The following is a 56054-nucleotide window of genomic DNA, read 5'->3' as shown; positions in this document are numbered from 1 at the left end:
TGGCGCGGATGATGGCGGCGGAGTCACTGGCGGTGACGGCGCGGGCTTCGATGGCTGCGGCAGCGCCGGCGCCGTCGAGGCGGTCCATGGTGACTTCAGCGGCGGTAGCGCCAGGGGTGCCTTTGGTGGCTACTTCGCCTTCATCTTCTTTGTCGAATTCGTCCCAGCTCAGCATGACGTGTCGTCTCCTGCGTGAGGGCTCAAAGGTGCCCGTGTGAAACCGGATGGTTGGGTGTTCACACGGCCCAGAGGCCGCGGTGGATCTTAAGGAATCGTTTGTTGCAACAGCTGACGCAGGCATTAAACGGAATGTGGTTTCGGGGCGCTGCGTGAGGCTTGAAGGGCGGAGCGGTGGTGGCTTGCTCCTGCGGGGCCTCAGGTCTGGCGCTCAGTCTCTGTAAAGAGATATTGCAGGCCCGATTTGCCCGCGCATTATAGGCAAAAAAACGGGTGTGTGTGGGCGAGGATGATGGGAAGGCGCGGCCAAAAGGGCGGCATTTACAGCCAGAGTGCGGGTTTATAAGGCTTTGCTGCATCAGGATTTTTTGACGGCCCAGCGATATTTCCGCCCGTCGGTAACCCGGCATGTGCGGGTGTGCGCTGCGCCATGCCCATGTCCGGCATCGACAAGCGTCAAAAACGTGCGCACCGTCTCGATTTTCAGGAGCGGTAAACATCAGGTTATAGAGGGGGGGTCTTACGCAGACTGGGGGCATTGAACAGGCTGTGGATTAGCCCGAGCCGCCATCGCACAAAAGCCCACCGGGCCCCGCCGCAAGAACGAGGGCTTGCGGCAAATAACATCCGTGTCAGTGCTCGTTCAATACTTTTATTACCCGTTAGAGCAACCATTGCCCATTACTTGATACTTGAGAATATGCCGCTGGCCTTGTGAGTCTTCATATTCCATTTGTACCGGCACCACTTCGCACACGTCAGGAACATTGCTCATGGACAGCACTTTGGCCACGTCCAGCGTGGCGCCGTAAGTGTATTCCTCTGCCACGACAGGCTTGCTGTTGGCTACCTCGGTGCTGGCCTCATCGGCCATGGCGGCGGTCGCAAACACACTACTCAGGGCAATAACGGCTAACGCTTTCATTTGACGATTTACCTTTTGGCAGTCGAAAGGGGTCACGGGGCCCTTGTGAGGCCGCGTGTGTAACTTCGGTTGGGAAAGTTCGGAGTAACGTTGCCTTTGTGGGGGCGGTTGCGTTGTTAATCTCAGTGCCTTGCTGGCGGTGTTGATTTTAGGCGTGGGCGATATATTCATATACCCGTGCTTTTGATAAACACTATTGGCCGTTTTCGTAACAATCCTTGGGTAACGTTTTTTTCAGAAAAGTCAGCGCCCACCGCAAGCCGCGGGCCAGGGCCCTGAACCGCTGTGCGGCGGCATTGTGCGGGGGCTTGTTACTACCATCGTCGAATGGTTCTATGGAACCGCCCCGGCTACAACGGGGCCATACAAAAACAACTATGTCACCGAGGTAAGAAAGATGAGTGCGGCTTCCCTGTACCCCGTTCGCCCCGAAGTAGCAGCCAACACGCTGACCGACGAGGCAACCTACAAGGCCATGTACCAGCAGTCGGTGGTCAACCCCGATGGTTTCTGGCGCGAGCAAGCCAAGCGCCTCGACTGGATCAAGCCTTTCACCACGGTGAAGCAGACCTCTTTCGACGATCACCACGTGGACATCAAGTGGTTCGCAGACGGCACCCTCAACGTTTCCTACAACTGTCTGGACCGTCATCTGGCTGAGCGTGGCGACCAGGCCGCGATTATCTGGGAAGGCGACGACCCGTCCGAAAGCCGCACCATCACCTACCGCGAGCTGCATGAAGAAGTCTGCAAGTTCGCCAATGCCCTGCGCGGCCAGGACGTGCATCGCGGCGACGTGGTGACGATCTATATGCCGATGATCCCCGAAGCGGTGGTGGCCATGCTGGCCTGTACCCGCATTGGTGCGATTCACTCGGTGGTGTTCGGCGGTTTTTCGCCGGAGGCCCTGGCTGGTCGGATCATCGACTGTAAGTCAAAGGTGGTGATTACCGCCGACGAAGGCATTCGTGCCGGTAAGAAGATTCCGCTCAAGGCCAACGTCGACGACGCGCTGACCAACCCGGAAACCAGCAGCATCCAAAAAGTCATCGTGTGCAAGCGCACCCATGGCGCGATCAAGTGGAACCAGCATCGCGACATCTGGTACGAAGACCTGATGAAAGTGGCCGGCACCGTGTGTGCCCCCAAAGAGATGGGCGCCGAAGAAGCGCTGTTCATCCTTTATACCTCCGGCTCCACCGGCAAGCCAAAGGGCGTGCAACACACCACCGGCGGCTACTTGCTGTACGCAGGCCTCACCCACGAGCGCGTGTTCGACTACCGCCCGGGCGAAATCTACTGGTGCACCGCCGACGTCGGCTGGGTGACCGGCCACACCTACATCGTGTACGGCCCGCTGGCCAATGGCGCGACCACGCTGTTGTTCGAAGGCGTGCCCAACTACCCGGACATCACCCGGGTAGCCAAGATCGTCGACAAGCACAAGGTCAACATCCTCTACACCGCCCCGACCGCGATCCGCGCAATGATGGCGTCCGGTACGGCGGCGAGCGAAGGCGCCGACGGCAGCAGCCTGCGCTTGCTCGGTTCGGTGGGTGAGCCGATTAACCCTGAAGCGTGGGACTGGTACTACAAGAACGTCGGCCAATCCCGCTGCCCGATCGTGGACACCTGGTGGCAGACCGAAACCGGCGGCGCCATGATGACCCCACTGCCCGGCGCCCACGGGCTCAAGCCAGGCTCGGCTGCCCGGCCGTTCTTTGGCGTGGTGCCAGCGCTGGTGGACAACCTGGGCAACCTGGTCGAAGGCGTGGCCGAGGGCAATCTGGTGATTCTTGATTCATGGCCGGGCCAGGCCCGCACCCTGTTTGGCGACCATGACCGGTTTGTCGACACCTACTTCAAGACCTTTCGTGGCATGTACTTCACCGGCGACGGTGCGCGTCGCGACGAGGACGGTTACTACTGGATCACCGGCCGCGTGGACGACGTGCTCAACGTGTCTGGCCACCGCATGGGCACGGCCGAGATCGAAAGCGCGATGGTTGCGCACCCTAAAGTCGCAGAAGCGGCGGTGGTGGGCGTGCCGCACGACATCAAGGGCCAGGGCATCTATGTGTACGTGACCCTGAAAAATGGCGAAGTGGCCGACGAAGCGCTGCGCCTGGAGCTGAAAAACTGGGTGCGTAAAGAGATTGGCCCGATCGCTTCGCCAGACGTGATCCAGTGGGCGCCGGGCCTGCCCAAGACCCGCTCGGGGAAAATCATGCGGCGGATCTTGCGCAAGATTGCCACCGCCGAGTACGACGGGCTGGGGGACATCTCCACCCTGGCCGACCCGGGCGTCGTGCAACATTTGATTGATACCCACAAGACCATGAACGTCGCGTAAAGCGGCTTGATGGCAACAAGCCCCGCCCGACGCAAGTTGTGCGGGGCTTTTTTGTACCGGAGCAGGGAGGGCGCGCTGTTGCGGTGTTCGTTCTGACAGACCGCCTTACTCACACCCAAATAAATATCGGTTTCTCTTGTAGGGTATTTCTGAATGTTACCCTTAGCTCAAATGTGTAACCCTGTGCCCTGACATGAGGCAAAGTGCTACGTCTTGCCCCGGAAACCCCCGCATCAGACACCTTTAGAAATAAGATCCTACGCCACACTTGCCGTGTCATAAGGGTTTGCGAATAATAGGCCCGCTATTTGCAATATCTACAGGTTTAATGTCTTTTTCCTCTGCATAAATTTCAGAGGCTGTCAATGTGCTAGAACCGCTTTCTCGGTGCTTCTGTAAATTGTTGTCGCATTGAGGAAATATCGGCTTCCAGCCTGTCGTTAGAATGCCGATCACTCGCTCGTTGCTGCTGCCGATGTTTAACCGGTGTAGGACGCAGCACCCCTATTGGTTTTACTCAATCGCATGTTGGGCCTCGGCTCATACTGCTGTTTTTGCCCCATACCGATGGAGTCCCAAGATGAAGAAACTCGTACTGTTGGGCGCCCTGGCGCTGTCCGTGCTGTCCATGCAGGCTTTCGCTGACGAGAAGCCGCTCAAAATTGGTATCGAAGCAGCCTACCCTCCGTTTGCCTCCAAGGCGCCGGATGGCAGCATCGTGGGTTTTGACTACGACATCGGCAACGCCCTGTGCGCAGAGATGAAGGTCAAGTGCGTGTGGGTCGAGCAAGAGTTCGACGGCCTGATCCCGGCCCTCAAAGTGCGCAAGATCGACGCGATCCTGTCGTCCATGTCCATCACCGACGATCGCAAGAAGTCCGTGGACTTCACCAACCGCTACTACCTCACCCCAGCGCGCCTGGTGATGAAGGAAGGCACCGCCCTGAGCGACAGCCTGGACGAACTCAAGGGCAAGAAAATCGGTGTGCAGCGCGGCTCGATCCACGACCGTTTCGCCAAGGAAGTCCTGGCCCCCAAAGGCGCGACCATCGTGCCTTACAGCACCCAGAACGAGATCTACCTGGACGTGGAAGCCGGTCGCCTCGACGGCACCGTGGCAGACGCCACCTTGCTGCAGGACGGTTTCCTGAACACCGATTCGGGTAAAGGCTACGCGTTCGTCGGCCCGGCCTTCACCGACGCCAAATACTTTGGCGACGGCATCGGCATTGCCGTGCGCAAAGGCGACAAGGCTGAACTGGACAAGATCAACGCCGCAATCGCCGCGATCCGTGCCAACGGCAAATACAAAGAAATCGAGAAAAAGTACTTCGACTTCGACATCTACGGCCCAGAAGCCAAGTAAACCGTCGCAGTTGTCTGTCAAGAATGGCGCAAGCACCAGAGAGCTCTGAAGTTTGCGCCATTTTTTCATCCCCTTTGCGAGGACCTGAATCATGTTGAAAGGCTATGGGGCCGTCATCCTCGATGGCGCTTGGTTGACGCTTCAGCTCGCCTTGTCGTCCATGGCCCTGGCCATTGTTCTGGGTCTGATCGGGGTGGCGTTACGCCTGTCGCCGGTGCGCTGGCTGGCCTGGCTGGGCGACTTGTACTCCACGGTGATCCGCGGGATCCCCGACCTGGTGCTGATCCTTCTGATCTTCTACGGCGGCCAGGACCTGCTCAACCGCGTCGCGCCGCTTGTGGGCTACGACGACTATATCGACCTGAACCCCCTGGCCGCCGGTATCGGCACCCTGGGTTTCATCTTTGGCGCCTACCTCTCGGAAACATTCCGGGGCGCCTTCATGGCCATCCCCAAAGGGCAGGCCGAAGCGGGCATGGCCTATGGCATGAGCCCGTTCCAGGTGTTTTTCCGCGTGATGGTGCCGCAGATGATCCGCCTGGCCATCCCCGGCTTCACTAACAACTGGCTGGTGCTCACCAAGGCCACCGCGCTGATCTCGGTGGTGGGCCTGCAAGACATGATGTTCAAGGCCAAGCAGGCGGCAGACGCCACCCGCGAGCCTTTTACCTTCTTCCTCGCAGTGGCGGCGATGTACCTGGTGATCACCAGCGTGTCGTTGCTGGCCTTGCGTTACCTCGAGAAGCGCTACTCGGTAGGCGTAAGGGCGGCTGACCTATGATCTTCGACTACACCGTCGTTTGGGGGGCGATGCCGCTGTACCTTGGCGGCTTGCTCACCACCCTCAAGTTGCTGCTGATCTCGCTGTTCTTCGGCCTGCTCGCCGCCTTGCCCCTGGGCTTGATGCGCGTGTCCAAGCAGCCGCTGGTCAACGGCGTCGCCTGGCTCTACACCTACGTGATCCGCGGCACGCCGATGCTGGTGCAGCTGTTTTTGATCTACTACGGCCTGGCCCAGTTTGAAGCGGTGCGCGAGAGTTTCCTGTGGCCGTTGCTGTCCAGCGCCACGTTCTGTGCGTGCCTGGCCTTTGCCGTCAACACCAGCGCCTACACCGCTGAAATCATCGCGGGCAGCCTCAAGGCCACGCCCAACGGCGAGATCGAAGCCGCCAAGTCGATGGGCATGTCGCGCGCCAAACTGTACCGCCGCATCCTGCTGCCGTCGGCCCTGCGCCGGGCGCTGCCGCAGTACAGCAACGAAGTGATCATGATGTTGCAGACCACGAGCCTGGCGTCCATCGTCACCCTGATCGACATCACCGGCGCCGCGCGTACCGTAAATGCCCAGTATTACCTGCCGTTCGAGGCCTACATCACCGCCGGCGTGTTCTACCTGTGCCTCACCTTTATCCTGGTGCGCCTGTTCAAGTTGGCCGAGCGCCGCTGGCTGAGCTACCTGGCACCCCGGAAGCACTGATATGGAACGTATCGATCATTCATTGCCCTGGGGCCACCTGGGGTGCGAGCGCCAGTTGAGCGTGTTCCGTTTCGGCAGCGGCGAGCGCAAGGCGTATATCCAGGCCAGCCTGCACGCCGACGAATTGCCGGGCATGCGCGCGGCGTGGGAGCTGAAAAAACGCCTCACCGAACTTGAACGCCAAGGCGCCCTCAACGGGGTGATCGAACTGGTGCCGGTGGCCAACCCGATGGGCCTTGGCCAATTGCTGCAAGGTGCGCACCAGGGCCGTTTCGAGGTGGGCAGCGGCAAGAATTTCAACCGTGATTTCGTCGAGTTGAGCGCGCCGGTTACCGCGTTGCTCAACGGCAAACTGGGGGATGACCCCCACGCCAATGTGCGCCTGATCCGCCAGGCCATGCGCCAGGTGCTGGACGCGCTGCCGCCCGCCGCCAGTCAGTTGCAAGGCATGCAGCGCTTGCTGCTGAGCCACGCCTGCGACGCCGACGTGGTGCTCGACCTGCATTGCGACGCCGACGCCGCGCTGCACATGTACGCGCTGCCCCAGCACTGGCCGCAGTGGCGCTCGCTGTCGGCGCACTTGAACGTGAAAGTCGGGCTGCTGGCCGAAGACTCCGGCGGCAGTTCGTTCGATGAGGCCTGCTCGTTGCCGTGGCTGCGCCTGTCCCGGGCGTTTCCCGAGGCGCAGGTCCCGCTGGCCTGCCTGGCCACTACCCTTGAGTTGGGCGGCCAGGCCGATACGGGCCGCGACCAGGCGATCTTCCACGCCGAAGGCATCCTGGCGTTTCTCGCCGAACAAGGCCTGATCCGTGGCGAATGGCCCGCACCGGCCTTCGAGCCTTGCGAAGGGCTGCCGTTTGAAGGCACCGAATTGCTCTTTGCGCCCCACGCCGGGGTCATCAGTTACCTGCGTAAAGCCGGTGACGTGGTAGTGGCGGGGGAGCCGCTGTTTGAAGTGATTGACCCTCTGACCGACCGTGTGAGCATCGTGAGCGCGGGCACGTCCGGGGTGCTGTTTGCCGTTGAACGGCTGCGTTATGCCCAAGCGGGTTTCTGGCTGGCCAAGGTGGCGGGGCGCGACGCGCTGCGACACGGGCGCTTGCTCAACGACTGACCACCTGTTTTTGTGAGAACCGACCGCATGTACAAACTTGAAGTCCAAGACCTGCATAAACGCTATGGCAGTCATGAAGTGCTCAAAGGGGTTTCCCTGGCCGCCGCCGCCGGTGATGTGATCAGCATCATCGGCTCCAGCGGTTCGGGCAAAAGTACCTTTTTGCGCTGCATCAACCTGCTGGAGCAACCGCACGCGGGCAAGATCCTGCTCAACAACGAAGAGCTGAAACTGGTGGCCACCAAGGACGGCGCCATGAAGGCCGCCGACCCTAAACAGCTGCAGCGCATGCGTTCGCGCCTGTCGATGGTGTTCCAGCATTTCAACCTGTGGTCCCACATGACCGCGCTGGAAAACGTGATGGAAGCGCCGGTGCACGTGCTGGGTGTGTCCAAGGCCGAGGCCCGTGACAAGGCCGAGCATTACCTGGCCAAGGTGGGCGTGGCCCATCGCAAGGACGCGTTCCCCGGCCACATGTCCGGCGGCGAGCAGCAGCGGGTGGCCATTGCCCGGGCCCTGGCGATGGAACCTGAGGTGATGCTGTTCGACGAGCCCACCTCTGCCCTGGACCCGGAGCTGGTGGGCGAAGTGCTTAAAGTGATGCAGGACCTGGCCCAGGAAGGCCGCACCATGGTGGTGGTGACCCACGAAATGGGCTTTGCCCGCGAAGTGTCCAACCAGTTGGTGTTCCTGCACAAAGGCCTCGTCGAAGAGCGCGGCAACCCGCGTGACGTGCTGGTGAACCCGCAGTCCGAGCGTTTGCAGCAGTTCCTGTCGGGCAGCCTGAAATAACCCGTTTTACGTTAAGGGCTGGCAGGTGGGGGGGGAGGGGTTTCGTCGCCCCGCGCGGGCAAGCCCGTTCACCCCGCAAGCGGGTGTGTCGCGGTCGGGTTTCATCGTTTCAAGCGCTGTGTTTATTTACGGGCTAGCATTGGCCCACGTCTTTACCACCGTTTTTCGCTTTGGATAGCACTCCATGACCGCCCATCGAATAGGTTTCCTGATCTGGCCCAGCACCAAAGCACTGACGCTTGCGCTGGCTGAGGAGGCCTTGCGCGTTGCCCAGCGGGTGCATCCGGAAGTGGCGTACGAATTGTCGTTTCTGCTGGCAGAACCTTCCACCGAAGGCGCCTGGCAATTGCCGGGTGAGCCGTGGGCCGGCAAGCTCGAGGGCTTCCAGAAACTGTTCCTGCTGGCTGACGAACCGCCAACCGTGGTGGCGGCGCAGCTGGGCACTGCGCTCAAGCAACTGGTGCGCGCCGGGTGCGTCATTGGTGGGTTGTCGGCCGGGGTCTACCCGCTGGCGCAACTGGGGTTGCTCGACGGCTACCGCGCCGCCGTGCACTGGCGCTGGCAGGACGATTTTGCCGAGCGCTTCCCCAAGGTCATCGCCACCAGCCACCTGTTCGACTGGGACCGCGACCGCCTCACCGCCTGCGGCGGCATGTCGGTGCTCGACCTGCTGCTGGCGGTGCTGGCCCGTGACCACGGCGCGGAGTTGGCCGGGGCGGTGTCCGAAGAACTGGTGGTGGAGCGCATCCGCGAAGGCGGCGAGCGCCAGCGTATTCCGTTGCAGAACCGCCTGGGTTCCAGCCATCCCAAGCTGACCCAGGCGGTGTTGCTGATGGAGGCCAACATCGAAGAGCCGTTGACCACCGACGAAATCGCCCAGCACGTGTGCGTGTCCCGGCGCCAACTGGAACGCATCTTCAAGCAATACCTCAACCGCGTTCCCAGCCAGTACTACCTGGAGCTGCGCCTGAACAAGGCCCGGCAGATGCTCATGCAAACCAGCAAGTCGATCATCCAGATCGGCCTGTCGTGCGGCTTCTCTTCGGGGCCGCATTTCTCCAGCGCCTACCGCAACTTCTTTGGCGCCACCCCGCGTGAAGACCGCAACCAGCGCCGCAGCAGCAGCCCGTTCGAGCTGTCCTCGGTGCCCGCCGAGCGCGGTTGAGCCGCGTCATTCTTCCTGGGGTCTTTGCAGCGGCGTTTCCAGCGGGTGGCCATGCTCGTCCCAAATCGCCTCGGGCACCTGAAAGTCAGTGCCCGTGCGTTGGTAGTACGTGCGCAGGTAACCCAGGCTTTGCGCCGACAGCGGGTTGTCGCTCAAGTCCGAGTCATCGTGAAAGGTCGGGATCATTTCGAGGATGTCGGCCGGGATCTCGCGGATCTGGTTGTCGCTCAGGTCCAGGGTCTGCATTTCGCCGAGCCGAAACACCCCCGTCGGCACTTCGCTGAGCTGGGCGCTGCGCAGGTGCAGCGCCACCAGTTGGTTCAAGGGGCGTACATCCGGGGCATGGGTCAGCGGGTTGTTGCTCAGGTCCAGAAACTCAAGGCTTTGCAGGTCGGCCACGGCCAGTGCCGACTCGCTGCTCAACCGCAGGGCGCAGTGGGACAATTCCAGGCTGACCAACTTCGGCATGTTGAACAAAGACCCGGGCAGGCTCTGCAACGAGCAACGGGTAACGCTCAGGCTTTGCAGGTTGGGAAACCCGCGCAGCGTGCCGTCGAGCCCGGTGGTGGTGCCGTTGCCGGTCAGTTCCAGCCGCGAGACATGCGCAAAGTGCACGCTCAGTGCTGGCAGGTCACCCATCACCGGGGTATCCAGGTGCACGCTGTGGGTCAGTTCGTCCTCCAGGTTTTCCTCGTCCTCCGGGCTTTCGCGGCGCCAGGCCTGCTCCAGCAGGGTCCTGACGTTGCGCCGCTGCAATTGCTCCTCGGCGCGGGTGGAGTCGTCCAGCGGGATATCCAGCACCGGATGGCGCTCGGGCACGTCCAGCACCCACTGCTCCAGGTCGGTGCCGAGCTGTTCGTATTCGGCCTCCAGGCGGGTGAGGTGCGGATCGATGTCGGCCATGGTGCCGGGCAGCTTGAAGATAAACTGGTCGGCTTCCACCTCCAGCAGGCTGGGGTACAGGTGCTGAGCGCGCTCACGCAGGCCCGCGGGCGGGTCGGCGTTGAAGAACTCGCCGGTGAGCTGGCAGTAGGTTTTGATCTGCTCCAGGGTGGCCATCGACAGCGGGTTGTGCGAGACAAAAAAGTCATGGGTCACGCGTGCCGGCAGGGTAAAGCTGGCCTCGGGCAAGGTCTGGATCGCGTTGTAGGCAAGGTTCACGGTCATCGACCGCTGTTGCGTCAGCAACCCTTCGGGCACTTGGCGCAGGCCGGTGTCTTGCAGGGACACGTAGCTCATCGCGGGCATCTGCCGAAAATCCGGCGCGCGTTCGAGGGGGGAATGGTCCAGGTTCAGGTATTGCAGGCGGTGCATGCCGGACAGGGCCGCCTGGCTGCGTGCGCTCAGGGTGATGCTGCAGCGCGACAGGCTCAAGTGTGTCAGCGCAGGCAGCTCGAGGATCGAGGTGGGAATGTCGCCCAATTGAACGTTCTGCATGTTGAGGATGGTCAGTGCCGGGAAGCTTTCGATGAAGGGGCCGGGCTGCAAGGGCCCGCCATGACCTTCCAGTACCAGGTAGCCGATGTGGTTGAAGCGTGCACTGAGTGTGGGGAGCTCACCCATCAGCGGGCGGGCAATGTTCAACACATGAACGAACGGCGTGGTCTGCTGGGTTTCGCGGCGCCAGCTTCGCTCCAATAACTGGTGCAGGGCTTTGCGTCGCGCGCTTTCCAGCGGCTCGATCGAGGCGTCCTGGCTCCATTGAGTCAGTTCCTGGCGCAGGGTCTGCAATTCACCGGCCAGGCGCGCCAGCTCTATCTTTCCGCTTTCGATGTCTCCCGGGAGGCTGAAGATAAAGGTGTTGATGTCGTTGTTGTTCATCAAGGGGAACAACCGGCGCGTGTCCTGCTGGTCGATAGGCAGGGCGTCCACTTCCCAGTGCACGCCGTGGCGCTGGAAGTAGGCCTTGACCTGTTCAAGGGTGGCCCGCGAGAGCGGGTTGCCCGACAGGTCGAAGCGCTGGCTGGCGACTGGCGATAACTGGAACATCGCAGCGGGCAGCTCGCGGATGCGGTTGTCGCCCAGGAACGCGGTTTCCAGCTCGGGGCGGTTGAGCAAGCCGGGCGGCAGGCGTTCGATGCCGGTTTCGGACAGGTCCAGGTCGGTCAAATCGTGCATCGCTTCAACGCTGGGGGTGACCCCCAGCGGGTTCTGGTGCAGGTTCAAGGTGCGCAGCCCCTGCATCGAGGCCAGGCGGGCGTGACTCTCGGGCGTGAGGGTGATGCTGCAGTTGTCCAGGCTCAGGTGGTTCAGGTTGGCCAGCGTTTGAATGCCGGTGGGCAAATCGCCGATCGGCGCATCACGCACTTCCAGGTGCCGCACGTTGGGAAAGCGCTGCACAAAGGCGGTAACGCCGCGGGTGCCGTCGTTGCCCAACAGGCTGAGCAAGGTCACGTGACTGAAATCGCAGCTCAAGGCCGGCAGCTCACCAACGATGGGATATTGCAGGCGCAGCATCAGGCCATCGCGCGCCGGGTCTTCGTAGTAGTCATCGACGCTGCTTTCGCGTTGCCAACATTCGCGGATTTGCTGGGCCAGGTGGCGACGGTTCTGTAGCTCGTACAGGCGCTGGCGCGGCGTCAGCTCCAGGCCGGTCGTGGGGTGGGTGGCGGGCACCGCCCCTCGCCAGGCGTGCAGGTCGATTTGCAGCTGGGCAAATTCCTGTTCCAGGTGGGTAATGCGTTGCTCGGCACCGCCCGGTTGGCTTTGCAGGTAAGTGACGAGGGTGTTGATTTCGCCATCGTCGAACTGCGGGAACAGCGCCCGCGCCCGTTCCGGCAAGGACGCCACCTGCGCGGCGGCCGGCGGGTAGCCGCCGTTGTTGCCCAGCATGCGCAGTGCTTCGACGGTGTGGGGCGTGGGCGGATCGCCCCCGAGCAGGGCGCGCAGTGGCTCGCGTTCCATCGGCCGCTGGGCCACGCGCTTGCGCAACTGCGGGCCCTGGTGGATGTCGATGTGCAGGGCCTCACGCTCGGCGTCCGGCAATGCCTGCACAATGGCGCTGTACAGGTCGGTTTCGCCGGACAGCGCACGGCTGCCGTCATAGGCGACATAGCGGCCGTTTTGCGTACGCACCAGGCTGCGCTGCACCTTGGCGTCATCCGCACCGACGCGGCACCACACCTGGCCGTCGGGGCTCAGGTGCCGGGCATCGAGGCGTATCTGCGCTGACCAGCCCGGTTGGCGCGGCAATGACTTGAGCACGAGTCGGTCGGTATCCAGGGACTGGATCGCACTCAGGTGCTGGCCTTCGTAGGCACGGTTGACGCGCAGCTCATCTAGCACGGTTTGCGCCAGCGTGCTCAAGCGTGCGGGGGTGCGCCGTTGGTCCAGCTCGGCCAGCTCTGCGCCGCTGGCGTGGTCCACCAGGTGCCCGGCGATGCTGGCGGGCAGGCCCGGGGTGGTTTTCATCACTTGATGGGTGCGGGGCTGGCCGCTGAATTGCAACGGGCCGTAGCGCGAGTCGAACAGCGCGGCGCGGTTTTTTTCGGCGATGTCCGCCAGCGCTTTGCGCAGGTTGCGCGCGCGGGCCTCCAGGCTCAGTTGCGGGTCGCTGGCGCGCTCGCCGAACTGGCGGGTGATCTCTTCGGGGCTCAGGGTGCGCAGCACCGTCTTGAGAAAGTCGCCGTTGTCCAACTGGTTTTCGTGGATGCGCACGGTGGGTTGGTTCGGGTCGCCAAAGGTCCAGCTCACATGACCCTGTTCATCGAGCAATTGCAGGGTCTTGGTGGCAGGCCAGTAGCCGTAGGCGGTCAGCAATTGCAGTTGGTCCTGGGGATCGATGGCGTGGTACACCGCCGGGTCGTCGCTGCGCAGGTGCTCGATCAGCTGTTGCAGTTCGCGGTCGATGCCCAGGCGTGCCAGGACGTCGCTGAGCAACGGCGGCACGGCTTCGCCGTTGACGTGCATTTTGCGCAGGGTGTTTTCGTGCACACCGCTGATGTGCAGTGCCAGTTCGCGGTCGGCGGCGCTGAGGCTGTGCACCTTGTACCCCAGGCGTTGCAGCAGCGTGGCGCGGTCCCATTGCAGCGGGCGCTCCAGCTCGGTGTGCCAGGCGCCCGTGCCGTTGTGGCGCACCAGCGGTTGGTAGGCGTGCGGGCGGGTGGGGTGTTTGATCCGGTAGTGATCGCTGCCCGTATCTTTTTCCACGGCGTAGAGCGTGTCGCCCAGGGGCAGGATCGACTCGCCGCGAATCGGGTGCAGGCCCTGCTCGTTGGGGCGCAGGCCGGGCGGCAAGGTGAAGGTTTTCTGGTACGGCTTGAGGTCGGGTTTCCAGTAGCGGGTGGTGCCGTTGGCCAGTTTTACCGGCTTGAACCGGTCGATAAAGGCGATGACCTCGGTGGGCAACGCCTTGCGCAGCTCCGTCACGCCAATGCTGCCCGCGGCGGCAAACGCGCCCAGCTGCACCAGCGACTGCGTCACGCCCAAAAGATGGCCCAGGGCTTCGCGGCCTTCGCCTTCGGCCCAGTCGACGATGCCCTCGAACACCTCGTCGAGCAGTTGGTAGGCCATGTACCCCATCATCAGTTCGCCCAACCCCGGTATGAAGGGCGCGGCCACTTGCAGCACAACGTTGAGGATCGAGGACGCCACATCGACGAACGAATCCCACAGTGCCCAGCGCGCTTTGCTGTCCGCGTCGGCGGTGGGGACGGCGAGGGTGCGGGCGTCGTTGAGCAGCTTGTCGAGCGTGCGTTGGTAGAGGTGCTGCCACGGGTTGCCGGTGATCGGCGTGAAGGCCAGTTGCAGTTGCGGGTCTTCGACCGGCTCGTCGCGCCAGGGCGCCAGGCCGCTGCCCGGTTGTGGGGTGTGCCAGGTCAGTGTGGCCAGGCGGTCGCTCAGGCGCGAAAAGAACAGCCCGCGTTGCGCATGGTCGACAAAGCGGCTGAAAAACTGCTGGTAGTCGTCGTTGCGCAACTGGCGCACCAGCTCTTGTTTAAAGGCCAGTGTCGAGGCGTATTGCTTGACCGGGTGCTGGGGGTCGTCGGGCAGGTACACCACCACCGGCTGTACGGTGCGGGCGGCATACAGGTCGGGGGCGAATAGCAGCGGGCCGGTGAGGGGCGCCTCCAGCATGCTCAGGTCGTGGCAGCGCAAGGGCGACGGGTCAAGCGTGACGGGTGGGGCGTCGTCGAGCAGCGCTTCGATTTGTTCGCGCCAATCGTCCTGGATATCACCTTGCAGGCTGGCCAGTTGCAGCGCCGCGCGCAGTGCGGCTTTTTGACTGAGGTTGACCTTGTGCTGCAGCACGGCGCTGGCCACCGGCTCGTGCATACCCAGCGCTTCGTTCAGGTAGCGGGCGTAGCGGGCGCCGATGTCCAGTTCACGGCACAGGCGGATAAACGCGGTGATGGACAGCACCTGGCGAATGGCGGGCAGGGTGTCGAACTGGCCGGTGTCGGAGGGGCGGCTGATAAACGTGGAGTCGGGCTCGTGGGCGTCGTCCTGGGCTTCGTGGTAGTCGAAGTTGTGCAGCGCCGCGTCCAGCAGCGAGACGGTCCAGGTGCGCGCCGCACCGCTGGGCAGCGCGAACCACGGCACGGTTTGCGCAAGGTACAGGCGGATGTGCACGGCGTCGCTGTCCAGGTCCAGGCTGAAGCGGCGCAGCAGCGCGTCCTCCAGGATGGGTTTGGCGAAGGCCTTGGCGTCTTGCAGGTCTTTCAGCGCGTCGTCCACCTGGTTCTGCGCCTGCCAGTGAGCGCCGTTGAGCTGATGCAACTGCGCACGTTGCTCCGCGGGGGCCTGGGTTTGCACGGGGGTGGCCTGTTTCAGGGCGGCGTGTTTGCTGGCGCTGGCCAGGCCCAGCCACGGGGGAATCGCGTCTTTTAGCAGGCGCAAAGGGTGATGGTCGTCGGCGACCAAAGGCGGGGCAGGGGGGCGATGCATGGGGCGGCTCTCTGAGTGCGGGGAAAGAGCTTCAGTAAATCAACCGTCCGGGCGCCCTTGAGGCTAGATAGTTAGCACGTTGCGCAGGCGTGAATCTGCCGCGTTTGGACCTGCCGCAAAAAACGCGGGCAGTTTAAACTGCGCCATTGCGATGTTATTTGTCGCATTGGCGTAAACCCCGGAAAATCGCGGGTTCGCGCTATAAGAAGTTGTCGCTTGGCGGCAAGGCCGCACTGAAAACTGTCCTTACAATCCCTGCATCGCCCGCCAGTTCCAGGCAGGCGTTCCTCTTCAGGAGACTCCGATGTCCGTTGAGCAAGCCCCGGTGCAACGTGCCGATTTCGACCAGGTCATGGTTCCCAACTACGCACCTGCGGCGTTCATTCCCGTGCGCGGTGAAGGCTCCCGCGTCTGGGACCAGGCAGGCCGGGAACTGATCGACTTTGCCGGCGGCATCGCGGTCAACGTATTGGGCCACGCCCACCCGGCGCTGGTCGGTGCACTGACCGAACAGGCTAACAAGCTGTGGCATGTGTCCAACGTGTTCACCAACGAGCCGGCCCTGCGCCTGGCGCACAAGCTGATCGACGCCACCTTTGCCGAGCGTGTGTTCTTCTGCAACTCGGGCGCCGAAGCCAACGAGGCCGCCTTCAAGCTGGCCCGTCGCGTCGCGTTCGACCGGTTCGGCAGCGAGAAATACGAGATCATCGCCGCGCTGAACAGCTTCCACGGGCGCACCCTGTTCACGGTGAACGTGGGCGGCCAGTCCAAGTACTCCGACGGCTTCGGGCCTAAAATCACCGGCATCACGCATGTGCCTTACAACGACCTGGCCGCGCTCAAGGCTGCCGTGTCGGACAAGACCTGCGCCGTGGTGCTGGAGCCAATCCAGGGCGAAGGCGGCGTATTGCCGGCCGAACTCGCTTACCTGCAAGGCGCCCGCGAGCTGTGCGACGCCCACGACGCGCTGCTGGTATTCGACGAAGTGCAGACCGGCATGGGCCGCAGCGGCCACCTGTTTGCCTACCAGCATTACGGCGTGACCCCGGACATCCTCACCAGCGCCAAGAGCCTGGGCGGCGGTTTCCCGATTGCCGCGATGCTCACCACCGATGCGTTGGCCAAGCACCTGGTGGTCGGCACCCACGGCACCACCTACGGCGGCAACCCGCTGGCGTGCGCGGTGGCCGAGGCGGTGATCGACGTGATCAACACCCCGCAGGTGCTGGCTGGCGTCAACGCCAAACACGACCTGTTCAAGGCCCGCCTGACCCAGATCGGCGAGCAGTACGGCATTTTCACCCAGGTGCGCGGCATGGGCCTGCTGCTGGGCTGCGTGCTGAGCGATGCCTGGAAAGGCAAGGCCAAGGACGTGTTCAACGCCGCTGAAAAAGAAAACCTGATGATCCTGCAGGCCGGCCCCGACGTGGTGCGTTTCGCCCCGAGCCTGGTGGTGGACGACGCAGACATCCAGGAAGGCCTGGACCGTTTCGAGCGCGCCGTGAAAGCGCTGACCCAGGCTTGATGCACCGGTCGCCGCGCGGTTGATCGCGCGGCCCCCCTCTTGTTGACGTGCCGGGCCCGCCCGGCATTTTTTTCCTTGTGCGGGCGCAGGCCCGCCGGTTTTTCGAGTAAGGAGTGACACCATGCTGGTGATGCGCCCCGCGCAAATGGCTGATCTGGGCGAGGTACAGCGTCTGGCTGCGGACAGCCCGATTGGTGTCACCTCCTTGCCGGACGATGTGGAACGCCTGAGCGACAAGATCGCCGCGAGCGAAGCGTCCTTCGCCGCCGAGGTGAGTTTCAACGGTGAAGAAAGCTATTTCTTCGTGCTCGAAGACACGTCCACCGGCACGCTCGCCGGTTGTTCGGCCATCGTCGCCTCGGCCGGTTATTCCGAGCCGTTCTACAGTTTTCGCAATGAAACCTTCGTGCACGCCTCCCGCGAGCTGAAGATTCACAACAAGATCCACGTGCTTTCCCAGTGCCACGACCTTACCGGCAACAGCCTGCTCACCAGCTTTTACGTGGTGCCGGAGCTGGTCGGTTCGCCCTGGTCGGAGCTCAATTCCCGTGGCCGCCTGCTGTTTGTCGCCAGCCACCCCGAGCGCTTTGCCGACTCGGTGGTGACCGAGATCGTCGGCTACAGCGACGAGCACGGTGACTCGCCGTTCTGGGACGCCATCGGCCGCAACTTCTTCGACCTCAACTACGCCGAGGCCGAGCGCCTGTGCGGGCTGAAAAGCCGCACCTTCCTCGCCGAGCTGATGCCGCACTACCCGATCTACGTGCCCCTGCTGCCGGACGCCGCGCAAGAAGCCATGGGCCAGGTGCACCCGCGTGCGCAGATCACCTTTGACATCCTGATGCGCGAAGGTTTTGAAACCGACCATTACATCGACATCTTCGACGGCGGCCCCACCTTGCATGCCCGGGTGTCGGGCATTCGCTCGATTGCCCAGAGCCGCGTGGTGCCGGTCAAGATCGGCGAGATGATCAAGGGCGCGGCCCGCCAGTACCTGGTCAGCAATGGCCAGTTGCAGGATTACCGTGCGGTGATGCTGGAACTGGACTACGCACCGGGCAAACCGGTGACCCTGGACCTGGCCACCGCCGAAGCCCTGGGCGTTGGCGAAGGCGCCAGCGTGCGCCTGGTAGCGGTTTAACGAGCAGAGTTTTGCGGGCCGCTGACAACAGGGGCCCGTTCGAGGAGATAGCATGATCGTTCGTCCCGTACGCAGCAGCGATTTACCGGCCCTGATTGACCTGGCACGCAGCACCGGCACCGGCCTCACCACCTTGCCGGCCAACGAGGCGCGCCTGACCCACCGCGTGGGCTGGGCCGAAAAAACCTTTCGCGGCGAAGCCGGGCGCGGTGATGCGGACTACCTGTTTGTGCTCGAAGACGACGACGCCCGCGTGGTGGGCATTTCTGCCATCGCCGGCGCCGTGGGCTTGCGCGAGCCCTGGTACAACTTTCGCGTGGGGCTCACCGTCAGCGCCTCGCAAGAGCTGAACATCTACCGCGAGATCCCGACGCTGTTTCTGGCCAACGACCTCACCGGCAACTCCGAGCTGTGCTCGTTGTTCCTGCACGCCGATTACCGCAACGGCCTCAACGGCCGCATGCTGGCCAAGGCGCGCATGCTGTTTATCGCAGAATTCCCGCAGTTGTTCGGCAACAAGATCATTGCCGAGATGCGCGGCATGTCCGATGACGCCGGGCGCTCGCCGTTCTGGGAAAGCCTGGGGCGGCACTTCTTCAAGATGGAATTCAGCCAGGCCGACTACCTGACCGGCGTGGGCAACAAAGCCTTTATCGCCGAGCTGATGCCGAAATTTCCGTTGTACACCTGCTTTCTGTCCGAAGACGCGCGCAATGTGATCGGCAAGGTGCACACCGACACCGAGCCTGCCCTGAGCATGCTCAAGAGTGAAGGGTTCAGCTACCAGGGCTACGTCGACATCTTTGACGCAGGCCCGGCGGTGGAGTGTGAAACCAGCAAGATCCGTGCGGTGCGCGACAGTGAATCGCTGGTGCTGGCCATTGGCACGCCGGGCGACGACGCCACCCCGTTCCTGATCCACAACCGCAAGCGCGAAGACTGCCGCATCACCGCCGCACCGGCGCGGCAGGCGGCGGGCACCCTGGTGGTGGACCCGCTGACCGCCAAGCGCTTGCAGTTGATCGCCGGAGATTCCGTGCGTGCCGTACCGTTGTCCGCTGCCCGGGAGGCCAAATAATGAATTCGCTGTATATCGCAGGTAGCTGGCTGGCTGGCCAGGGTGAGCTGTTCGAGTCGCACAACCCGGTGACCCAGCAAGTGCTGTGGGCGGGCAATGCTGCGAGCGCCGAACAGGTGGAGTCGGCGGTGCAGGCTGCGCGCCAGGCTTTTCCGGCCTGGGCCAAGCGCCCGCTGGAAGAGCGGCTGGGCCTGCTGGAAACCTTCGCCGCCACCCTGAAACGCCGGGCCGACGAACTGGCCCGCTGCATCGGTGAGGAAACCGGTAAGCCGCTGTGGGAATCGGCCACCGAAGTCACCAGCATGGTCAACAAAATCGCGATTTCGGTGCAGAGCTACCGTGAACGCACCGGCGAAAAAAGCGGCCCGCTGGGTGACGCCACCGCCGTGTTGCGCCACAAACCTCACGGCGTGGTGGCGGTGTTCGGCCCGTACAACTTCCCCGGCCACCTGCCCAACGGGCACATTGTGCCAGCGCTGCTGGCGGGCAATACCGTGTTGTTCAAGCCCAGCGAGCTCACGCCCAAGGTGGCCGAGTTGACCGTGCAGTGCTGGGTCGAAGCCGGTTTGCCGGCGGGCGTGTTGAACCTGTTGCAAGGCGCGCGGGAAACCGGCATCGCGCTGGCGGCCAACCCGGGCATCGACGGGCTGTTTTTCACTGGCTCCAGCCGCACCGGCAACCACCTGCACCAGCAGTTCGCCGGGCGCCCCGACAAGATCCTCGCGCTGGAAATGGGCGGCAACAACCCGCTGGTGGTGGACGAAGTGGCCGACGTGGACGCCGCGGTGTACACCATCATCCAGTCGGCGTTTATCTCGGCCGGCCAGCGCTGCACCTGCGCCCGTCGCTTGCTGGTGCCGCAAGGCGCGTGGGGCGATGCGTTGCTGGCGCGCCTGGTGGCGGTCAGTTCGACGATCGCGGTGGGCGCATTCGACCAACAGCCCGCGCCGTTCATGGGGTCGGTGATTTCCCTCGGCGCGGCCAAGGCCTTGATGGACGCCCAGCACCACTTGCTCGCCAACGGCGCAGTGGCGTTGCTGGCGATGACCCAGCCGCAGGAGCAGGCCGCGTTGCTGACGCCTGGCATCCTGGACGTGACGGCGGTGGCAGAGCGCATCGATGAAGAGTTCTTCGGCCCGCTGTTGCAGGTGATTCGCTACACCGACTTTGCCGCGGCGATTGCCGAGGCCAACAACACTCAATACGGCCTGGCGGCCGGGTTGTTGTCGGACTCCGAGGCGCGCTACCAGCAGTTCTGGCTAGAAAGCCGTGCCGGGATCGTCAACTGGAACAAACAGCTGACGGGCGCTGCCAGCAGCGCGCCGTTCGGCGGGGTCGGGGCGTCGGGCAACCACCGCGCCAGTGCGTATTACGCGGCAGACTACTGCGCCTACCCAGTGGCCTCGCTGGAAACCCCAAGCCTGACGCTGCCCGCTGCGCTGACCCCGGGTGTGACGCTGTCGTAATCGCCCTTGATGCCTATAAAAACAGAGTGTTCGTGGAGCCTCGCCGATGAAATCCTGTGAAGTCAATTTTGACGGCCTAGTGGGGCCGACCCACAACTACGGCGGTTTGTCCTACGGCAACGTCGCGTCCCAGAGCAACAGCCAGCAGTCCTCCAACCCCAAGGAAGCGGCGCTGCAAGGCCTGGCGAAAATGAAAGCGCTGATGGACATGGGCTTTGTGCAAGGGGTGCTCGCGCCCCAGGAACGCCCTGACGTGGCCGCCTTGCGCAGCCTCGGTTTTGGCGGCACCGACGCGCAGGTCATCCAGCAAGCGGCCAAGCAGGCCATGCCGTTGCTCGTGGCCAGTTGCTCGGCGTCCAGCATGTGGGTGGCCAACGCCGCCACGGTGAGCCCCAGCGCCGACACGGCCGACGGGCGCGTGCATTTCACCGCCGCCAACCTCAACTGCAAATACCACCGCAGCATCGAGCACCCCACCACCAGCCGGGTGCTCGGTGCGATGTTTGCCGACCCACAACACTTTGCCCATCACGCCGCCCTGCCCGCAGTGGCGCAGTTTGGCGACGAAGGCGCGGCCAACCACACACGCTTCTGCCGCGAATACGGCGAGGCCGGTGTGGAGTTTTTCGTGTTTGGCCGCAGCGCGTTCGACACCCGCTACCCGGCGCCGCACAAGTACCCGGCTCGCCAAACCCTGGAAGCGTCCCAGGCCGTGGCCCGCTTGCACGGCCTGCGTGATGACGGCGTGGTCTACGCTCAGCAGAACCCGGCGGTGATCGACGCGGGCGTGTTCCATAACGATGTGATCGCGGTGGGCAACGGCGAGGTGCTGTTCTATCACGAAGACGCGTTCCTCCAGACCGACCAGATGCTGGAGCAATTGCAGGCCAAGCTGGGCAAGGTCGGCGGGCAGTTCCAGTCGATCTGTGTGCCGCGTGCCCAGGTCAGCGTCGAAGACGCGGTGCGTTCCTACCTGTTCAACAGCCAGTTGCTGACCCGCCCTGATGGCGCCATGTTGCTGATCGTGCCGGAAGAGTGCCGCAACAACGAGCGCGTCTGGCAGTACCTGCAAGGCCTGACCAGCGGCGGTGGGCTGATCCGCGAAGTGAAGGTGTTCGACCTCAAGCAAAGCATGCAGAACGGTGGCGGCCCGGCGTGCCTGCGCTTGCGCGTGGCGTTGAAGGACACCGAGCTGGCGGCGGTCAACCCGGGCGTCATCATGACCGCACCGCTGTACGAAACGTTGACCCAGTGGGTGGGCAAGCATTACCGCGACAGCCTGCGCGAATCCGACCTGGCCGACCCGCAGTTGCTGCTCGAGTGCCGGACGGCATTGGATGAACTGACGCAAATCCTTAAACTGGGCTCGGTTTATCCTTTCCAGATCCATTAACGCCTTACGGCTGAGAGCATTTTATGACCACCGATACCCTGAAACTGATTCTTGAAGACACCGACGGCACTCAGCTGGAAACCTCCTGCACCCGCGTTGCCGTGGTGTGGCAGGGCAAGGAAATCTGGATCCAGCACGATGGCCGTGGCCAGCTGCTGATCGGTGTGGACGTGGAAGAAGGTGACGCCGAATACGCCAACCTGCTGATGCGCCCACTGGCCACCAACCTGATGAGCCTGCAACTGGAAATGGAACCTGCGGACCTTGGCGAAGACGACGACCACGTCCACGGCCCAGGCTGCAACCACTAAGGAAGCCTGTTTATGCTCGCCCTCGGCAAACTGCTTGAACTGACCCTCGCCGGTCGTGAACCGGCGCAAAAAATTCAACTGACCGTCGACGGCGTGCAACTGCGCTGGCTCAGCGAGGGCGCACTGGAAGTGCGCCCACCGCAGGCGCAGGACAACGGCGGCGATGTGCTGCTGTCGTCCGGCATTCATGGCAACGAGACGGCGCCCATCGAGCTGGCTGACCGCCTGTTGCAAGGCATCGCCCGTGGGGCCATCAAGCCCAGCACCCGTATTTTGTTCCTGTTCGGCAACCCCGAGGCCATGCGCCGTGGAGAGCGGTTTATCGAGCAGGACATCAACCGGCTGTTCAACGGCCGACACGAGTCCACCACCGGCGCCGAAGCGATTCGCGCCGCCGACCTGGAACAACTGGCGCGCAATTTCTTCAGCGTGCCAGGCCGCACCCGCCTGCATTACGACCTGCACACCGCCATTCGCGGCTCGGCCATCGAGCAGTTTGCGCTGTACCCGTGGAAAGACGGGCGCCAGCACTCGCGCCACGAGCTGGCGCGTTTACGGGCGGCGGGGATGGAAGCGGTGCTGTTGCAGAACAAAGGCTCCATCACCTATTCGTCGTTTACCTACGAGCAACTGGGCGCCGAGGCCTTCACCCTGGAACTGGGCAAGGCCCGGCCGTTCGGCCAGAACCAGGGCGTGGATGTGTCTCGCCTGGAGGCGCGCCTTGTGCACATCATCGAAGGCACCGAGCCTGCCACCCAAAGCCTGGACGGCCTGAAACTGTTCAGCGTAGCCCGCGAAGTGATCAAGCACAGTGACGCGTTCATCCTGCACCTGCCGGCGGATGTGCAGAATTTTTCGGCGTTGCCCAAGGGTTATCTGCTGGCCGAAGACATTGCCAACACCCGCTGGGTGATCGAGGAGGAGGGCGCGCGCATCATTTTCCCCAACCCGAAGGTGAAGAACGGCTTGCGGGCAGGGATTCTGATCGTGCCGACTACGGACGCCGGCCTGGCGTGAGGGTCGGCACACCCCGGTGGCCCGGGGTGTGCGGGCGGTTTAAACCGCTACCGCCCGGGGTTCAGCGCGGCGCAGGGCGCGGACCTTGTGCAGGGTGTCTGCGCAGGTTTTCGCGGCTTCCTGGCCTTTGTGCTCGAAGTGATCAAAGAAGAACGTGTGGTGCTCGCTGCCCGCGTGGAAATGGTGCGGGGTCAACGACACCGAGAACACTGGCACTTCGGTTTCCAATTGCACCTGCATCAGGCCGCTGACCACCGACTGGGCCACGAACTCGTGACGGTAGATGCCGCCGTCCACCACCAGGGCCGCGGCGACGATCCCGGCGTAACGGCCGGTCTTGGCCAGAAGCTTGGCGTGCAGAGGCAGTTCAAAGGCGCCGCCGACTTCAAAGAAGTCGATGTCCGACTCTTGATAGCCCTGGGCGATCATTTCGGCGAGGAAGCCTTTACGGCTCTGATCAACAATATCTTTGTGCCAGCAGGCCTGGATAAACGCGACACGCTCGCCGTGATGGTGCTTGGCTTTGCTGTCAATTGCGGTAGGTTGCATGTTCTGACTCCTGTTTATGAAAAAAACAGGGCGATATGAATCGAATGGGATTTAAGGGTACGGACAGCGTCGTCATGCAGGCATGAGTTCGGCTTAGGGCCCTTTGGTGCCAATCCCGTTCTCTCTTCATCCGGACTATGACCGTCGGCCCCGGGATCACACCGGGTCTGCTGACCTTGTCGCCAAAAGGCGCCAAGCGCTCGCGGGCTATGCACCTTGCGTGCAATTACCGCCGGTGGGGAATTACACCCCGCCCTGAGAACGTTGCCGCCAGAACCCTGGCGGCGCAGAGTTTTTACCATATATTTCTCAAAGGTGCATGGCCGGTGTCTTGATAATCACTATCTGTTTTTTTGTTTGGTATTGAGGGCACTGCTTGATATCAGGCGGCCTTGCCCGCAGTAATCGTTGCAGAACGACCCTTCCCCCACTTAGCCAGAGGTTAGCTCCATGACCGTGATTGACCTGCGTAGCGACACCGTGACCCAACCCACCCCCGGCATGCTCGCCGCCATGGCGAGCGCCGCCACCGGGGATGACGTCTACGGCGAAGACCCCAGCGTCAACCGCCTGGAAGCCGAGTTGGCCAAGCGCCTGGGGTTTGCCCAGGCCCTGTTTGTGCCCACCGGCACCATGAGCAACCTGCTGGCCTTGATGGCGCACTGCGAGCGGGGCGAGGAATACATCGTCGGCCAGCAGGCCCACACCTATAAGTTCGAGGGCGGCGGCGCGGCGGTGCTGGGTTCGATCCAGCCGCAACCCCTGGAGCTGCAGGCCGACGGTTCGCTGGACCTCGCCCAGGTGCGGGCGGCGATCAAGCCGGATGACTTCCACTTCGCCCGCACCCGCCTGCTGGCGCTGGAAAACACGATGCAAGGCAAGGTGCTGCCGCTGGAATACCTGGCGGCGGCGCGGGCGTTTACCACGGAGCACGGGCTGGCCCTGCACCTGGACGGCGCGCGTATCTACAACGCGGCGGTCAAGCTGGGGGTGGATGTGCGCGAGATCGCCCGGCACTTCGATTCGGTGTCGGTGTGCTTATCCAAAGGCCTGGGGGCGCCGATCGGCTCGGTGTTGTGCGGCACGAATGAACTGATCGCCAAGGCGCGCCGCTTGCGCAAAATGGTGGGTGGCGGCATGCGCCAGGCCGGTTCGCTGGCGGCGGCGGGGCTGTATGCGCTGGACCATCAGGTGCAGCGCCTGGCCGAGGACCACGCCAATGCGCAGTTTTTGGGCGATGAACTGCGCAAGGCGGGCTACACGGTAGAGCCCACGCAGACCAACATGGTGTACGTGCAGATGGGCGAGCGGGCTCAGGCGCTGAAGGCGTTTGCCGCCGAGCGCGGGATCAAGTTGAGCGCCGCGCCGCGCTTGCGCATGGTCACGCACATGGACGTCAGCCGGGAGCAATTGGCCAAAGTGGTCGAGACATTCCTCGATTTTTCACGCAAATGAGCGTGCAGACCGTCCAATTGAGCGTTTCTATCCGATAAACACGCTGTACCACCGGCAAAGGGCCGATATAATGCGGCCCTTTGCCGTCGCTCCGTCCCGTGATGTGAGCACAGGCCTTTGGCCGCAGCCTCCGTGGAAGAACCTAATGAAAAGCGCAGAAATCCGTGAAGCCTTCCTTCGCTTCTTCGACGAGCAAGGCCACACCCGTGTCGCCTCCAGCTCCTTGATCCCAGGCAATGACCCTACCCTGCTGTTCACTAACGCGGGGATGAACCAGTTCAAGGACTGCTTCCTGGGCCAGGAAAAGCGCGCCTACACCCGCGCCGTCAGCAGCCAGAAGTGCGTACGTGCGGGCGGCAAGCACAACGACTTGGAAAACGTCGGTTACACCGCGCGTCACCACACTTTTTTCGAAATGCTCGGCAACTTCAGCTTTGGCGACTATTTCAAGCAAGACGCGATCAACTTCGCCTGGACCTTCCTGACCGGCGTGCTCAAGCTGCCGAAGGAAAAACTGTGGGTCACCGTGTACGCCAGCGATGACGAGGCCTACGACATCTGGACCAAACAGGTGGGCGTTCCGGCCGAGCGCATGGTGCGCATCGGCGACAACAAGGGCGCGCCTTACGCCTCCGACAACTTCTGGACCATGGGCGACACCGGCCCGTGCGGCCCGTGCACCGAGATTTTCTACGACCACGGCGCCGACATCTGGGGCGGCCCGCCCGGCTCGCCAGAAGAAGACGGCGACCGTTACATCGAAATCTGGAACAACGTGTTCATGCAGTTCAACCGCACCGCCGACGGCGTGTTGCACCCGCTGCCAGCGCCTTCGGTCGACACCGGCATGGGCCTTGAGCGGATCAGTGCGGTGATGCAGCACGTTCACTCCAACTACGAAATCGACCTGTTCCAGAGCCTTCTGGCCGCTGCGGCCAAGGCCATCGGCTGCGCCAATGAAGAACAGGCGTCGCTCAAAGTGGTGGCCGACCACATCCGTTCCTGCGGTTTCCTGATCGCCGACGGCGTGCTGCCTTCCAATGAAGGCCGTGGCTACGTGCTGCGCCGCATCATTCGCCGCGCATGCCGTCACGGCAACAAGCTGGGCGCCACCGGCAGCTTCTTCTACCAGATCGTCGCGGCCCTGGTGGCCGAGATGGGCGACGCGTTCCCTGAGCTCAAGCAGAACCAGGCGCACATCGAGCGCGTGCTGAAGGCTGAAGAAGAGCAGTTCGCCAAGACCCTGGAGCAGGGCCTGAAGATCCTCGAGCAGGACTTGGCCAACCTCAAGGGCGACGTGGTGCCGGGCGACGTGGTGTTCAAGCTGTATGACACCTACGGTTTTCCGATGGACCTGACCGGCGACATCGCCCGTGAGCGCAGCCTGACCCTGGACGAAGAAGGGTTTGAGCGTGAAATGGAAGCCCAGCGTGTGCGTGCGCGTTCTGCCAGCTCGTTCGGCATGGACTACAACAGCCTGGTCAAGGTTGACGTGGCCACCGAGTTCACCGGCTACACGGCCACCAGCGGTTCCGCCAAAGTGGTTGCCCTGTATAAAGATGGCCAGTCGGTTGACGTGCTGAGCGAAGGCAACGAAGGCGTGGTGGTCCTGGACCAGACGCCATTCTACGCCGAGTCCGGCGGCCAGATCGGTGACAGCGGGTTTCTGACCTCCACGTCCGGCCGTTTTGAGGTGCGCGACACCACCAAGACCGGCGGCGCGTTCCTGCACCACGGCGTGCTGGCGTCCGGCAACCTGACCGTGGGCGCGCCGGTAGACGCGCAAGTGGATGCCGAGGTGCGTCACGCCACGTCCCTGAACCACTCGGCCACGCACTTGCTGCATGCCGCGCTGCGCCAGGTACTGGGCGAGCACGTCCAGCAAAAAGGCTCGTTGGTGGACAGCCAGCGCCTGCGTTTCGACTTCAGCCACTTTGAAGCGATCAAGCCTGAGCAGATCAAGGCGCTGGAAGACCTCGTCAACGCCGAAGTGCGCAAGAACACCGCGGTGGAAACCGAAGAAACCGACATCGACACCGCCAAGGCCAAGGGCGCCATGGCGCTGTTCGGCGAGAAGTACGGTGACAGCGTGCGCGTGCTGAGCATGGGCGGCAGCTTCTCGGTGGAGCTGTGTGGCGGTATCCACGCCAACCGCACCGGCGACATCGGCCTGCTGAAAATCACCAGCGAAGGCGGTGTGGCGTCCGGCGTACGCCGCATCGAGGCTGTCACTGGCGCTGCGGCGCTGGCCTACCTCAACGCAGCAGAAGAACAACTCAAGGAAGCGGCCACCCTGGTCAAGGGCAGCCGCGACAACCTGATCGACAAGCTGTCGGCGGTGCTTGAACGCAACCGTCAGCTGGAAAAACAGCTGGAGCAATTGAAGGCCAAGGCCGCCAGCGCAGCCGGTGATGACCTGTCGGCGTCCGCCCAGGATGTCAAAGGCGTGAGTGTATTGGCTGCTCGCCTGGATGGTCAGGATGGCAAGGCGCTGTTGGCGCTGGTCGATCAGTTGAAGAACAAGCTCGGCCGCGCAGTGATCCTGCTCGGCAGTGTCCATGAGGAGAAGGTCGTGCTGGTTGCCGGTGTAACCAAAGACCTGACTGGCCAACTCAAGGCCGGTGATTTGATGAAGCAAGCCGCTGCGGCAGTGGGCGGGAAGGGCGGTGGTCGTCCGGACATGGCGCAAGGCGGTGGTGTAGACGCCGGTGCCCTGGACGCGGCGCTGGCCCTGACGGTGCCGTTTGTCGAAGCAGGTATTTAAGGCGCTGTGAACCGGCCCGTGATCCCGTCATGGGCCGCTCAGTTGCTGGAAGATTGGTTTATTAGGCGCCCCTTTACGGGCTGAGGCGGCTTAGAAATGGCATTGATCGTACAGAAATTTGGAGGCACCTCGGTCGGTTCCGTCGAAAGAATCGAGCAGGTCGCCGACAAAGTTAAGAAATTCCGTGATGCCGGTGACGACCTGGTGGTTGTGCTGTCGGCCATGAGCGGTGAAACCAATCGTTTGATCGAATTGGCCAAGGCGGTGAGTGGCGATCAACAACCGGTTCCCCGTGAGCTGGATGTGATCGTGTCCACCGGCGAGCAGGTGACGATTGCCCTGTTGGCCATGGCGCTGATCAAGCGCGGCGTGCCAGCGGTGTCCTACACGGGCGCCCAGGTGCGCATTCTGACGGACAGCGCGCACACCAAGGCGCGCATCCTGCAGATCGATGATCAGAAAATTCGCGGTGACTTGAAGGCTGGTCGTGTCGTGGTCGTTGCCGGTTTCCAGGGCATCGACGAAAGCGGCAACATCACCACCCTTGGCCGTGGCGGTTCCGACACCACCGGCGTAGCACTGGCCGCTGCCCTGAAGGCGGACGAATGCCAGATCTACACTGACGTGGATGGCGTGTACACCACCGACCCACGGGTTGTTTCGGTGGCTCAGCGCCTGGAGAAGATCACCTTTGAAGAGATGCTGGAAATGGCCAGCCTCGGTTCCAAGGTGTTGCAGATCCGTGCGGTGGAGTTCGCCGGCAAGTACAACGTTCCGCTGCGCGTATTGCACAGCTTCAAAGAGGGTCCGGGCACCCTCATTACTATTGATGAAGAGGAATCCATGGAACAGCCGATCATTTCCGGCATCGCTTTTAACCGCGATGAAGCCAAGCTGACCATCCGTGGCGTGCCAGACACCCCGGGCGTGGCCTTCAAGATCCTTGGCCCTATCAGCAGTGCCAACATTGAAGTCGACATGATCGTGCAGAACGTTTCGCACGATAACACCACCGATTTCACGTTCACTGTGCACCGCAACGAGTACGATGCCGCCAAGGCGATCCTGGAAAACACCGCCCGCGAGATTGGTGCTCGCGAAGTGGTGGGTGATACCAAGATCGCCAAGGTATCGATCGTCGGCGTGGGCATGCGCTCCCACGCGGGCGTTGCCAGCCGCATGTTCGAAGCCCTGGCCAAGGAGAGCATCAACATTCAGATGATCTCTACCTCGGAAATCAAGGTGTCGGTGGTAATCGAAGAGAAATACCTGGAACTGGCTGTACGTGCACTGCACACCGCTTTTGAGCTGGATGCTCCTGCGCGGCAGGGCGAATAAGGCGGTATCTGAAAGGCGCGGTGATTCGCGCCTTTCATTTTTTCGTTTTGTGCGGGTGCGGACCTGTTCTTTTACGCGTGCTCGACAATACTTAGGCGTGTAGGACTATGGCTATCTGGCTGTAGGCCGAATGCCATTTTTTGCAGACTGTTGTTCCCGAACTGAAATGCGTGAGGTGAAAGGTATGCTGATTCTGACTCGTCGATGCGCAGAAAGCCTGATTATTGGTGATGGCGAAATCACCGTGACCGTGCTCGGCGTCAAAGGCAATCAAGTGCGTATCGGGGTTAATGCTCCGAAAGAGGTGGCGGTTCACCGCGAGGAAATCTACCTGCGGATCAAGAAAGAGAAGGACGAAGAACCAAGCCATTAATTTTTATCGTTTTTTATGTTTGCAAACGGGGAAGAACGTGGTTAATATACGCCCCGTGTTGCGGAGAGCTGGCCGAGTGGCCGAAGGCGCTCCCCTGCTAAGGGAGTACACCTCACAAGGGTGTCGGGGGTTCGAATCCCCCGTTCTCCGCCATTATTTGCTTAGTACGTTGCAATCTGGATTTTTCGGTAAGTTGTTGAAATTACTAGAAAAAATCGCTTTACATAGAGATTGAACGGCCTATAATGCGCGGCAACAAATGCACTCGTAGCTCAGCTGGATAGAGTACTCGGCTACGAACCGAGCGGTCACAGGTTCGAATCCTGTCGAGTGCACCATACAAACAAAAAGCCCGCCAAGTGCGGGCTTTTTGCCGTCTGGGGTTTTTGACGTGCCCCGTCTTTTTCTGCGCGCCTGATGTGTTTTCTACGGGCGCCCTGTCGTCGCAGTTCCTGTGTGTGGGCAATCCTCAGGTTTGCCTTGCAAGCGCTTGTTCTTGCCAGTTTTTTAACGTTTAAAACGCGCGGGCGGTGTATGATTGCGCCCGTCAGCCCCGCCGGGGCTTTGGAACACTTCCATGGACTTACCCAGTAGTTACTCAACACCCCGCTTTACCAATCATGAATTGACTGATTGAACCTTCCGGCGTGCCCCGCTGCTGGGAGTGGAGTTCGCCTATGACCGAAGTAGAAGTAAAGAAAACACAAGAAAGCCTGCAGGACCGCCTGGCTCAAGTCATCGAGCTGCTGCAGCGCCAGCGTGTGGTCGAAGACCTGACGCACCGCCAGGAAGGTGCGAATCAAGACCGGGTCGAAAACCTGGTCCACCGGCAAAACCTCGTCGAGTTGCAGCGCAAACTCGATGACCTGCACTCCGCCGACGTCGCTTATATCCTTGAAGCCTTGCCGCTTGATGACCGTCTGACCCTGTGGCAGCTGGTCAAGGCTGACCGCGACGGCGACATCCTCCTTGAAGTGTCCGACTCGGTCCGTGAAACGCTCATCGCCGACATGGACGACCACGAGCTCCTGGCGGCCGCCAAGGACATGGACGCCGACGAACTCGCTGACCTGGCTTCCGAGCTGCCGCGTGACGTCGTCCATGAGCTGATGGAAACCCTCGACGGTCAGCAGCGTGAGCGTGTGCGCTCCGCGCTGTCCTATGACGAGGAGCAAGTGGGCGCACTGATGGACTTCGAGATGGTCACCATCCGCGAAGACGTCAGCCTGGAAGTGGTGCTGCGCTACCTGCGCAGGCTCAAGGAATTGCCGGGCCACACCGACAAACTGTTCGTGGTGGACTACGAAGGCATTCTCAAGGGCGTGCTGCCCATCAAGCGCCTGCTGGTCAATGACCCGGAAAAGCAAGTGGCTGAAGTCATGGCCAGCGACCCGGTGAGTTTTCACCCGGACGAAGACGCCTACGACGCCGCCCAGGCGTTTGAGCGTTATGACCTGATCTCGGCCCCGGTGGTCGACAAGAACGGCAAGCTGATCGGCCGTCTCACCATCGATGAAATGGTCGACCTGATCCGTGAGGAAAGCGAAAGCGAAGTCCTCAACATGGCGGGTCTGCGCGAAGAAGAAGATATTTTTGCGTCGGTGTGGAAGTCCCTGCGTAACCGCTGGGCGTGGCTGGCGGTCAACCTGATCACCGCGTTTGTGGCGTCCCGGGTCATCGGCCTGTTCGAGGGCTCTATCGAGAAGCTGGTGGCCTTGGCCGCGCTGATGCCGATCGTGGCTGGCATCGGCGGTAACTCGGGCAACCAGACCATCACCATGATCGTGCGCGCCATGGCCCTGGACCAGGTGAGCACCGGGCATGGCAAGCGCCTGCTGCGCAAAGAGCTGGCGGTGGCGTTGATCAACGGCCTGGTGTGGGGCGGGGTGATTGGCGCCGTGGCGTACATGCTGTACGGCAGTTGGTCACTGGGTGTGGTTATGACCGCGGCCATGACGCTCAACCTGCTGCTGGCGGCGTTCATGGGCGTGCTTATCCCCATGACCCTGGCGCGCTTCGGACGCGACCCTGCCATGGGCGCCAGCGTGATGATCACCGCCATGACCGACAGCGGCGGGTTCTTCATCTTCCTGGGCCTGGCGACTGTCTTCCTGCTCTGACCCTTCCTTCCCACAGGGCTGCCCGACAGCCCTGTTTTCTTGAACGGCACGCAAAAAAAAGCCAGCGCGTGGCTGGCTTTCAGCGTTCAAAGACCGATCAGTCGGCTTCTGCAGCTGCCTCAACGTCGTGCGCGATAAGCGAGACGAGAGCATTTTGCTGGCGATGGGAAAGCTGACGAAAACGCTGCAGCAGTTCGCGTTCGTGCAGTGAGAGCTCGGGGCTGTCCAGGCGCATGCTCAACTCTTCGCCCAACGCGCCTTCCTGAATGAGGCTCTGCTCCAGGCGGGCGATGATTTCGGAGTTCATGCTGCGGTGATGATTGCGAGCCACCTCGGCAATGCGTTCCCGCATACCGTCTGGCAGACGTACGACGAATTTGTCAGCCGTACGGCTGGAATAAATTGCCTGTTTCAATGGGCGCATATATTTAACCGGTTAGTTCAGGGGAGCGGTTTTTGGAATTGGCCGCAAGATGTGTGTTAGGACAAGGCTTGCCGCCAAATGTTCAACCTCAATTGCAAAGAGGCCGCATCATGCCTCAAGTTTGCCATTTCCTTGGCGCCAATTCTGTGACAAATATTGAACTGGCTACCGGCTGAATGCCAGCACTCATTTGAAAATTTGCGGACTGGTTTGAAAACTTTCCTGCATGGCTCCCAGAGGGGTGATGCAGCCGCAGGCCCCGGACGCAAAAGGCTTTTCGGGGGCACATCCTATAGCAATATGGCCTTTTGCCCCTATTTTTAAGACTAGTGGCAAATTGCCGATTCTGTAGAACGGGGCGACGTAAGGTCGGTTACCCGAAGGGGGAAACCGGGACAGAAAAATAATTCTGAAGGCGGGGAGGGTGGAAGGCGATTAGCGCAAAACCGGATCAAATTTGATTCGGCGACCGACCAGGGCGGCCAGCACAAACAGCCCGCCAAACACGCTAGCGGCAATTAAAGCGAACGTTTGCACGTCCTGCGACACGGCGCTCACGGCCGTTACGCCGCTCATCAGGGCAAGTGCAAGAAACAGCCAGGCAGATTTAGTCATTCAACAGCCCTCAGAAAACCCAGTGTTCGGCCGACGGTACGCGCTGGGCCTGCTGTGGCAGGTGCACCGACAATTTGGCGTCCGGCGTCATCAGCGCCAGCTGTGGGCGCTGCTGCAGGTGATGAGGCACAGGTTGACGCAACTGCGCCACGTCTTCCCCGCTCGATTGAAAATGGAACATCACCAGGGCGGCCAACGCTACGGCATTGAGGGCTAATAGAAGTGCGCTGTTCATGGGCAGGTTCTCCGCGGATGGCGTGGCCAGGCTGGTTTGTAGGATAAGGATTGCAGAGGGCGTGCCAGTCTTTATTTTTGAATAAATTACTTATAAATCAGTAGTTTATGGTTATTTTAAAGTGGTGGGTTATTGCAAGTTGCAATGATGGCATATTGTAGTAGTGCATTTTGCACGACCTGTGAGCGGGCTTTGGCCCATGACCGCGGTCTACCTTCAAAAAGCCTACGGATGACATGACAAAACCGACCTTGACCGTTAACATGCACGCCGTCCGTCGCGCAGCCCATGGGTGCGAAGGTGTCATTAGTCCCAGTAGCTCAATTGGATAGAGCATCCCCCTCCTAAGGGGAAGGTTGGCCGTTCGAACCGGCCCTGGGACACCATATAATCAAAGGCTTTCAGCCTTTTCTGGTCACTGCTTAATTTCGCCGTGACAGCAAGGTGACAGCAAGCGTTACCAGAATCAGCCCCATTCAGGTTTCCTGTTGGGGTTTTTTTGTAACTCATATTAGGGAAGGGTATGGAAACGCTGACCGATTTCGCATTGAACGTCCTTCTCACATCAGGGGTGAGCGCCACCTTGCTTGCTGCTCTCGGATGGCTTTTTAGAACATGGATAGAAGAGCGGTTGAGGGCTGGTATCAAGCATGAATATGACGAACGACTAGAGATCCTCAAAGCTGAATTGAAGCGTGAGGGTGATTCCAACCTGGCTGAGCTCAAGTCTGAATTTGACAGGCAAGCCGATAAGCTTCGTATATCTTCGGCCTCGTTTTCCGAAGTCCAAAAGGCTGTGATCGTTCGGAAGATACAAGCGGTGGATGTTCTATGGCTTGCAGTATTGGAAGGGCGGGAGCTGATGCCTGCGCCAATAGTGACCTCAGATGTGCTGACGAGATCCGAGCTACTTGAAGCTTATAGCGGCCCACTAGGTCCAGAGCTTCGTGCGATTGAGTTTGGAATTATCACAAAATTTTTCGCTAAGGTGCAGGATCATCGGCCATTTTTGGGCGAGGTCATCTGGGCGCAATTTGCCACGTTCCATGGAATGTTGGCACGCATAATTTACCTGTTCAGAGAGGGCAAACATGATCCTCAAAAGCTTGTATGGTACGAGGACGAAAACATACATCGAATGATCGCCGCTCTGCTGGGCGATCCTCTACTACAGGAGTTTCTGGGGCTCAGCCACTCACGCCTTCAATGGCTAAGGGGTCAGTTTGACAGGCTTCTTTTCAAGGCCCTTGACCAATTGCTCAGCGGGCGTGAGTTTGGCGAGGCCGCGCTGAAACACGCTGAGTCAGCGCTCACAGCAGCGTCTATAGCCGAGCCAAATCCTTGATCCTCAGCACGGTGGTGGTGGAGCAGTTGGCGTGCCTGGCCGTCGCGCGAATGCCCAGGCCGGCGCCGAGCAACTCGGTCACGCGCTTGTGCAGATCGGCGTCCACCGGGCGCCCCTGGTACTTGCCGGCGGCCTTGGCCTTCTCGATACCCTGGGCCTGTCGGTCGCGGCGCTGCTCGTAATCTTTTCGCGCAATCGCGGCCATCATTTCAACCAGCATTGAGTTGATGGCGCCAAGCATCCGCCCGGTGAACTCGTCTCCCTTCGTGTCCTGCATACCCTGATGACTAGTTGGCAGATCGAGCGCGACGATGCGCAGGCCCTTGCCCGTGCGGAACGCGGCTCTTTGCGATGTTCAGCTTGCTGCCCGCATCCACCGCAAAACTCACCGCTGATTTCGCGGCTTTTTCCGCCTCTCGGACGCTGCAGTTTATGGCGTAGGCGATATCGCTTAGCTCTGCATCGCCAGGCTCACCCACGAAACCGATAACCGCGACTCCGCCGCTGATCGCCGTGGGCGTGGGCATCGGCTAGCGGCTGGCGGCTGATCAGCCGTGAGTAACCGCAGTCGAATACCCATCGGCCCGTTTTCACATAGTCATCGGCATAGACGACGACACCGTTTCCATAATCCTGTTTGTAAACGCTCGTCATGATCTTGACCCCATAATTGCTAACGACCAGCAGCACACCAAACACAATAACCAGGGCAAGCAATCGCACTTTATTTTGGCGAAAATTCAAAGAAACCTCCGGGCTCGGCCAACGGTGTATCGCCTGAAATCACTGAGTTGATTGCACCAGGTGTAACGGTCAACTCACCCACCCAAAACTTTATCAACTTCATCGAACGCTCGTTTTGCTATATTCAAAAAACTGAATGCTCATCGAGGCTCACCATGCGCTATTCCGCTGAACACAAAGAAGATACCCGCCGTCGCGTCGTGGAAGCGGCTGCGGCGATTGCCAAGAAGCAGGGGTTTGGCACCACGGGGGTCGATAGCTTGATGGGGGCCGCTGGCCTCAAAGGCTCGACTTTTTACCATCATTTCAGTACGAAAAATGATCTGCTCGCAGAGATCATCGAGGCGGAGCTTGAACGCTCCCGCCAAGCGCTCGCAGGCACGCGAGACGGCTCAACGCGGGTTTTGCTCAAGCAATTATTGTCTTATATGAGCGTCCAGCATGTTGAGAGTCCGGAGCGTGGCTGCGTGCTTCCAACGTTGAGTGCAGAGGTCGCCCGGGCGAATGACGGGGCGAAAAAAGCTTATGAGGATTCAGTCCGGCGTATCCATGACGAGATCGAGGATGTGGTTGATGACGCGACCACTTCATGGGCGCTGCTGGCGCTGAGCGTGGGGGCCGTGGTGATGGCCAGTGCAATGGCCAGCGATAAAACCCGGGATGAAGTGCTTAAGGCCTGTGGCAACTTCGCCAAAAAAACAGTTTCGGAACTGAACAGCGATAAGGCGTAAGTCTTGACGTCATCGCCCGGGGCCTGTCACGCGCCGTTGCGGTTGAGTTGAGCGAACTTGCCCTTGATCCCCGTGCCTTGTTCGTTTTTTCGAACGATCGTTAGGCTATTCCTCGATTTCAGGTGGTCAAAAGGGCGGCTTGAAATTATTTCCCGCGTTGCACAAAGCCAGAATCATCAGAAAACTCACGATTTAGGGTCGATTCAAACCACGGCGCGCTGATGATTGACAGTGTCCGCGGTATGGGCTTAATGTTCCTTTGTCGAACGATCGTTCTGTAAAAATCGCTTGAGGAGCCGTCCCGTATGCACACCGAGAAAACCGCCTGCATTCTTTGCTCTCGCAATTGCGGGCTCTCCGTGGAGATCGAGGACGGGAAGTTCATCAAGATCAAAGGCGATGATGATCACCCGACATCCAAAGGTTACATCTGCCAGAAAGCGGCTCGCCTGGAGCACTACCAGAACCACGACGACCGCTTGCAGCACCCTCTAAAGCGTCAGGCGGATGGCAGCTACATGCCGGTGAGTTGGGAGCTGGCGCTGACCGAAATCGCGGCCAGGCTGAACGCGATAAAAAAAGAGTCTGGTGGAGATGCCTTCGCACTTTGTGGCGGCGCCGGGCAAGGCAATCACCTCGGCGTGCTGTATGGCCAGCAACTGTTATCGGCGATGGGCAGTCGGTATGCGTATTCCGCCTTGGCACAGGAAAAAACCCAGGATTTTTGGGTCAATGGCCGTCTCTTCGGTGAACAGACCTGCCACACCACGGAAGATGTCGAGCACGCGGACTATGTTCTGTTTATCGGCTGCAACCCGTTTCAGTCCCATGGCATCCCTAATGCCAGGGACACGCTCAAAGCGATCAAGAAAGATCCAAACCGCACGATGGTCGTGATCGATCCGCGCAAAACTGAAACAGCTAAACAGGCCGATATCCACCTTCAACTGCGCCCCGGGACTGATGCCTTTTTACTGTCGGCGATCCTGGCAATTATTGTCAGAGAAGGCCTGCACGACCGCGAGTTTCTGGCTCAACACTGCACGGGGTTCGATGAGCTGGAGCGCGAGTTACTGACACTGCCTGTCGAGGGTTACGTGCGCCGTGCCGATGTGCCGCTCGAGGATGTAATGCGCGTGGCCAGAGGTTTTGCTACGGCGCAATCGGGTTGTGTACGTATCGACCTGGGTATCCAGCAGACGCTTCACTGCACACTCAACGGCTACCTTGAAAAGTTGTTGTACTTGGTCACGGGCAACTTCGGCATCAAGGGCGGTAATAACCTGCACACTTTCTTGATTCCGTTAATCGGCAACACTGACGAGCGGCGAGCGTTAGCGGGCAAAAAACTCAAACTCACCGCCCATCACAAGATGATCCCCATTGGGGGCCTGTATCCGCCCAACATTTTGCCCGATGAAATTCAGCACGGCGGCCTGCGGGCAGTGTGGGTCGACAGTGCCAACCCATTGATGACGTATGCGGACACCACGGCCTACCAGCGCGCATTCAGTCAGCTCGATCTTTTGGTGGTGGTCGACATTGCACTGACCGAAACCGCGCGTATGGCGCACTACGTGTTGCCCGCCGCGTCGCAATTTGAAAAGTGGGAAGCCACAGGCTTTAACCTGGAGTTCCCTGAAAACTTCTTCCAACTGCGCAAGCCACTTTTCAAACCCCTGGGTGAGTCGCTGCCAGAGCCTGAAATTTATACGCGCCTGTTGGTAAAGATGGGGCGGATACCGGATCGCTTTCCAATCCTTGAAAAGATTGCCAAGTTTGAGCCGAACGCCACCGGCCACCAACTGTACTTGGCTGCCCTGGCGGCCACGTTTTCGCGAAAGAAATCCTGGATGCGTTTTGGCGCCTCTGTCTTGTACCGCTCACTGGGTAAAGCACTGCCAGGTGGCGCAACGGGGGGCGCTGTGTTGTTCCCCCTCGCACTTAAATACGCCTCTCAATACCGTGAGGCGGTACTTCGCGCAGGTTTCAAAGGCAGTCGCTATACGCTCGCGGCCTCCCTGTTTCGAGCGATTCTCAGCCAGCACTCAGGCCTGATTATCAGCCAGCACGAATTCAAAGACGTCTGGACGCTGATCAAGAACAAAGACGGGCGGGTCCATCTGCACATTGAAGAAATGCTTGTGGACCTTAAAAACCTGCGTACGGAAGCGCCTCTGGATACGGGCTACCCCTTCATTTTGATGGCCGGTGAGCGCCGCAGTTATAACGCTAACCAAATCTATCGTGACCCTGATTGGCGCAAGGTCGATAAAGACGGGGCGATGCGCATGCACTCAAGCGATGCTCAGTCATTGGATATTGCCGATGGCGCGCGCGTTATTTGCCAGTCACTGGCGGGGCAGATCGAAGTCACGGTAGAGGTCGATGACAGCGTAAGAGTCGGGGTGGTCACGCTACCGCATGGTTATGGCATGAGTTACAAGGGCGGCCCACCCCTGGGGCCACAACTGAACGTTCTCACCAGCGGGGCGCATTGCGATCCCTTTTCCAAGACGCCTTACCACAAGTATGTGCCGGTCAATATTTTCAAGACGGCCGCCGCGCTGCCTCGCGTGACGGCTTAGTGGGGCGGCCGGGGGCGCTCACACCCTGCGCCCCAGCATCTGATCGACCATCGCGGGCGCATACACCACGTCACTCACCAAATACGCCGCGCCCTGCAATGCTGCCATTTCGCCCAACTGGCTGTTCACCACCTGCAAATGGCGGGTGGCCAAGGGCAGTGAGCGTCGATAAATCGTCTCGCGCACGCCTGCCAGCAGATGGTCCTGGCATTCGGCCAGCCGCCCGCCAATCACCACCAGTGACGGGTTGATCAGGCTGACCGCCTGCGCCAAGGCTTCCCCCACAAAGCGCCCCGAGGACTGCAGCAAGCCCAGCACGGTGCGGTCGCCTTCTTCGGCGAGGGTGATGATGCCGTTCAGCGAGGTGTCGGCGTAGCCGCGGGTTTGCAGGTGTTTGGTCATTGCCCAACCGGCGGCGTACGCCTCCAGGCAGCCGGTGTTGCCGCAGCGGCACAGGGGCAGGTCGTCGGCCTGGGTGTTGCCGACAAAAAAGTGCCCGATGTCACCCGCTGCGCCCTGGGCGCCGCGTTGCAGGTGGCCGTCCATGACCATGCCGGCGCCGATGCCGGTGCTGATGGTCAGGAACATCAGGTGGCTGGAGTCTGGCCAGGCCTGGCGGAATTCGCCCAGGGCCATCAGGTTCACGTCTTTGTCGAGCACGATGGGGCAGTCGAACGAAGGCCGGAAGTAATCGGGCACGCAGCACCCGTCCCAACCGATCATCAACGGCGGGCGCACCAGGGTGCCGGTGGCGAACTCCACCGGGCTGGGAATGCCGATGCCGATGCCCTTGACGTCGCTGCTGCGTTTACCGGCGTTGGCCAGCAATTGGTTGAAGCAGGCGTTGACGGCGCCGAGGATTTTGTCGGGACCGTCGTTGATTTCGATCTGGAATTTTTCGCACTGCAACCGCTCGCCGTGCATGTTGCTCAGCGCGATTTGCATCTGATGCGCGCCAATGTCGGCCAGCAGCATCACGCCAAAATCACGGTTGATTTGCAGGCGCCCGGAAGGTCGCCCGCCGGTGGAGAGCTCGTTGTCGGCCGCGCAGATATAGCCGTTGGCCTGCAGGGTTTCCAGGCGTTGGCCTACGGTGGAGCGGGACAAGCCCGTCACTTCCATGATTTTGACCCGCGAGACGGCCTTGCCCGAATAGATCAAGGCCAGTACCGCGCCTGCACTGTTGGGGGAGAGCATTTCGTCGATTTGTGTCTGTTTCACTCGCGTCCCTTTGCCCGGCAACAGGGTGATGGTGGGGGTGGTCGAAAATATACAGGAATCTTTTGTGCTTTTTTTACGCAAAAGGTGTTTTATTTCAGAATTCGTGGTTTAGTAGATCACGCAATACAGGTTTACATTGCTGCACAACGCACTCAAATAATTTCAAGAAAGGCGTAGGCATATGACTCAGCGTGCAATCGCGATCATTGGCACCGGCATGATGGGGGCCGCCCATTTGCGTGCCAGCCGCCTGGCCGGCGCTCGTTTACAGGGGGTGCTGGGCTCCAGCCCGCAGCGCTCCGTTGAGATGGCTGAACAGTGGGGCGCCGCCCGGGCGTATGCGTCCATCGACGAGCTGGTGGCCGACCCCGCCGTGGATGTGGTGCACATCTGCTCGCCCAACGCCGCCCATTTCGCCGCCGCCGAGGCTGCGCTGATGGCCGGTAAACATGTGGTGTGCGAAAAACCCCTGGCCACCACCCTGGCGGACGCCCAGCGGCTTGCGACGCTGGCCCACGAGCGGGGGCTGGTGGCTACCATTCCCTTTGTGTACCGCTATCACCCGATGGTCCGCGAGGCGCGGGCGTTGGTCCAGCAGGGCGAACTGGGCCCGCTGCAACTGATTCACGGCAGCTACCTGCAAGACTGGTTGCTCAGCCCCTCTGACAGCAACTGGCGCGTCGATGCCGCCCAAGGCGGCGCCTCCCGTGCATTCGCCGATATCGGTTCGCACTGGTGCGACCTGGTGGAGTGGGTCACGGGGGAGCGTTTCGAGGCAGTCGTGGCAGACCTTCGCACCACCATCAAAGACCGTCCCACCACCGGTAGCCAGTCGTTTACTGCTGCGCAAACTGCTGAGTCCGCCGTGGTCATGGGCGCCGTCAACACCGAAGACGTCGCGGGCGCGTTGTTGCGCACCCGCTCGGGCACCCTGGCCACCGTCACCATCAGCCAAGTGTCGGCCGGGCGCAAGAACCGCCTGTGGTTTGAGATCGATGGCGCCAAGAGCAGCCTGGTCTACGATCAGGAATCACCGGAGCAGTTGTGGGTAGGCCATCGCGGTGCTTTTGAATTACGCGTCAAAGACCCAAGCCAGGGCTCGCCTGAACAGCGGCGCCTGGCCAAGGCACCAGCAGGCCACAGCCAGGGCTATGCCGATTGTTTCGAGGCATTCGTGGGTGACACCTACGCGACCATCGACGGCGAAACCCGCGAGGGCCTGCCCACCTTCGCCGACGGTTTTCGCTCCGCGCAGATTATCGACGCGGTGCTGCAATCGGCCGCTCAAGCGCGCTGGACGCCCATCGACTCAGGAGGGCTCGACCCCACCCTATAACCGACCCTGCACCCCCTCATCGATTTTTCCGTCTGCGCTAACAACAATAAATGTGCCGACCGGCACAGGAGACAAATCGTGAAACTTACTTCCATTGCCACTGTATTTGCGTGCAGTTCGATGTTGTTCTTCGGCGCCGTGCAATCCGCCAGCGCCGCCGATTACGCGGTGGTCCTCAAGACCCTCGCCAACCCGTACTGGAGCGCCATGCGCGACGGTATCGAGCAGGAAGCCAAGAAGCAGGGCGTGCAGGTGGATGTGTTCGCCGCTGCCAGCGAAGATGATATCCAGGGGCAGCAACGCCTGGTCGAAGACGCCATCAACAAACACTACAAGGCAATTGCCGTGGCGCCGATCACGGCGGTCAGCCTTGTTCAATCGATCGCCGCGGCCAACAAAAAAGGCATCTACGTGGTCAACCTCGATGAAAAAGTCGACCTGGCCCAACTCAAAGCCGCCGAAGGCAGTGTCGTAGCGTTCCTGGCTACCGATAACCACGCGGTTGGCGCCAAGGGCGGGCAGTTCATCGTCGACCAACTGGGCGCACAAGGCGGCAAGGTCGCGATTATCGAAGGCAAGGCCGGCAACGCCACGGGCGATGCGCGTCGCGACGGTGCGGCCGGGGCGTTCAAGGCCGGGTCCAACATTCAGTTGGTGGCCAGCCAGCCCGCCGACTGGGATCGCTCCCGCGCACTGGACGTGGCCACGAACATCCTGCAACGCAACCCCGACCTCAAAGCCTTCTACGCAGCCAACGATGGCATGGCGCTCGGCGTGTACCAGGCGGTGCGCAACGCCGACAAACAGGGCAAGGTCCTGGTGGTCGGCACCGACGGTACGCCCGAGGCGCTGGACTCGATCAAGCACGGCGAGCTCACCGCCACCGTGGCCCAGGATTCGGCCGCCATGGGCGCCCGTGGCCTGGACACGATGATCGACACGGTCAAGGCCAAGCCCGCCATCAGCCCGGATAACAGCCCGCAATTCGTCGACATCGAATCGCACCTGATTTCCCAACAACAGTAGCCATTAACGAGTTGCCAGGCAGGCTGTTCGCAGTCGGGCAGTGCCCGGTTGCGTGCGGCCGTCCCGGCGAAGGGGTAGAGCATGGGTGCGTTGGTTTCGGTGCGAAACATCGTCAAACGTTTCGCCGGTACGGTGGCGCTGGGCGGCGTCAGCTTTGACATCATGCCGTCCGAGGTGCATGTGCTGCTGGGGGAAAACGGCGCGGGCAAGTCCACGCTGATGAAAATCCTCAGCGGTATCTACGAGCCCAGCGAAGGCGAGATCCAGCTGGGTGACACGGTGTACCCGCGCCTGACGCCGGGCCTGTCCAAAGCGTTTGGTATTGCGCTGATTTATCAGGAGCTCAGCGTCATCGACTACCTGAGCATTGAAGAAAACCTGTTCGTGGGCGCCATTCCCACCCGCTCGGTGTTGGGTATCCCCGTGGTGGACCGCGCCTTCATGCACCGCAAGGCCGTGGAAACCCTGGCGCGGGTAGGGCTCAACCGTCACCCGCGCACGCTGGTGGGTGACCTGAGTATTTCGGAAAAACAACAGGTGGAAATCGCCAAGGCGCTGGCCGCCGATGCGCGGGTCATCATCATGGATGAACCCACCTCGTCCCTGACCGACGAGGAAGTGCGCCACCTGTTCAAGGTCATCAACGAGCTCACCGAGGCCGGTATCGGCATCGTCTACATCTCGCACAAGCTCAAGGAAATTGCCGTGATCGGCGACCGCGTGTCGGTGCTCAAGGACGGCAAGCATGTGGGCACCTTTGATGCCAAGAACACCCCCACCCGCACGCTGATCGCGAGCATGGTGGGGCGCGAGATCGACAGCTCCCGACCTGATGGCGCCACGGTGCGCCAGGACGAGAGCGTGCTGCAGGTCAGCCATTTGTCCTCGGTGGATGGGCGGGTCAAGGACGTGTCATTCCAGCTGTGCCGTGGCGAAATCCTCGGGTTCGCCGGGCTGATGGGCTCCGGGCGCAGTGAGTTGATGGAAGTGATCTTTGGCGCCCGCAAGCGCGCGGGCGGCAGCGTGACCCTCAATGGTCGGGACGTGACAGTCAACACGCCTTACCACGCGGTCAAGGCCGGCATGGCGTTTGTCACCGAAGACCGTCGCCACACCGGGTTTTTCCACAATTTTTCGATCGCCGAAAACATCTCGATCGTGCCGTTTGTGCGCGCCACCCGGCGCCAGCTGTCCCTGGAGCGCCTCGACCTGGCGCTGGAGCGGCAACTGGGCCAGACCTACGTGCAACGCCTGCGCATCCGCTGTGCCTCGGCGCAGCAGAACATCACGCAGTTGTCCGGCGGCAATCAGCAAAAGGCAATTATTGCCAAGTGGCTGGCCGCGCAATGCGACCTGTTTATTTTCGATGAGCCCACCCGGGGCATCGATATCGGCGCCAAGGCCGAGATCTACCAACTGATGCGCGAACTGGCCGACGCGGGCAAAAGCATCCTGATGGTGTCGTCGGAGCTGCCTGAATTGTTGGCCGTGTGTAACCGCATCGCTGTTTATAAAGAGGGCGGCATCGCCGACATCCTCGACAACCGCGACGCCACCGAAGAACACATCATGCGCATCGCGATGGCGTAGGGCATGAAGGGGAGACGTGACATGAACAAGCCTGTACCCAAACCTGCGCCGTCCCGCGACTTTGCCGCCCTGTGGCAAACGTACGGGACGGTTGGCATCCTGATTTTATTGCTGGTGTTTTCCAGCCTGCTGTCGCCCGACTACTTCCTGACCGGCAGCAACCTGAGCCAGATCCTGGTGCAGAGTTCGGTGATGGTGCTGCTGGCCTGCGGGGTGTTTTTTACCATCCTGATTGCCGGTATCGACCTGTCCGTAGGCTCGATGTTGGCGCTCACCGGCATGGTCACTGCCAAGCTGATGATTGCCGGTTGCCCGTTCTGGCTGGCGATCATTCTGGGCGGGTTATTGCTGGGCGCGCTGCTGGGGGCGATTAACGGGATGCTGGTGAACATCACCCAATTGCACCCCTTCATCATTACCCTGGGCACCACCGCCATTTATCGCGGGCTGACGTTGATCATCTCCGACGCGCGTTCGGTGTTCGGGTTTGATCGGCGCTTCATCGACGCGATTTCCGGGCGTTTGCTGGGTGTACCTGTGCCGGTGATCATCACGGTGCTGGTGGTGGCGGCCCTGTACTTTTTGGCGCAGCACACCAAGTTGGGGCGCAATATCTACGCGCTCGGCGGCAACGCCCAAGCGGCGTGGTTCTCCGGGATCAACGTGAAATCGCACACCTTTATCGTGTTCCTGATCTCGGGCCTGTGTGCCGGGGTCGCGGGCGTGGTGACGGCGGCGCGTACCGGCGCCGCCGAGCCCAATGCCGGGTTTGGCTTTGAAACCTTTGCCATCGCCTCGGCGATTATCGGCGGCACCAGCTTTTTTGGCGGGCGCGGCAAGATCTTCGGGGTGGTGGTGGGCGGCCTGATTATCGGGGTGATCAGCAACATCCTGAACATCGTCAACGTGCAGTCTTATTACCAACAAATTGTCATGGGCGCGTTGATCATTCTGACGGTCACCGTCGACAAATTGTTTACCCGCAAAGTTCGTTAATCACAGGTCCTGCCCGCGCTGGCGCAGGCCAGTGGGGGGAGGTGTTGCCTGCAATTGGTTATTGGGAGTGATGTATGTCGACTGTCTTAAAAGCCACGCGTATCTTTTTGGCCCCGGCCCCACGTGCGGTCACCGATATTTTTGACGTGCGGGATTTGGCCGCCCTGCAAAAACTCGGCGAACTGGTGATTCACGAAGGCGGGCCGGTGAGCGATGCGGTATTCGCCGAAAAAGTCCTGGGCGCCACGTTGATCATCGGGCAGATGGATTTACCCGCCGAGCGCCTGGCGCAATTGCCCGACTTGAAAGCCATCATCAACGTCGAGGGCAACTTTTTGCCCAACATCGATTATGGCTATTGCTTCTCCCACGGCGTGCGGGTGCTCAACGTGAGCCCGGTGTTTGCCGAGCCGGTGGCGGAAGTCGCCCTGGGCATGGCGATTGACCTGGCGCGGGGGGTGAGCCGTTCCGACCGGCACTTTCGCCAGCAACGCGAGCAGTACGGCCTGGACGCCAACCGGGATGCCTACAGCCTGTTCCGGCAAGACGTCGGGTTTATCGGCATGGGCGATCTGGGCCGGGCGATTGTGCCGCTGCTCAAGCCGTTTGGGTGCACTGTGCGCGCCTATGACCCGTGGTTGCCGGCCGATTACCTGAGCGGCCTGGGCTGCGAGGCGGCCAGCCTTGAGCAGGTGTTGCAGCAATCACGGATCGTGTTTGTGGTGGCGGGCGTCACCTCGCAAAACCAGGGTTTCCTGGACGCGGCGCAGTTTGCCTCGATGCAGCCGGGGGCCTCGCTGATTCTGGTCAGTCGCGCCGGGGTGGTGGACTTTGACGCGATGCTGGACGCCGCCGACCGTGGGCATATCCGTGTCGCCACCGATGTGTTCCCGGTGGAGCCGGTGCCAGCCGATCATCGTTTGCGCCAGATCGAAAACCTGCTGCTCTCGCCTCACCAGGCCGGCGCAATGGAAAGCGCCTTGCAGCAGATCGGCAAGCGGGTGGTGGCGGACGCCGAGTTGATCGCGCGCGGGATTGCGCCGGTCATGTGTAAGATCGCGCAACCGGAGTCGGTGTCGTTGTTTCGCAGCAAACCTGTCGACAAGAGCTAAGGAGCCCACCATGCAATTGCAACAGAGCCTGTTCCGTGGCTGGTCCGCCTGGACGTTGAGGCAAGGCGCCCTGGCTTTGCAGGTCGTGCCTGGCGTGGGGGGCCGCCTGATGTCGATCGAGCATGACGGCGTCGAGTTGTGTTTTATCAACCCGGCGCTGGAGGGCCGGCAGGCCGATGAAGCCCCCGATGCCTGGGCGCAATTGTGTGGTGACTGGACGTTCCCCCTGTGGGGCGGTGGCAAGACCTGGGTCGCGCCCGAGACCCACTGGCCGGGCGGTTGCCCGCACCGCGACCTGGACAGCGGCGTTTATCAAGTGCTGCACACCTGGCAGGATGCGCTGACAATCGGCATCGAACTGCAAAGCCCGGTGTGCCGCCAGAGTGGCTTGCAGGTTCGCCGCCGAATTTCCATGCGTGCAGGCGAGGCGGGCTGGACCGTGGAGCACACCTTGATCAACACCACCGAACACACGGTGAACGTAGGCATTTGGGATGTGTTGATGCTGCGCCGCCCCGGCCATGTGGCGGTGGAGTGGGCGGCGGATGTGGGCGAGTTTCGCGCCATCGACGGGCAGGGGCGGCTCGATGAGTTGACGGAGCAGGGCTTGATTGCCACGACGGTCGGGCATGCCAGCGTGCTATGCCAGCAAGCGCGGCAATTCAAGGTGGGCGTCGCCGGCACCAACGGTTCGCTGAGCGTGCAACTGGACCTGCCCGAGGGGCGCGTGCGCTACTGGCGCACGTCACCGGTCTCGACGGTGCTGGCCTATGCCCATGGCCATCCGGTCGAGGTGTTCAACGCGCCCGACTTGCCGTATTTCGAGGTGGAAAGCCATTCGCCGCTGGCCACCTTGCCCGCCTTTGCGAGCGTGCGTTACAGCGTGACCGAAGGCGTCGACGGCGCGGTGTAAACGCGAACCTTTGCCTGGGTTGGGGTTCACAGGTGAACCAGTGACGGGCCGCTGCGGCGGTTTGTCACGGCCTGTACCTTTTGCATCGCCTGGCGGCGTCTGAGACACAGCCTTTTGGCGTGCAGAAAAAAATCCCCGGCAACGGCGTGTTTTGGCTGTTCGGCCCTGACGAGGCCGGACTATCATGCCGTTAGCCCGACACCCCACTGCAAGGAGCCGCTCGGAACGCCGATGCGCCAGATCTGGAAATCTTTTCGAGCCCTTTATTTCGCCTCCCTGATGATGCTGATCGGCTCCGGCCTGCTCAGCACTTACCTGGCCCTGCGCCTGGCGGCCGATCATGTCGACAGCCTGTGGGTGGGTGCCTTGATGGCGGCCAACTATTTTGGCCTGGTGCTGGGCGGCAAGATCGGCCACCGACTGATCGCGCGGGTGGGGCACATCCGGGCCTACGCCACCTGTGCCGGGATCGTCGGCGCGGCGGTGCTCGGGCACGGGTTGATCAACTGGCTGCCAGCGTGGATCGTGCTGCGTACGATCGTCGGCCTTGGGATGATGTGCCAGTACATGGTCATCGAAAGCTGGCTCAATGAGCAGGCGGACGCCAAGCAGCGCGGCGTGGTGTTTAGCGGTTACATGATCGCTTCCTACCTGGGGTTGGTGCTGGGCCAGCTGATTCTGGTCATGCACCCGCAATTGGGCCTTGAACTGCTGATGCTGGTGGCGCTGTGTTTTGCCCTGTGCCTGGTGCCGGTGGCCCTGACCCGGCGGATTCACCCGGCGCCCTTGCGTCCGGCGCCGATGGACCCGCGCTTTTTTATCAAGCGGGTGCCGCAATCGCTCAGTACGGTGTTGGGGGCGGGGGTTATCGTCGGTTCGTTTTATGGCCTGGCGCCCTTGTATGCCGCCCAGCAGGGGTTGAGCACCGAGCAGGTCGGCCTGTTCATGGGCAGCTGCATTTTTGCCGGGCTGCTGGTGCAGTGGCCGTTGGGCTGGTTGTCGGACCGCTATGACCGCGCCGTGCTTATCCGCAGTTTCGCCCTGTGCCTGGCGGTGGCGGCATTGCCGCTGGCGATCATGACCCAGGTGCCGTTGGAAGTGCTGTTTGCGGCGGGCTTTTTGTGCTCGCTGGTGCAGTTCTGCCTGTACCCGTTGGCCGTGGCGTTTTCCAATGACCATGTCGAGAGCGACCGTCGGGTGTCCCTCACGGCCATGCTGTTGGTGACGTACGGGGTGGGCGCCAGCATCGGTCCGCTGTTGGCCGGTGTGGTCATGAAGCTGCTCGGCAACCAGATGCTCTATGCGTTTTTCAGCCTGTGTGCGCTGATCCTGGTGTGGCGCATTCGGCCCAAGGCCGTGACCAACCTGCACCAAGTGGACGATGCGCCCCTGCATCACGTGGCCATGCCGGACAGCATGTCCAGCTCGCCGCTGGTGGCAGCGCTGGACCCGCGTGTGGATGAGCAGGATGTTCAGGACCAGATGCAAACGGCGCCTGCCGAACCTGTCGCCGAGCCTGAGCCCGCCGCCCAAGAGCCCGCCGCCGTGCAAGACCCACCCGAGCCCCCAGACCCGGACGACCACCCCCACGATTTGAGCAGGGCACGCCCCTGAAACAAAAAACGGGCAGATCCCTGGCGGGGCTGCCCGTTTTTTCATGACCTTTATGCCTTAAAAGTCATCGTCCTTGTCGAACCGGCGCGCTTCGCGCTGCAACTGGTACACAAAACGTTCTACCTGACGCTGCACCAGCCCGCTGATGTTATGGAAACGCACGCCCGCGAAGGTGGTGTTGATTCTTTCTTCAAAGTGCAGATACCGCAGTTCCACCGAGGTGGTCATGCTGCCAAAGGGCAGGGCGGCGATGAAGCGGTCATACACCTGGCCCAGTTGCAGGCGCTCGGAGATGTCGCCTTCAAAGCGCAACTTGCAGCCGGTGGCAGAAATATCCAGCAATTTGCCATTGACCGGCGACTTGAGCTTTTCACCGCCCAGTTCGATGTTCACCAGTTGCGCCAGCTTAAGGGCGGCCCGGAAGGCATTGCGGCGCTGGTGATAGACCACTTCGTCGGGCATGTTGCCACGGTACACGCGGTGGCCGTCGGCTTCGTCGACGCTGTAGGTGCCGTTGCTTTCCCACGCCACGCGTACGCCGTCATGGAAACCTTCGATACGAAAAGGCTCGCCGCTCTCCAGGAAGCGCTCGCCGTCGCGGGGGATCATTTCGTCCAGGGCCAGCGTCTTGCTGTCCCGGTCGACTTCTACCAGATAGCTTTGGAAGCGCTGGCTGCGTTCATGGAAGGTGATGATCAGCGGATCATGGCTCTCCTGCAGCATCCGCAACGTGCTCGCGATTTCCAGAGGTGTGGTGAGCACCTTGGGTGGCTGCGGAGCATCTTCCGCGTTAAGGGCATTGAACACGGTTCTTCCATCTCCAGACAAAATACGACTTCACGCAAGAGCAGGCATTTTGCCAGCATGTGGCGCGACTTGGATAGGCCGCGCCGTCAACCGGCATCAGGCTTGGCTGAGGGTGCTTGGCTTGACCAGGCGCGAGGTGGACCCCTGGGCGTTGTAAAGCGCCGGCGGTTCGCCCCCATGGAGGATACGCAACTGGTTGGCGGTCGTGGCTTGCTGCAGCTGGATCGACTGTCCGTTGAGTACGTTGGCTTCCTGGCACTGGGTAATCAATTGGTTGAGCGCTTTGCTCTGGCTCAGCAGCTGGTCGCCGACGGTGGAATGGCTGGCCAATTGGGCGAGGCCGTTCTGATCGGCCGGCAATCCCAGGCTCACCAGGATTTGGGTGCGTTTCTTGCCGTGCTGCTCCAGCAGCACGATCAGCGACTGCTTGCGCGCCAGAATCTCTTCGAGCAGCGGCATGTCGCGCCCGTAAAGGGCCAGGGATTCTTCCTGAAGAAGCTCGAGTAGCTGCTGGGCAGGTACGAGGTCATCAATGATCAGTTGGAGCAAGTTTTCGTCGTGCATGGCTGGCCTTGGGGTTTAAGCGTCCAAAAGCCTAGCGCAGGCCTTTGCCTAGCGCTCGGCTTCGAAATTAAGCAGTTTGCTGGCTACACGGTTGCTGTCGACTTTGTAGCTGCCATCGGCGATAGCCTGTTTCAACTCGGCCACGCGGGCTTTGTTGACCACCGGTTGATCGCGCAGCGAGTCCGTGACCTTCTGCAACTGTTGAGCCTCATTGCTCAGGTGTACCGATTCCCCGCTCTGGCTCGCACCGGCTTTTTCCGCCTGGGTGGACACTGGCTGGGACTTGCCTTCAACGCTCTCTTTGGCACCGCTGGTACGCGTATTGCCGGGGAGCGCCGGGGCGTTATTCAAACGACTGAAATCAATGACCATGTGAAAAAACCTCTGGGTATTTGGACGCTTGCCATGTTTTCGGCCATACCCGGACAAACTTTAGGCTCGATTGACAATAAACCTTTGCCTGGTCACGTCAGGGCACAGTGTAGAAAAAGCCGGCGTCCTGTGCCAGCGCTCTATAGGGCCACCTCGACTTGGCCGGGCGCGGTCACGCGGGCCTTGATCACACGGTTGGAGTTGAGGTTTTTGACCCGGATCTGCTCGCTCAGGCCGCCGTCGGACAGCGCCTCGCCCGGCATTTTCACGTTCAGCGCCCCGCTGCTGGCCGAGATCACCACCTGGTCACCCTTGCGGATGACTTCGGCCTGCTCCAGGTTGACCAGGGTCATGACCTGGTCAGTGACCATTGGTCGGGTCAATTTTTGCCCGAGTGCCTGGTCCAGCGACGTCAGGTAGCCCTGGCTGATCAAGCTGATGTCCCGCTCGCGCAAGGCGACGTCTTCAAAGCCGACGATGCCGGTGCGCTTGAGCGGCCGGGTCACCACCACTACGTCGCGAAACAGCTTGACCTGGGCGGGCACGAACACCGTCCAGGGCGAGGCACCGTCGCACCGTACGCGCACGGTCACGCGGCCAATCGGCTGGGCCGGGCTTTCCAGCGACGCTGTCAATTCCTTGTCGCACAGGGGCATGCGCAAGCGGGGGTCCAGCTGGTTGACCTGGATCTCGTAGCGCCCGGGCGTCTGGGTGGTGGCCAGATAATCTTCTACAGTGAACTCAAGAAAGCCTTGGGTGACGCCGATAAGCAGATCAGGCAAGGTGAGGTTGTCAGCACGGGCCGTCTCGCCTGCCGCGAAGCCGAGTAATGCAAGGGCGATGCACACCGCTCTGCCGGGCCTTTTAAGGCGTGGCAGGGGGGGCGGGCGTCGGGAAACTGTCGGTTTGATGTCCATGGCGATTAAAAAAGCAAAGCTCGTGCCGTTTAATGTTGGGTACACGTCGTACCCGTAGGTTTCAGCGTAGGAGTCAGGGCATGGCGGGTGTAATGGATGCGGTGAACCAGCGCACGCAGCTGGTAGGGCAAAACCGTCTGGAGTTGCTGCTGTTTCGTCTGGACGGCCAGCAGCTCTATGGCATCAACGTCTTCAAAGTGCGCGAAGTGCTGCAGTGTCCCAAGCTGACCCTGTTGCCCAAGTCCAGCCCGGTGGTGTGCGGCGTGGCCAACATTCGTGGCGCGACCATCCCGATCCTTGACCTGGCCATGGCCACCGGTTCCGCCGGTTTGAAGGACCGTGGCAGCCCATTCGTAATCATCACCGAGTACAACACCAAGACCCAGGGGTTTCTGGTGCGTTCGGTGGAGCGCATCGTCAACATGAACTGGGAGGAGATCCATCCGCCACCCAAGGGCACCGGCCGCGATCACTACCTGACGGCGGTGACGCGGGTCGATAACCAGTTGGTGGAAATCATCGACGTGGAGAAAATCCTCGCCGAAGTGGCCCCGACCTCCGAGGCGATCTCGGTGGGCGTGGTGGACGCCGAGATCCAGCACAAAGCCTTGTCGCTGCGGGTGCTGACCGTGGACGACTCCTCGGTGGCTCGCAAGCAGGTGTCCCGCTGCCTGCAAACCGTGGGCGTAGAAGTGGTGGCGCTCAACGACGGCCGACAGGCGCTGGATTACCTGCGCAAGCTGGTGGATGAGGGCAAGAAGCCCGAAGAAGAATTCTTGATGATGATCTCTGACATCGAGATGCCGGAAATGGACGGCTACACGCTGACGGCCGAGATCCGCAATGATCCGCGCATGCAAAAGCTGCATATCATCCTGCATACTTCGTTGTCGGGCGTCTTCAACCAGGCGATGGTCAAGAAGGTCGGTGCCGATGACTTTCTGGCCAAGTTCCGTCCTGATGACCTGGCATCCCGGGTAGTCGACCGGATCAAGGCAGCAGATCATGGCTAGGGGCCTTCCCCCTGGCGGTCACACGATTTATAGAGGCGGTACTTTTGTCTACGGGTAATTTGGATTTTGAACAGTTCCGGGTCTTCCTGGAAAAAGCCTGTGGCATCTTGCTCGGTGAAAACAAGCAGTACCTGGTATCCAGCCGTCTCAACAAACTGATGGAACAGCAAGGGATCAAGTCGCTGGGCGAGCTGGTCCAGCGGATCCAGGGCCAGCCGCGCAGCGGGCTCAAGGAAAGGGTGGTCGATGCCATGACCACCAACGAAACCCTGTGGTTTCGTGACACCTACCCGTTCGAAGTGCTCAAGAACAAAGTCCTGCCAGAGGCGATCAAGGCCAGCCCCGGCCAGCGGTTGCGCATCTGGTCGGCGGCGTGTTCGTCGGGGCAGGAGCCGTATTCGATCTCGATGGCCATCGATGAATTCGAGCGCAGCAACCTGGGCCAACTCAAGGCCGGGGCGCAGATCATCGGCACGGACTTGTCCGGCACCATGCTCAACAACTGCAAGACCGGCGAGTACGACAGCCTGGCCTTGGGGCGCGGTTTGTCCCAGGAGCGCCTGCAGCGTTACTTCGACCCCAAGGGCGCCGGGCGCTGGGCGGTCAAGGCGCCGATCAAGAGCCGGGTGGAGTTTCGCTCGTTCAACCTGCTGGACAGTTATGCCAGCCTCGGCAAGTTCGACATGGTGTTTTGCCGCAACGTGCTGATCTACTTTTCGGCCGAGGTGAAGAAAGACATCTTGCTACGCATTCACGGCACCCTCAAGCGCGGCGGTTATCTGTTCCTGGGGGCATCCGAAGCCCTGAACGGCCTGCCCGACCATTATCAGATGGTGCAGTGCAGCCCCGGCATTATCTACCAGGCCAAGTAGCCGGCAATCTGCCGGGCAGCGGCAAATCCCCTTTGCCGCTTTACTGGCGTTTCGCGGAAACCCCTTGCCGCTTTTCTGGCATTGCCGCGGGCACTCTCTCGGAAAACCCTTGAAATACGGGCCTTCGTTAACTTGGCATAGCCCTTGCTATAACCCAGTTAACGACAAGCAGGTCAAAGGTTTCCGCCATGAGCATCAGCTTCGACAAAGCGCTCGGTATCCACGAACAGGCCCTGGGTTTTCGCGCCCAGCGTGCCGAAGTTCTGGCCAACAACATTGCCAACGCCGACACCCCGAACTACAAGGCTCGGGACCTGGACTTCTCCGCCGTGCTCGCCGCGCAGCAAGACAAGACCAAGAACGGCACCTTTGCCTTGAACATGACCAACAGCCGTCATATCGAAGCGCAAGGGTTTGGCCAGGGTGACGAGCAGTTGCTGTATCGCACGCCGATGCAACCGTCGATCGACCAGAACACCGTGGACGCGCAGCTGGAGCAATCGGCCTATGCCGAGAACTCGGTGAACTTCCAGGCCAGCTTTACCCTGCTCAACAGCAAATTCAAAGGGCTGATGTCAGCCCTGCGTGGAGAGTAAGCCATGTCCCTCGCCAGTGTTTTCAATATTGCCGGCAGCGGCATGAGCGCGCAGACCACGCGCCTGAACACCGTCGCCAGTAACATCGCCAACGCCGAGACGGTGTCTTCGAGCATCGACCAGACCTACCGCGCCCGGCACCCGGTGTTTGCCACCATGTTCCAGGACGGCCAGGGCAATGGCAGCGATTCGCTGTTCCAGAACCAGGATGCCGCAGGCTCTGGCGTACAGGTGCTCGGGGTGGTCGAAGACCAGAGCAACCTGGAAGCCCGCTACGAGCCCAACCATCCTGCCGCGGACGAAAAAGGGTACGTGTACTACCCCAACGTCAACGTGGTCGAGGAAATGGCCGACATGATTTCCGCCAGCCGTTCGTTCCAGACCAACGCCGAAATGATGAACACCGCCAAAACCATGATGCAGAAGGTCCTGACCCTGGGTCAGTGATAAGGGGCGCTACGTAATGGCTATTGTTGACAACAACTCGACAGTCCAGGACCTCTTCAACCAGAAGGTCCAGAACAGCAACAACAATGTCGGGGATGCGGCCAAGGCCGCCACCGGCAACCAGTCGCTGGGCAAGGACGCATTCCTGCAACTGCTCGTGACCCAGCTGAAAAACCAGAACCCGTTGTCGCCTCAGGACAACGGCGCGTTCGTGGCCCAGTTGGCGCAGTTCAGTAGCCTGGAAGGCATCAACACGCTGAACGACTCGGTGAATGCGATTTCTGCCAACTACAGCTCCTCGCAGGCCCTGCAGGCGTCGTCGCTGGTCGGGCGCTCGGTGATTACCCAAACCAACAAGGCCACGGTCGACACCAGCAAAAGCATGACCGGCTCGGTGGCCGTGACGGCGGCGGTGGGTAACGTTTCCGTGAAGATCACCGACAAGGACGGCAACGTCGTTCGCACCATCGATATGGGCGCGCAGAGTGCGGGCAGTGCCAGCTTTATCTGGGACGGCAAAAACGACAAGGGCGAGACGGCGCCGGCTGGCACCTACACCTTTGCCGCCACCACCAAGAATGACAAAGGCGACTCGGTTGCCCTGGCCACCTCGCTCCCGGCGACGGTCACCAGCGTGACCCTGGGCCAGAACGGCGGCGAGATGATGCTCAACCTCGCGGGTGGCATGGGCAGCGTCAAGCTGTCGCAAATTCAGATCATCGGTACATAGAGCCGGCTAATACACGGCAGAGGAGAGAAACATGTCTTTTAATATCGGCCTGAGCGGCCTCTATGCGGCCAACAAACAACTGGACGTGACCGGTAACAACATCGCCAACGTGGCGACTACCGGGTTCAAGTCCTCCCGTGCGGAGTTCGCGGATATCTACGCGGCAACCCGCCTGGGTACCGGCCAGAATGCAGTCGGTAACGGTGTAAACCTGGCGGCAGTGTCCCAGCAGTTCACCCAAGGTGACGTCAATAGCAGTGGCGGTCCGCTGGACATGGCCATTCAAGGCGGCGGCTTTTTTGTACAGAAAGGCAGTGATGGCTCCCTGGAATACACCCGTGCCGGTACTTTCAACCGCGATAAAGACGGCTACATCACGAACAACACCGGCACGTCCCGCTTGCAGGGCTACGCGGCGGATGACAACGGCAATATTATCAAGGGCGGCCTGACCGACCTGCGCATCAACTTGTCGAACCTGCCGCCCAAAGCTTCAAGCAAGGTGGACTCCACCAGTAACCTGAACTCGTCGGAAAAGATCATCGACCAGACGGCCAAGCCGTTCGATCCGACCGATGCCAGCACCTTTACCACGCAATACAACACCACCTTGTATGACACCCAGGGTAATGCTCACCCGATGGTGCAATACCTGGTCAAGACCGACTCCAACACCTGGAAGTCGTACACCTTGATCGACGGCCGCAACCCCAATGGCACGCCGGTCACAGGTACTGGCGCCCAAGCGCCTGTCGCGTCGACCCTGACCTTTGACACCTCCGGTGCCCTGCAAAGTGTGGTGACGCCGCCATCGACCGTGTCCAACAAAACGTTGACCATCAGCGATTGGCGCCCGGGCGTGTTGGACAACGGTGTGTGGAAGCCGGATAACGGCGCCGCCGCCAACCCGGGTGGCATTGCGATCAACATGGGTAACATCACCCAGTTCAACTCGGCCACCTACCGTAACCCGCCGACCACCGACGGTTATGCCACGGGTGAAATCACCGGCTTGAAAATCGATGCCAACGGCGTGCTGTTCGCCAACTTCAGCAACGAGCAAAGCAAGGCCATCGGCCAGATTTCCCTGGCCAGTTTCAACAACGAACAGGGCCTGCAGCCAAACGGCGGCACCACCTGGAAAGAAACCTTCGCCTCGGGCCAGCCAGGTTACGATGCGCCACAGACCGGCACGCTGGGGGCGATCGTGGCCAACTCCCTGGAAAACTCCAATGTCAACCTGACCAGTGAGCTGGTGGACCTGATCAAGGCGCAGAGCAACTACCAGGCGAACGCCAAGACCATCTCCACCCAGAGCACCATCATGCAGACCATCATTCAGATGACCTGATGCACCGGCGCTGACACGTGGTCTACGAAAGCCCCTCTTGATGAGGGGCTTTTTTGTGTGCGCCAGGCATGGCGCGTTGCGCGAAGCGCAACCAGCTTGGCTGTGGTGGCC

The 56054-nt window shown here is 61.2% G+C and carries 47 protein-coding genes, 3 tRNA genes, 2 pseudogenes and 1 riboswitch; of the genes and pseudogenes, 38 read left to right on the top strand and 14 right to left on the bottom strand.

Features of this window, described 5'->3' with window-relative positions; translation table 11 throughout:
* Together ACW9H9_RS20020 and ACW9H9_RS20015 are read right to left on the bottom strand one after the other, a co-directional pair.
* Positions 1-175, bottom strand: a pseudogene (locus tag ACW9H9_RS20020) (ribonucleotide-diphosphate reductase subunit beta); the annotation flags it as partial.
* Positions 176-832: 657 nt separating this feature from the next.
* Complete coding sequence (locus ACW9H9_RS20015) at positions 833-1102, bottom strand: DUF2790 domain-containing protein (RefSeq protein ID WP_457344838.1); 270 nt, start codon at positions 1100-1102, stop codon at positions 833-835.
* A gap of 397 nt (positions 1103-1499) precedes the next feature.
* Between ACW9H9_RS20015 and acs the strand changes: the two genes are divergently transcribed.
* The 7 genes from acs (at position 1500) to argR (ending at position 9368) form a co-directional block, all read left to right on the top strand.
* Complete coding sequence (gene acs, locus ACW9H9_RS20010; RefSeq protein WP_457344839.1) at positions 1500-3455, top strand: acetate--CoA ligase; 1956 nt, start codon at positions 1500-1502, stop codon at positions 3453-3455.
* A 580-nt stretch (positions 3456-4035) separates the two neighbouring features.
* Positions 4036-4821 carry an ABC transporter substrate-binding protein gene (locus ACW9H9_RS20005; RefSeq protein WP_457344840.1) on the top strand — a complete coding sequence of 262 codons (786 nt, stop codon included), beginning with the start codon at positions 4036-4038 and terminating at the stop codon, positions 4819-4821.
* Positions 4822-4912: 91 nt separating this feature from the next.
* Positions 4913-5602, top strand: a complete 690-nt coding sequence (locus tag ACW9H9_RS20000) for an ABC transporter permease (RefSeq protein WP_457344841.1) — start codon at positions 4913-4915, stop codon at positions 5600-5602.
* A complete protein-coding gene (locus ACW9H9_RS19995) occupies positions 5599-6297 on the top strand; it encodes an ABC transporter permease (protein ID WP_457344842.1) in 699 nt (232 codons plus the stop codon). Before ACW9H9_RS20000 ends, ACW9H9_RS19995 begins: the two co-directional genes overlap by 4 nt.
* Position 6298: 1 nt before the next feature.
* Positions 6299-7411: a succinylglutamate desuccinylase/aspartoacylase family protein gene (locus ACW9H9_RS19990; protein WP_457344843.1), complete on the top strand. Its 1113-nt coding sequence runs from the start codon at positions 6299-6301 to the stop codon at positions 7409-7411.
* Positions 7412-7438: 27 nt separating this feature from the next.
* Positions 7439-8203: an ABC transporter ATP-binding protein gene (locus ACW9H9_RS19985; protein ID WP_457344844.1), complete on the top strand. Its 765-nt coding sequence runs from the start codon at positions 7439-7441 to the stop codon at positions 8201-8203.
* Positions 8204-8387: 184 nt separating this feature from the next.
* Positions 8388-9368, top strand: coding sequence for a transcriptional regulator ArgR (gene argR, locus ACW9H9_RS19980; protein ID WP_457344845.1), 981 nt, complete (start codon positions 8388-8390; stop codon positions 9366-9368).
* 6 nt (positions 9369-9374) lie between these two features.
* On the opposite strand, the gene ACW9H9_RS19975 is transcribed toward argR, so the two are convergent.
* Positions 9375-15254: a dermonecrotic toxin domain-containing protein gene (locus ACW9H9_RS19975; protein WP_457344846.1), complete on the bottom strand. Its 5880-nt coding sequence runs from the start codon at positions 15252-15254 to the stop codon at positions 9375-9377.
* Positions 15255-15558: 304 nt separating this feature from the next.
* On the opposite strand from ACW9H9_RS19975, the gene ACW9H9_RS19970 reads away from it, so the two are divergent.
* From ACW9H9_RS19970 to astE, 7 genes are all read left to right on the top strand, one after another.
* The gene (locus tag ACW9H9_RS19970; RefSeq protein ID WP_457344847.1) at positions 15559-16779 is read left to right on the top strand and encodes an aspartate aminotransferase family protein; all 1221 of its coding nucleotides are present in this window, start codon (positions 15559-15561) and stop codon (positions 16777-16779) included.
* A gap of 121 nt (positions 16780-16900) precedes the next feature.
* On the top strand, positions 16901-17920 hold the full coding sequence (aruF, locus tag ACW9H9_RS19965; protein WP_457344848.1) for an arginine/ornithine succinyltransferase subunit alpha: 1020 nt from the start codon (positions 16901-16903) through the stop codon (positions 17918-17920).
* A gap of 52 nt (positions 17921-17972) precedes the next feature.
* Entirely contained in the window at positions 17973-18998 is a 1026-nt protein-coding gene (gene astA / locus ACW9H9_RS19960; protein WP_457344849.1) for an arginine N-succinyltransferase, read from the top strand.
* The gene (gene astD, locus ACW9H9_RS19955; RefSeq protein ID WP_457344882.1) at positions 18995-20464 is read left to right on the top strand and encodes a succinylglutamate-semialdehyde dehydrogenase; all 1470 of its coding nucleotides are present in this window, start codon (positions 18995-18997) and stop codon (positions 20462-20464) included. The genes astA and astD overlap by 4 nt, the downstream gene beginning before the upstream one ends.
* A 46-nt stretch (positions 20465-20510) precedes the next feature.
* Entirely contained in the window at positions 20511-21857 is a 1347-nt protein-coding gene (gene astB, locus ACW9H9_RS19950) for an N-succinylarginine dihydrolase (RefSeq protein ID WP_457344850.1), read from the top strand.
* A 23-nt stretch (positions 21858-21880) separates the two neighbouring features.
* Positions 21881-22168, top strand: coding sequence for a topoisomerase II (locus tag ACW9H9_RS19945; RefSeq protein WP_457344851.1), 288 nt, complete (start codon positions 21881-21883; stop codon positions 22166-22168).
* Positions 22169-22180: 12 nt separating this feature from the next.
* The gene (astE, locus tag ACW9H9_RS19940; RefSeq protein ID WP_457344852.1) at positions 22181-23185 is read left to right on the top strand and encodes a succinylglutamate desuccinylase; all 1005 of its coding nucleotides are present in this window, start codon (positions 22181-22183) and stop codon (positions 23183-23185) included.
* Positions 23186-23224: 39 nt separating this feature from the next.
* On the opposite strand, the gene ACW9H9_RS19935 is transcribed toward astE, so the two are convergent.
* Positions 23225-23734 (bottom strand): 6,7-dimethyl-8-ribityllumazine synthase, encoded by a 510-nt coding sequence (locus ACW9H9_RS19935; RefSeq protein WP_457344853.1) that lies wholly within the window; start codon positions 23732-23734, stop codon positions 23225-23227.
* Positions 23735-23847: 113 nt separating this feature from the next.
* A riboswitch (FMN riboswitch) is annotated at positions 23848-24001 on the bottom strand.
* A 183-nt stretch (positions 24002-24184) separates the two neighbouring features.
* On the opposite strand from ACW9H9_RS19935, the gene ltaE reads away from it, so the two are divergent.
* The 7 genes from ltaE to mgtE all read left to right on the top strand — a co-directional run bounded on the left by ltaE (position 24185) and on the right by mgtE (position 31784).
* Positions 24185-25189 carry a low-specificity L-threonine aldolase gene (gene ltaE / locus ACW9H9_RS19930; RefSeq protein WP_457344854.1) on the top strand — a complete coding sequence of 335 codons (1005 nt, stop codon included), beginning with the start codon at positions 24185-24187 and terminating at the stop codon, positions 25187-25189.
* 145 nt (positions 25190-25334) lie between these two features.
* On the top strand, positions 25335-27953 hold the full coding sequence (gene alaS, locus ACW9H9_RS19925) for an alanine--tRNA ligase (protein ID WP_457344855.1): 2619 nt from the start codon (positions 25335-25337) through the stop codon (positions 27951-27953).
* A gap of 96 nt (positions 27954-28049) precedes the next feature.
* Positions 28050-29291, top strand: coding sequence for an aspartate kinase (locus ACW9H9_RS19920; protein WP_457344856.1), 1242 nt, complete (start codon positions 28050-28052; stop codon positions 29289-29291).
* Positions 29292-29475: 184 nt separating this feature from the next.
* On the top strand, positions 29476-29664 hold the full coding sequence (csrA, locus tag ACW9H9_RS19915) for a carbon storage regulator CsrA (RefSeq protein ID WP_002554426.1): 189 nt from the start codon (positions 29476-29478) through the stop codon (positions 29662-29664).
* 62 nt (positions 29665-29726) lie between these two features.
* Positions 29727-29817 (top strand) — tRNA-Ser (locus tag ACW9H9_RS19910).
* 108 nt (positions 29818-29925) lie between these two features.
* Positions 29926-30002, top strand: a tRNA-Arg gene (locus tag ACW9H9_RS19905).
* Between the two features lie 339 nt (positions 30003-30341).
* Positions 30342-31784, top strand: coding sequence for a magnesium transporter (mgtE, locus tag ACW9H9_RS19900; protein WP_457344857.1), 1443 nt, complete (start codon positions 30342-30344; stop codon positions 31782-31784).
* A 97-nt stretch (positions 31785-31881) separates the two neighbouring features.
* On the opposite strand, the gene ACW9H9_RS19895 is transcribed toward mgtE, so the two are convergent.
* The 3 genes from ACW9H9_RS19895 to ACW9H9_RS19885 form a co-directional block, all read right to left on the bottom strand.
* Positions 31882-32208: an Arc family DNA-binding protein gene (locus ACW9H9_RS19895; protein ID WP_024076996.1), complete on the bottom strand. Its 327-nt coding sequence runs from the start codon at positions 32206-32208 to the stop codon at positions 31882-31884.
* A gap of 435 nt (positions 32209-32643) precedes the next feature.
* Positions 32644-32823, bottom strand: a complete 180-nt coding sequence (locus ACW9H9_RS19890; RefSeq protein ID WP_457344858.1) for a PA3371 family protein — start codon at positions 32821-32823, stop codon at positions 32644-32646.
* A 10-nt stretch (positions 32824-32833) separates the two neighbouring features.
* Positions 32834-33058 (bottom strand): hypothetical protein, encoded by a 225-nt coding sequence (locus ACW9H9_RS19885; RefSeq protein ID WP_457344859.1) that lies wholly within the window; start codon positions 33056-33058, stop codon positions 32834-32836.
* A 309-nt stretch (positions 33059-33367) separates the two neighbouring features.
* Here ACW9H9_RS19885 and ACW9H9_RS19880 point away from each other — a divergent pair.
* A tRNA-Arg gene (locus ACW9H9_RS19880) sits at positions 33368-33444 on the top strand.
* A gap of 137 nt (positions 33445-33581) precedes the next feature.
* Positions 33582-34403, top strand: coding sequence for a hypothetical protein (locus tag ACW9H9_RS19875; RefSeq protein WP_457344860.1), 822 nt, complete (start codon positions 33582-33584; stop codon positions 34401-34403).
* On the opposite strand, the pseudogene ACW9H9_RS19870 reads toward ACW9H9_RS19875, so the two are convergent.
* Both ACW9H9_RS19870 and ACW9H9_RS19865 read right to left on the bottom strand, forming a co-directional pair.
* A pseudogene (locus ACW9H9_RS19870) lies at positions 34381-34728 on the bottom strand (helix-turn-helix domain-containing protein); the annotation flags it as partial. The gene ACW9H9_RS19875 and the pseudogene ACW9H9_RS19870 overlap by 23 nt on opposite strands.
* Before the next feature lie 146 nt (positions 34729-34874).
* Positions 34875-35147 carry a hypothetical protein gene (locus tag ACW9H9_RS19865; protein WP_457344861.1) on the bottom strand — a complete coding sequence of 91 codons (273 nt, stop codon included), beginning with the start codon at positions 35145-35147 and terminating at the stop codon, positions 34875-34877.
* A gap of 47 nt (positions 35148-35194) precedes the next feature.
* Between ACW9H9_RS19865 and ACW9H9_RS19860 the strand changes: the two genes are divergently transcribed.
* Entirely contained in the window at positions 35195-35878 is a 684-nt protein-coding gene (locus ACW9H9_RS19860) for a TetR/AcrR family transcriptional regulator (RefSeq protein WP_457344862.1), read from the top strand.
* Between the two features lie 305 nt (positions 35879-36183).
* Entirely contained in the window at positions 36184-38466 is a 2283-nt protein-coding gene (locus ACW9H9_RS19855; protein WP_457344863.1) for a molybdopterin-dependent oxidoreductase, read from the top strand.
* A gap of 18 nt (positions 38467-38484) precedes the next feature.
* On the opposite strand, the gene ACW9H9_RS19850 is transcribed toward ACW9H9_RS19855, so the two are convergent.
* Complete coding sequence (locus ACW9H9_RS19850; protein ID WP_457344864.1) at positions 38485-39687, bottom strand: ROK family protein; 1203 nt, start codon at positions 39685-39687, stop codon at positions 38485-38487.
* Positions 39688-39868: 181 nt separating this feature from the next.
* Here ACW9H9_RS19850 and ACW9H9_RS19845 point away from each other — a divergent pair, with 181 nt between their 5' ends.
* The 7 genes from ACW9H9_RS19845 to ACW9H9_RS19815 all read left to right on the top strand — a co-directional run bounded on the left by ACW9H9_RS19845 (position 39869) and on the right by ACW9H9_RS19815 (position 48274).
* Positions 39869-41023 carry a Gfo/Idh/MocA family protein gene (locus ACW9H9_RS19845; protein WP_457344865.1) on the top strand — a complete coding sequence of 385 codons (1155 nt, stop codon included), beginning with the start codon at positions 39869-39871 and terminating at the stop codon, positions 41021-41023.
* Positions 41024-41101: 78 nt separating this feature from the next.
* Entirely contained in the window at positions 41102-42049 is a 948-nt protein-coding gene (gene alsB / locus ACW9H9_RS19840) for a D-allose transporter substrate-binding protein (RefSeq protein WP_457344866.1), read from the top strand.
* Positions 42050-42130: 81 nt separating this feature from the next.
* A complete protein-coding gene (locus ACW9H9_RS19835) occupies positions 42131-43639 on the top strand; it encodes a sugar ABC transporter ATP-binding protein (protein ID WP_457344867.1) in 1509 nt (502 codons plus the stop codon).
* Positions 43640-43660: 21 nt separating this feature from the next.
* On the top strand, positions 43661-44635 hold the full coding sequence (gene alsC / locus ACW9H9_RS19830; protein WP_457344868.1) for a D-allose ABC transporter permease: 975 nt from the start codon (positions 43661-43663) through the stop codon (positions 44633-44635).
* A 74-nt stretch (positions 44636-44709) separates the two neighbouring features.
* Complete coding sequence (locus ACW9H9_RS19825; RefSeq protein WP_457344869.1) at positions 44710-45747, top strand: hydroxyacid dehydrogenase; 1038 nt, start codon at positions 44710-44712, stop codon at positions 45745-45747.
* A gap of 10 nt (positions 45748-45757) precedes the next feature.
* A complete protein-coding gene (locus ACW9H9_RS19820; RefSeq protein WP_457344870.1) occupies positions 45758-46660 on the top strand; it encodes a hypothetical protein in 903 nt (300 codons plus the stop codon).
* A gap of 231 nt (positions 46661-46891) precedes the next feature.
* Complete coding sequence (locus ACW9H9_RS19815; RefSeq protein ID WP_457344871.1) at positions 46892-48274, top strand: MFS transporter; 1383 nt, start codon at positions 46892-46894, stop codon at positions 48272-48274.
* 57 nt (positions 48275-48331) lie between these two features.
* On the opposite strand, the gene ACW9H9_RS19810 is transcribed toward ACW9H9_RS19815, so the two are convergent.
* The 4 genes from ACW9H9_RS19810 to flgA form a co-directional block, all read right to left on the bottom strand.
* A complete protein-coding gene (locus ACW9H9_RS19810) occupies positions 48332-49081 on the bottom strand; it encodes a flagellar brake protein (RefSeq protein WP_457344872.1) in 750 nt (249 codons plus the stop codon).
* 96 nt (positions 49082-49177) lie between these two features.
* A complete protein-coding gene (locus ACW9H9_RS19805) occupies positions 49178-49645 on the bottom strand; it encodes a flagella synthesis protein FlgN (RefSeq protein ID WP_457344873.1) in 468 nt (155 codons plus the stop codon).
* Between the two features lie 48 nt (positions 49646-49693).
* Complete coding sequence (gene flgM, locus ACW9H9_RS19800) at positions 49694-50017, bottom strand: flagellar biosynthesis anti-sigma factor FlgM (RefSeq protein WP_457344874.1); 324 nt, start codon at positions 50015-50017, stop codon at positions 49694-49696.
* Between the two features lie 140 nt (positions 50018-50157).
* Positions 50158-50934 carry a flagellar basal body P-ring formation chaperone FlgA gene (flgA, locus tag ACW9H9_RS19795; RefSeq protein ID WP_457344875.1) on the bottom strand — a complete coding sequence of 259 codons (777 nt, stop codon included), beginning with the start codon at positions 50932-50934 and terminating at the stop codon, positions 50158-50160.
* 80 nt (positions 50935-51014) lie between these two features.
* On the opposite strand from flgA, the gene ACW9H9_RS19790 reads away from it, so the two are divergent.
* The 6 genes from ACW9H9_RS19790 to flgE all read left to right on the top strand — a co-directional run bounded on the left by ACW9H9_RS19790 (position 51015) and on the right by flgE (position 55943).
* Complete coding sequence (locus ACW9H9_RS19790) at positions 51015-51947, top strand: chemotaxis protein CheV (protein WP_457344876.1); 933 nt, start codon at positions 51015-51017, stop codon at positions 51945-51947.
* A gap of 44 nt (positions 51948-51991) precedes the next feature.
* On the top strand, positions 51992-52819 hold the full coding sequence (cheR, locus tag ACW9H9_RS19785; RefSeq protein WP_457344877.1) for a protein-glutamate O-methyltransferase CheR: 828 nt from the start codon (positions 51992-51994) through the stop codon (positions 52817-52819).
* Positions 52820-53007: 188 nt separating this feature from the next.
* Positions 53008-53415 (top strand): flagellar basal body rod protein FlgB, encoded by a 408-nt coding sequence (gene flgB, locus ACW9H9_RS19780; protein WP_457344878.1) that lies wholly within the window; start codon positions 53008-53010, stop codon positions 53413-53415.
* A gap of 3 nt (positions 53416-53418) precedes the next feature.
* On the top strand, positions 53419-53862 hold the full coding sequence (flgC, locus tag ACW9H9_RS19775) for a flagellar basal body rod protein FlgC (protein ID WP_457344879.1): 444 nt from the start codon (positions 53419-53421) through the stop codon (positions 53860-53862).
* Positions 53863-53878: 16 nt separating this feature from the next.
* Positions 53879-54592 carry a flagellar hook assembly protein FlgD gene (flgD, locus tag ACW9H9_RS19770; RefSeq protein WP_457344880.1) on the top strand — a complete coding sequence of 238 codons (714 nt, stop codon included), beginning with the start codon at positions 53879-53881 and terminating at the stop codon, positions 54590-54592.
* Between the two features lie 31 nt (positions 54593-54623).
* The gene (gene flgE, locus ACW9H9_RS19765) at positions 54624-55943 is read left to right on the top strand and encodes a flagellar hook protein FlgE (RefSeq protein WP_457344881.1); all 1320 of its coding nucleotides are present in this window, start codon (positions 54624-54626) and stop codon (positions 55941-55943) included.
* Positions 55944-56054 lie beyond the last annotated feature (111 nt).

This window comes from Pseudomonas sp. SDO5215_S409 (assembly GCF_054071325.1).
The sequence above is the reverse complement of the archived record's forward strand: the minus strand, read 5'-3'. Positions and strand labels throughout refer to the sequence as shown.

Bases quoted from the DNA above. Each gene is read 5' to 3' on its own strand.
- flgB (WP_457344878.1), top strand. From the start codon at position 53,008: ATGAGCATCAGCTTCGACAAAGCGCTCGGTATCCACGAACAGGCCCTG.
- ACW9H9_RS20015 (WP_457344838.1), bottom strand. From the start codon at position 1,102: ATGAAAGCGTTAGCCGTTATTGCCCTGAGTAGTGTGTTTGCGACCGCC.
- ACW9H9_RS19825 (WP_457344869.1), top strand. From the start codon at position 44,710: ATGTCGACTGTCTTAAAAGCCACGCGTATCTTTTTGGCCCCGGCCCCA.
- alsC (WP_457344868.1), top strand. From the start codon at position 43,661: ATGAACAAGCCTGTACCCAAACCTGCGCCGTCCCGCGACTTTGCCGCC.
- ACW9H9_RS19805 (WP_457344873.1), bottom strand. From the start codon at position 49,645: ATGCACGACGAAAACTTGCTCCAACTGATCATTGATGACCTCGTACCT.
- astB (WP_457344850.1), top strand. From the start codon at position 20,511: ATGAAATCCTGTGAAGTCAATTTTGACGGCCTAGTGGGGCCGACCCAC.
- ACW9H9_RS19945 (WP_457344851.1), top strand. From the start codon at position 21,881: ATGACCACCGATACCCTGAAACTGATTCTTGAAGACACCGACGGCACT.
- flgM (WP_457344874.1), bottom strand. From the start codon at position 50,017: ATGGTCATTGATTTCAGTCGTTTGAATAACGCCCCGGCGCTCCCCGGC.
- flgD (WP_457344880.1), top strand. From the start codon at position 53,879: ATGGCTATTGTTGACAACAACTCGACAGTCCAGGACCTCTTCAACCAG.
- ACW9H9_RS20000 (WP_457344841.1), top strand. From the start codon at position 4,913: ATGTTGAAAGGCTATGGGGCCGTCATCCTCGATGGCGCTTGGTTGACG.
- flgC (WP_457344879.1), top strand. From the start codon at position 53,419: ATGTCCCTCGCCAGTGTTTTCAATATTGCCGGCAGCGGCATGAGCGCG.
- ACW9H9_RS19845 (WP_457344865.1), top strand. From the start codon at position 39,869: ATGACTCAGCGTGCAATCGCGATCATTGGCACCGGCATGATGGGGGCC.
- acs (WP_457344839.1), top strand. From the start codon at position 1,500: ATGAGTGCGGCTTCCCTGTACCCCGTTCGCCCCGAAGTAGCAGCCAAC.
- ACW9H9_RS19820 (WP_457344870.1), top strand. From the start codon at position 45,758: ATGCAATTGCAACAGAGCCTGTTCCGTGGCTGGTCCGCCTGGACGTTG.
- ltaE (WP_457344854.1), top strand. From the start codon at position 24,185: ATGACCGTGATTGACCTGCGTAGCGACACCGTGACCCAACCCACCCCC.
- ACW9H9_RS19970 (WP_457344847.1), top strand. From the start codon at position 15,559: ATGTCCGTTGAGCAAGCCCCGGTGCAACGTGCCGATTTCGACCAGGTC.
- flgE (WP_457344881.1), top strand. From the start codon at position 54,624: ATGTCTTTTAATATCGGCCTGAGCGGCCTCTATGCGGCCAACAAACAA.
- flgA (WP_457344875.1), bottom strand. From the start codon at position 50,934: ATGGACATCAAACCGACAGTTTCCCGACGCCCGCCCCCCCTGCCACGC.
- ACW9H9_RS19855 (WP_457344863.1), top strand. From the start codon at position 36,184: ATGCACACCGAGAAAACCGCCTGCATTCTTTGCTCTCGCAATTGCGGG.
- ACW9H9_RS19885 (WP_457344859.1), bottom strand. From the start codon at position 33,058: ATGAACAGCGCACTTCTATTAGCCCTCAATGCCGTAGCGTTGGCCGCC.
- ACW9H9_RS19995 (WP_457344842.1), top strand. From the start codon at position 5,599: ATGATCTTCGACTACACCGTCGTTTGGGGGGCGATGCCGCTGTACCTT.
- ACW9H9_RS19975 (WP_457344846.1), bottom strand. From the start codon at position 15,254: ATGCATCGCCCCCCTGCCCCGCCTTTGGTCGCCGACGACCATCACCCT.
- ACW9H9_RS20005 (WP_457344840.1), top strand. From the start codon at position 4,036: ATGAAGAAACTCGTACTGTTGGGCGCCCTGGCGCTGTCCGTGCTGTCC.
- mgtE (WP_457344857.1), top strand. From the start codon at position 30,342: ATGACCGAAGTAGAAGTAAAGAAAACACAAGAAAGCCTGCAGGACCGC.
- ACW9H9_RS19875 (WP_457344860.1), top strand. From the start codon at position 33,582: ATGGAAACGCTGACCGATTTCGCATTGAACGTCCTTCTCACATCAGGG.
- ACW9H9_RS19890 (WP_457344858.1), bottom strand. From the start codon at position 32,823: ATGACTAAATCTGCCTGGCTGTTTCTTGCACTTGCCCTGATGAGCGGC.
- alaS (WP_457344855.1), top strand. From the start codon at position 25,335: ATGAAAAGCGCAGAAATCCGTGAAGCCTTCCTTCGCTTCTTCGACGAG.
- astA (WP_457344849.1), top strand. From the start codon at position 17,973: ATGATCGTTCGTCCCGTACGCAGCAGCGATTTACCGGCCCTGATTGAC.
- ACW9H9_RS19935 (WP_457344853.1), bottom strand. From the start codon at position 23,734: ATGCAACCTACCGCAATTGACAGCAAAGCCAAGCACCATCACGGCGAG.
- argR (WP_457344845.1), top strand. From the start codon at position 8,388: ATGACCGCCCATCGAATAGGTTTCCTGATCTGGCCCAGCACCAAAGCA.
- ACW9H9_RS19895 (WP_024076996.1), bottom strand. From the start codon at position 32,208: ATGCGCCCATTGAAACAGGCAATTTATTCCAGCCGTACGGCTGACAAA.
- ACW9H9_RS19815 (WP_457344871.1), top strand. From the start codon at position 46,892: ATGCGCCAGATCTGGAAATCTTTTCGAGCCCTTTATTTCGCCTCCCTG.
- csrA (WP_002554426.1), top strand. From the start codon at position 29,476: ATGCTGATTCTGACTCGTCGATGCGCAGAAAGCCTGATTATTGGTGAT.
- ACW9H9_RS19835 (WP_457344867.1), top strand. From the start codon at position 42,131: ATGGGTGCGTTGGTTTCGGTGCGAAACATCGTCAAACGTTTCGCCGGT.
- aruF (WP_457344848.1), top strand. From the start codon at position 16,901: ATGCTGGTGATGCGCCCCGCGCAAATGGCTGATCTGGGCGAGGTACAG.
- ACW9H9_RS19790 (WP_457344876.1), top strand. From the start codon at position 51,015: ATGGCGGGTGTAATGGATGCGGTGAACCAGCGCACGCAGCTGGTAGGG.
- ACW9H9_RS19920 (WP_457344856.1), top strand. From the start codon at position 28,050: ATGGCATTGATCGTACAGAAATTTGGAGGCACCTCGGTCGGTTCCGTC.
- astE (WP_457344852.1), top strand. From the start codon at position 22,181: ATGCTCGCCCTCGGCAAACTGCTTGAACTGACCCTCGCCGGTCGTGAA.
- ACW9H9_RS19985 (WP_457344844.1), top strand. From the start codon at position 7,439: ATGTACAAACTTGAAGTCCAAGACCTGCATAAACGCTATGGCAGTCAT.
- ACW9H9_RS19990 (WP_457344843.1), top strand. From the start codon at position 6,299: ATGGAACGTATCGATCATTCATTGCCCTGGGGCCACCTGGGGTGCGAG.